This window comes from Mycobacterium sp. 94-17 (genome assembly GCF_035617725.1).
Taxonomy (GTDB): Bacteria; Actinomycetota; Actinomycetes; order Mycobacteriales; family Mycobacteriaceae; genus Mycobacterium.
Map to the genome: position 1 here is coordinate 1 of NZ_JAPIYN010000028.1, position 57,671 is coordinate 57,671.

A 57,671-nucleotide genomic window follows, 5' to 3' on the forward strand; every position below is an offset into this window, starting at 1 on the left:
GGCGTTGCGGGCCTTGCGTTTGCGCAGCCAGGCTTCCAGTCGCGCGGTACCGGCGCGGCGCAGCCCGTCGGGGGTTTTGATAGCCGGCGAGCAGGATCAGGGCGGCCTTGCTGGCGCTGTAGTCGAAGGCCCGCTCCAGGGCGGGGAAGTATTCGAGCAGTTGAGCGCGCAGCCGGTTGATCGCCCGGGTGCGGTCAGCGACCAGGTCGGTGCGTCGGGCGGTCAGGATGCGCAGGTCCACGGCGATCTCGTCTCCAGGTCGCAGGGGTTGCAGGTCGCGGCGCATGCGGGCCTGATCGGCGATGATGGCGGCGTCCTTGGCGTCGGTCTTGCCGTCGCCGCGGTAGCCGGCCGAGGCGTGATGGACGGTGCGGCCAGAGATATAGAGCAGCCGCTGTTCGGCGGTGATGAGCAGGACGATCAGCAACGCGGCTCCGCCGTGGTTGAGGTCGATCGCCCAGGTGACCTCGCCGCCGTCGGCCAGCGTGGTGACCGCGTCGATCAGTTCAAGCAAGACCGTCTCGTCGTTGGCGACGCGTCGGGACAGCACTGGCTGCCCCTCGCCGTCGATGACCACGCAGTGATGTTCCGACTTGCCGGCGTCGATGCCGGCCCACAGTTGCTGTCCCACAACCACCTCCATGATCGTCATCGTTGCTACCAGCCCAACAGACGACCACGCCGTCGTGTCCTTACACAGCGATCGAATCGCATCTCTCAATTAGCGGTCGAGTCGTCGCGGAACGCCAGGCGGCCAATCCTCCTGGGCCATGAAATGCAGCAGACAAATGAAAGCCATACCCAACGTTCCTGGGTGAAAAAAACCGTACAACGTCCGGTCTCAATCACCCTGCAAGAAAGGTAAGGACTAATGATATTCAGGTCGTGCCGCCACAAAGGACCAGTCATTCGCGTTGGCGCGAATCGAAGCTCGCACCGCGCAGCGTCCACGAAGAGGCCGTAAGTGTGGGGATCAGTGGCGATTCTCGCGTTCTTGGCCGCGTTCGACCCGGTGCGTCTGGGTGTGGTGCTTCTACTGATCTCGCGGCCGAGGCCGGTGCAGAACCTGCTTGCCTACGCGGTCGGCAGCCTCACAGCATGTAGCTACATGCTGGTTCTTCCCCTGGCGGTGCTGAACACCACACCGATTGGCGTTCAAACTCACGCCAACGCCAGTTGCACCTTTCGGCATGTCCAAATAGGGGCGGGCGTGGCCGCACTCGTGTTGGCCGCGCTGACCACGATGCGTCCACTGGTTCGATCGAATGCAGTTGCCGCGCGGCCGACAAGCCTTAACACACAAGGCGAGCCACCGAGCCGGCAGCTGTTTCGGCGCGCGCGCAGCGTGTGGGAGTCAGGTGCATTATGGGTCGCGCTGGTGATCGGCATCGCCATAGGTGGCCCTCCATGGGACGCCGTGGCGTTCCTGCTGGCTTCCATCGCTATGTCTGGGGCAGCCATCGGGGCGCAAGTAGTGGCTGGTATCGCTTTGGTGGTCGGGATGCTCGCGGTTGTTGAGATCGCCCTCATCGGCCACCTCGTCAACCCAGACAAAGCCCAGGGGATGCTGCGCCGGTTACGCGACTGGGCATCGACTCACCGCCGACATGCCCTGGCCGCGATCAGCGGGCTCGCCGGAGTGTCACTGATTGCCAACGGCACCGGGATCGTAGGGATCGTGGGAGGATGATGCGCGTCGGGCATCGGCGTTGCCCCGTTTGTGATCGACGAACGTTGGCGGACAGGCGAATACAAATGTGATCGACGGCCCGCGAAGATCGAGATGAACGATCACTGGCGACAAATCGGTTACACCAGCGAGGCCGATGTACGGTTGGTCCGTGTCTCCGCTTATTATGGTCGCTCGAATTCCATATGGCTGCAGTCCAGCCCGTTCGTCGGGTAGGAATGGACAGCCAGAGCAACCCACTACAAACTCGGAAACCGTGCCGGACGGTCGTATGACCGCCAACGATGAACGAATATTCGGCGAGTTGCCGCCAACGCCCGATACCCACGACGTCGCCCGCGTGCACGGGAAATGAACGGCTAGGAGCTGCAATGAAATTTGTGCTGGCAGGCCAGGGAACTCGTGGCGATGTCGAGCCCTTCATCGTTGTCGGCCGCGAGCTGCAGCGCAGAGGGCACGACGTGCGAATCGCTTTCCCCCCCAACCTCGTTGGCGACGCCGAGGCGGCTGGCCTTAAGGCGGTCGCGTATGGGCTGGATTCGCAGGCCGTGATTGACAGTCACCGCGACTTCTGGATAAGTCTCTTCGGCAACTTCTGGAAGATCCGCGAGGTGTTCAAGTCGCTGCGCGAAGTGTGGGAGCCCGGTATGCAGTCCTGGGGGGACATGGGAAGGACGCTGACCTCGCTGGCGGACGGGGCGGACCTGCTGTTCACGGGCATAAGTTTCCAGGAGGGCGCTGCCAACGTCGCCGAGCACTACGGCATTCCGCTGGCCACGCTGCATACCTTTCCGATGCGGGCCAACAGCTATCTCCTGCCGTTCCTGCCGGCGCCGTTGGCGCGTTCCGCACTGACGATGCTCGAGTGGCTGCATTGGCGCATGACGCGCAAGGTCGAGGATGCGCAGCGCCGTGAGTTGGGCCTACCGAAAGCAACACGGCCCTCGTCGCGGCGGGTCGCCGACCGTGGGTCGGTGGAAATTCAGGCTTACGACGAGGTCTGCTTTCCCGGGTTGGCGGCCGAATGGGCGAATCGGAGTGGGCAACGGCCGTTCGTTGGCGCCCTGACGCTGGAGTCGCCCACGGATGCCGATGACGAGGTCGCGTCCTGGATTGCGGCGGGAACCCCCCCGATCCTGTTCGGTTTCGGCAGCATTCCGGTCCAGTCTCCCGGCGACACGCTCGCCATGATCGCCGCAGCCTGCGCAGAGGTAGGCGAGCGGGCGTTGATCTGCTCCGCCTGGACCGACTTCGGTCGCATCCAGGTTGTCGACCACGTCAAGGTGGTGGACGGGGTGAACTTCGCGGCCACCTTCCCGGCCTGCCGCGCGGTGGTGCACCACGGTGGCGCGGGCACCACGGCCGTAGGATTGCGCGCCGGCGTCCCGCAGCTGATCCTGTGGACGTGGCCGGATCAGGCGCTGCGGGGACGGTCGGTCAAGCAATTGCAGGTGGGCACCGCCCGGCGGATATCGACGACCAACCAGGATTCACTGGTCGCGGATCTGCGCGCCATCCTCGCCCCGCGATGCGCCACCCGGGCCCGCGAGATCGCCCCCCGGATGAGCAAACCCACCGAGGCGATCACGACCGCCGCCGATCTTGTGGAGGATTTCGCTCGCCGCGGACGTGTTGGCTGATCGCTGAATGACCGGGAGCCGCTCTCGGGACGTGCTTCGCTGCGGATACATGCACGGACTTAAACTCGAGAACGAAGTTTCTACTCGGCCAAGAACTTTCGAGGTTTAAACCTGCCGGTATCGGGTTATCGTGCAGATAGCTGGGGCCATGCGGCGTTCGGTCTCGCCGAAAACCACGGGATGTGAGGGGCAGGATCTGCGGTGAAATTTGTGTTGGTGGGCTGGGGAAGCCGCGGCGATGTCGAGCCCGGCGTCGTAGTCGGCCGTGAACTGTTGCGTAGAGGACACGACGTGCGCATAGTCGTTGCACCCGATCTGGTTGGCTTCGCCGAGTCGGTGGGGCTATCGGCGGTCGCCTGCGGTCCGGATGTGCAGTCCGTTCTTCACGGGTACCGCGACTTTTGGACGTGCTTATTCCGCAGCCCGTGGAGGATCCGGAAGCTTGTCGATTCTTGGCGAGACTCGTTCGGGCCGATGTTCCGGTGCCGCGACGAAATCAGCACCGTGCTCACGTCGTTGGCGGAGGGTGCCGACCTGCTGTTCACCGGGATCAATTTCGAGGAGGTCGCCGTCAATGTCGCGGAATACCACGACATTCCGCTGACCACGCTGCATTGGTTCCCGCTGCGGCCCAACGGCCAGCTTTTCCCCATCGTGCCAGCACCGCTGCTGCGCACCACGATGACCGTCTACGGGTGGCTGGGCTGGCGCACCGTGCTGACCAGATTCGAGGCCGGATTTCGCCGCGAACTCGGCCTTCCGAAGGCAAGAGTCGACGGGCCGCGGCGGATGGCGGAACGAGGGTGGCTGGAGATCCAGGCCTACGACGAGGTTTGCTTTCGCGGACTGGCCGCTGAATGGGCGAAATCTGGTGGCCGCAGGCCCTTTATCGGCTCGGTGACGATGGAGGCGCCGTCCGATACCGATGACGAAATCGCCTCGTGGATCGCCGGTGGAACGCCGCCGATATTCTTCGGCTTCGGCAGCATGCCGGTCGAATATGCCGCCGACACGCTCACCATGATCAGCGCGGCCTGCGCGCAGCTGGGCGAGCGCGCATTGGTGTGCGCAGCAGGCAGCGACTTCAGCCGTGTGCCCCACTTCGACCACGTCAAGGTGGTGAACTCGATGAATTATGCGGCCATCTTTCCGGCCTGCCGGGCTGTGGTGCACCACGGCGGCGCCGGCACCACCGCCGTGGGCCTGCGCGCGGGAGTGCCCACGTTGATCCTTTCGACCGACCTCTTCCAGACGCTCTGGGGTATTCAGGTCAAACGCCTGAAAATCGGTACTGCCCGGCGGTTTTCGACCACCACCCGCAAATCGCTGGTCGCAGACCTGCGTACCATCCTCGCTCCGCAATACGTCACCCGGGCCCGCGAAGTCGCCACCCAGATGAGCAAACCCGCCGAAGCGATCACCACCGCCGCCGATCTCGTGGAGGATCGTGCGCGCGGCGGACGTATCGGCTGATTGCCGGGCGAGCACCGTCGCGTTAGTTGATGCCCTCGTCAGATTGGACCAGCCAAGGCACCCTCGTCACAAATCATCGTGGCCCACAGCCTACGTGGGTTCGTCCACACGGCTTGTTACCACGAGGACCGGGAGCGTTAGTGGCGTTCCGCGACGCTGAAAGTGTGCTGATACGTGCTTCGCAGGGGCCGTTTCCGCGCGCTAACAGCCAGTACGACGTGCGCGTAAGCCGCGCGCGGTGTGGTACGTGTCGCCGTCGACAGGACTTATTCGGGATTTCATCCCGATAGCGCGCGCATTGGCGTTATTCTGCCGAACGGTCGAGCCCAGGGCCCGCAGGGGCCGCATTCAATTCGCAGACACACGGGATCGAGGGGGAGCATCTGCGATGAAATTTGTTCTGGCAAGTTGGGGAAGTCGCGGAGATGTCGAGCCCTTCGCCGCCGTCGGCCGCGAATTGTTGCGTCGCGGCCATCAGGTGTGTATGGCCATCCCGCCCGACCTAGTTGCCTTCGCCGAGGCGGCTGGGATTCCTGCAGTCGCCTGTGGACCGAGTTTGGAGGCTATCGCTCAGACGCACCGCGACTCCTGGACGCTTCTCTTCCGCAGTCCGTGGAAGATCCGTGAGGTGCGCAGGTCCCGCCGCGCAATTTGGGAGCCCCTTGCCCATGGCTGGGAGGAGATGAGCGCGACGCTGGTGTCGCTAGCAGACGGCGCCGACCTGCTATTTACCGGCCTAAACTCCGAGATCGTCGCTGCCAACGTCGCGGAGTATCGCGGCATCCCGTTGGCGACTGCACATTGGTTTCCGCTCCGGCCCAACGGCCAGCTACTTCCAGGTCTGCCACCGCCGCTGGTCCGCTCCGCAATATCCGTGTTCTGGTGGCTGTCTTGGCGTGGGACGAAGAAGTTGGAGGACGCGCAGCGCCGCAATCTCGGTCTGCCGAAGGCAACAAGCCCGGCACCGCAGCGGATCATCAAGCGCGGGTCGCTAGAGATTCAGGCCTATGACGAGGTGTGCTTTCCTGGGATCGCAGCGGAATGGTCCGAATGGAATGGCCAACGTCCCTTCGTCGGCACGCTCACGATGGCGTTGCCAACAGAATGCGATCAGGAGGTCGCGGATTGGATCGCCGCCGGGACGCCGCCGATTTTCTTCGGGTTTGGTAGCATCCCGGTCGCGTCTCCTGCTGCGACGCTTGCCATGATCAACGCCGCTTGCACCCAGTTGAACGAGCGGGCGTTGGTATGCGCTGGCTTGAGCGATTTCAGCGACGTTCCTCAGTTCGAGCATGTGAAGATAGTTGACACGGTGAACTATGCGACCGTCTTTCCGGCTTGCCGCGCGGTCGTGCACCATGGTGCTCCGGGCACCACAGCCGCAGGCTTGCGTGCAGGAATCCCCACATTGATGCTTTCGACTGACCTCGATCAAACGCTCTGGGGGGCAGCGGTCAAACGATTGAAGGTCGGCAGTGCCCGGCATTTTTCGAGCATGACTCAGGAATCGCTGGTGGCGGACCTGCGCACCATCCTGGCCCCGGAGTTTGCAGAGCGGGCCCGTGAACTCGCCACGCGGATGACCAAACCCGCCGAAAGCGTTGCCTGTGCCGCCGACCATGTGGAAAATTTTGCGCGCGTTGGGCGCGTTCGCTGATCGGTAGCGTCGAAGCCGCATTTTCCCAGTGCGGCACGCGATTTCACTTCCATCGCACCACTTGTTAGGAGTTGGCTTCTATGGATCGGATTGAGGTTGTGCAGTCGGCGCTCAAGGGGCGGGTGAGGCCCCTGTATCTCGAGATCGGCGTATCACGCGGGTCCGCATTCCGCCGGATCAGCGCCGACGAGAAAATCGGCGTCGATCCGGCATTCAAGCTGTCGGCGCGGGCTCGCAGGGATGCCGGCGCGAAGGCACGCGCCACCCGCTACGTCGAGACCACGAGCGACGCCTTCTTCGCTGGAGAGACGGGCCTGCTCGAGAGCCGCGGCATTGACGTCGCCCTTATCGACGGGAACCACACGTACGCGCAGGCGCTGCGTGACGTCGAGAACACTCTGCGCTACCTGCGGGATGACGGCGTCGTCGTTGTCCACGACTGCAACCCGGCGAGCGCCAGGATTGGCGTCCCCGCGGCATCGTACGCCGAGTTTTGCGCGAAGAGCCGTGTGCGACAGTTGCTTTCGCCTGTCGTGCAACTCGCTTGGAGCGGTGACGTGTGGAAAACGATTGTCAATCTGCGCAGCACCCGAGACGATGTGCGAGTCGCGGTGCTCGACTGTGATCGCGGCGTCGGCATCGTGCGGAAGGGATCGGCGGACTCGCGATTGTCCTACTCTGCAGGTCAAATTGAAGCGCTTGGCTATGCAGATCTCGCCGCCGACCGACGCGGCTTGCTCAACTTGAAGCCGCCGACGTATCTCGACGAGTTTCTCAACTCGACGAGGTCTTGCTGACTGTGTGATCGGTTGGCGCCACGGACGTTTCGATCTACCCGTCGATCCATTCGAGCAACGCGTGCAGGCCGTCCGTCAGCGCCCATTTCGGACGCCAGTCGAGCGCGTTCGTCGCCGGCTCGATGTCGCAACTCGCGGCGCGCACGTCGCCGTCGCGAAATTTCGCGACCACGGTCGGTTCCGGGGCACCGCAGATCGCGGCGATCTGCTGTGCCAGCTCATGGATGGTGGTCGCGTTGCCCGACCCGATGTCCAGGCAGCGCGGCTCGGTTGCGGGCCTTTGCACCGCGGCGAGCACAGCGTTTACGGCGTCGTCGATGAAAACGAAATCGCGCACGATTCGGCCGTCCTCGTAGACCTCCAAAGGACGTTGTTTACGCGCCAACCGCGCGAAGAGCGCGACTATCCCCGTGTACGAATTGGTCAGCGACTGGCCCGGCCCGTAGACATTCTGCAGGCGCAGGACGCTCAGGTTGGTGTCATGGGCGGCCGCCCACGCCGCCAGCACGTGCTCCTGCGCCAGCTTGGTCGCGGCGTAAATGTTGGTCGGCCGGGGCTGCGTGCGGTCGGCGCAACTCGCGAGCGGCACCGCCGGCTCGCCGTCGGGCCCCTGGGGATCCCAGATACCGGCCAGCAGCTGGGCGTGGCTGCGCGGGGGCGGGTAGAAGACTTCTTGAGCGCATCGCCAAGCGCCCTCACCGTAGACGGCCCGCGACGACGCCAGCACGAATTGCTCAGGCACCAGCGCCGCGCGGCCCAGGGCGTCGAGAAGCTGGGTGGTGCCCACCACGTTGACCGAGCTGTGGCGCGTCGCCTCGGTGAGCGACTGGGCCGTTCCCGTCTCGGCGGCCAGATGGACGATCTGCGTGGGCTGGAACAACCGAAGCACGGCATCCCAGTCAGGCCCGTGGGTGACGTCGCCGGTGAGGAACCGCACCGACGGCGGCAGGTCAATGGCTTGGCCTCGAGGATGCACCTGCGGGTGCAGGACGTCCATGACGGCGACGTCGTAACCCGCCTCTACGAGACGACGCGAAAGCGCCGTGCCAATGAATCCGGCCCCACCGCTGATGAGCACGGATGATGACAAGAGCTGAACCTCCGGTTAGGTCTGTCGAGTAAGCAGGCGGCCCGCACGGGTTGCAGAAGGGGCCGACTCGATCTTATTCGGGCCCCTGTCAGCCGTGGGCGAGCACACGGTCGGCCAGCGCCCCGATCACCGGTGCCAACTGCCGCGAGTACTCGATTGTCAGGTGCACCTTGTCAAGGTAGACCAGGGTATTGCCGACGATCACCGGGCAGCGCTGAGCGGTGCAGAACAAGTCGGTGATGTCGGCATAGTGGCCACCGCCGGCTTTGGTGGCGGAGGACTCAGCCTCGACGCCGGACGCGTTCACCGCTGTCGACCGAGGCGGCGAGCAAGCCGTCGCGTCATCGAGGTGGCCGGACAGGCAGATCGGCACTATGGAGTTCGGATCAGGGACCGGCCCGAGCACCAGCACCTGCGCACCGGTAGCTCGAAGCTGTTGCACGAGGTGGGTCAGGCTGTTCAGCCATGCCGCGTCGTAGGAGGTGAAACCCGCCGGGTAACCGTAGGAGGCGCCGTACCGCCGCCACATGCTCACCGCGACCAGCCGCGGATGCTCCGCACGCAGTCGATTCATGATCTGCCCGCGCCATTGCTGGCACTCGGTGTACTCGCGGTGAACGTAGGGGCTGGCGATCGGCAGGTCCATCAGCGGGCAGCCCGCCTTGCTCATGTGCACCAGCCGCCAGTGGCGTTTGCCGGCGATCTGCTGGAACGCCGGATGCCACATGGCGGCATTCGAATCGCCGACCAGGGCCACCGTCGTGGTCGAGGCGGTGTCGCCCCTCGCGCACTCAGGCTGACTAACTTGCACAAAGGCGAGCAGGCATCCGTTGTCGTCCACTTCCCTGATTTCGGCTGTCGCGTCGGCAAGCGGTGGCTGCAGGTTCGACGGTACGGCCTTCAGATCCGCGGATGCCGCTACCGCGGCCTGCACCTGCGCGAACGCGTGCTGCACCGCCATGTCGTAGAACTGAACGCCGCGACCCGGGGTGGGGGGCGCTGCAGTGACGGTGAGCGGCGCAGCCGGCGCGCCGCGGCCCACCGGGATGGGCACCCACACCAGCAGCGCCACGCCGACACAGACCGCTACCGCGGTGGCAACACCGCCGAGGGCCAGACTGCGGAGGGGTGATCGCCGCACGGGCCCCGCGAATCGCAGGGGGTTCTCGATGAAGCGCAGCGTGAGCACGGCAAGGCCGCCGGAGATGGCGGCCGCCGCCAGCCTGCCGGCCAGTCCGAGCGGGTGCCCCAGCAATGGCGGTGCAAGCAGCAGCACGGGCCAGTGCCAGAGATACCACGAATACGACACCCGCCCGATGGCCCGCATCGGTGTTAACGAGAGGACGCGGCCGCACCCCTGAGGGGCTGCGGCGCAACCGGCGCCGATCACCAGTGCGGTACCCAATACGGGCAACAGCGCGGCGGTACCCGGGTAGGGCGTGCCGGTGCTCAATCGGGTGCAGGACAGCAGGATCAGGGCCAGGCCCGCCCATCCCGCGATCGCTGCGGGTATTGCCGGCAAGCGGCCCCAGTGCTGGGCCGTGAGGGCCACCAGGCCGCCGGCGGCCAACTCCCAGGCACGTGTGGGTAGCGAAAAGAACGCCACCGACGGCATCCAGTTAGTTGCCGCCAGCGACATCGCAAACGACACCGCCGTCACCAACGCGAGGACTATCAGATACGGAATTTCCGACGAGGTCGCATCGGCCTTGGCGCGCCGGCGGACATGCCGGATGAGCCAGGCCGTACCGATGATCAATGCCGGCCACACCAGGTAGAACTGTTCCTCCACGCCCAGGGACCAGTAGTGCAGAAACGGCGACGGCGGCATGTAAGGGGCGAGGTAGTCGACGAATTGGAGGACGAACCGGTAATTGCCGACATACAGCGCACTCGCAATCCCGTCTCCCATGGCGGTGTGGGCCAGCAACGGGGGCAACAAGATGGCCGAGGCAACCGCGGTGACGACGCCCACCGCGGCCGACGCCGGCAGCAGTCGACGGGCCCGCGCCCCGTAGAAACGGCGCAGGCGGACGGTGCCGGTGCTGCCGGCCTCGCGCCAGAGCAGTCCGCTGATGAGAAAGCCGGAGATAACGAAGAACACGTCGACGCCGACGTATCCGCCACCCACCCCAGGCACGTCAGCGTGAAAGAGGACAACCGCCAACACCGCGACGGCGCGCAGGCCCTCGATGTCCCCGCGAAATTCCTTCTTCGCAGAGGGTTGACTCTGCACCGCTCCCGAAGGGCTGACACTGCCGTCTTGGCGCAAGGTCACCAACTTGATCAGAGAGGCGTTCACGGACACGGCATTGTTACATACCGGCAGCATGAAAAATGGTGATTCGGGACGACGTGCTTGCGTATCCGCCGCACGCTGCCGGCGCCGATAGAATGCCGGGCGCTGATCAACTGACTGTGGACGGGGGAGCATGAAACTCGGGCGGCAATTCGATCCGCGACGAAACGCGTTGAACGCCTGGCGATTAACGCTTGCGACCGGGGTCATCTTGCTGCACTCCTTTTCCCTCACCGGGCGGCACCTGTCATCTGCCCCAATCCACCAGTTCCTCAGAGACGCATGGGTCGACGGGTTCTTCGCGATCTCAGGATTTCTCATCACATCGAGCTGGCTGAGCAACCCGCGGCTTCGCAGCTACTTCGCCGCTCGAGGTCTTCGCATCCTCCCCGGGTTGTGGGTCTGCCTGATCATCACCGCGTTCGTCGTCGCACCGCTCGGTGTGGCGATCCAAGGTGGCTCAGCCGCCCGGCTGCTGCTGTCTCACGCACCGATCGAATACGTCCTGAAAAACAGCGCAGTGCTGACGCTTCAGAACGACGTGGGCGGAACGCCGCGCGGGATCCCGTTTCCTCTCATATGGAACGGCTCCCTATGGACGCTGATATGGGAGATGCTGTGCTACATCGCTGTGGCTGTTCTCGGCATTGTCGGGCTCCTCAATCGCCGGTGGTTTATTCCGGCAGCGTTCGCACTGGCGGTCACGTGGTCGGCGCTGCTGCCGACATGGGTGTGGTCTTTGCTTGAAGAACCGGTCGGCACACCGCGACAGATCGAAGCCGCCCACAACCCCGACACCGCAGCGCTGCTGATGGAGGTCATCGCCGCCCGCTTCGCTGTCATGTTCCTGGCCGGGGCACTCCTCTATCAGCTCCGAAACCTGATTCCCGCCCGGTGGTCACTCGTCGCGCTGAGCGCGGCCATCGCGCTGGCATCGATGCTGCTGCCCAATTACCGCCTGGTCGGAGCTATTCCGCTGGCGTACGCGATCATCGTTTCAGGTGCCCTAATCCGCAACAAGCGCGTGAGGTTACGGACCGACCTGTCCTACGGCGTCTACATCTACGCCTTTCCGATTCAGCAGTTGCTGGTCATCTGCGGCCTCGGCACTATGCCTCCGATTCTGTTCGCGATTGTCGCGACCTGCGCGACTCTGCCGGTCGCCGCGATCAGCTGGTTCCTGGTCGAGAAGCCGGCCATGTCATTGAAGTCTCGTCTCAAGCGGAGGAGCACGGCTCCCGCAGGTGACCCTGAGACCGGGCGGGCCGTACCGCGCGAAGGCGCCGAGAACTCCGCCTGAGCGATCACGGCGTCACCTATCATCGAGGCGATTCAACGCGGCACCGCGAGTCTCCATCTTCGTGACGGGCAGAAACATGCACCGGAGGGGCGGTTGCCCACCGACAACAGCGGCCGGCGGACCGTGAGAACGTGGCGTACCAGTTCGGCCGGTGCCGGGGCGGCGGCTTCAGCCGTCATCCGCATCCTGTAAGACCGAACCAAACCCAGGCACGGAGGTGAACCGGTGGACGTAGTCACCGACAGACAGACGGTGGACCGGACGAGCCTGCACCGAATCTGGAGAGCGATCCTCGTCGTCATCGCGCTCGTCGTGGCGGCGGCGTGTTACGTCGTGCCGGTCCTCTTGGCGGTGATTGGCGCACTGGTCCTGCTGCTCGTCTGCGCGCGCCTCGTGTACCGCGGTCGCGACCGCTACATCCCGAACCTGTACTCCCGCGACATCCGGGTCTATGACGACGCATACCGGGCATTCATCGCCCGCACGCTTTCGGATCTGCGTCAGCGCAGGATCAAGGGACACACGTTGCTGCGGGAGGCATCTCGCCTCGCGGGGCCCGCGGATGCCGACGAATTGCTGCTTGATCTGGGTGTCTGGATCGGTTGGTCGACACGGCTCGTCTCCGACGCCAGCGGCCGCAAGGTCTACGGCTTCGACACCTTTTCGGGCCTCGTCGAGGACTGGCAGGTGGAAGACCAAGTCGTCAAGAGCGGAACGTTCTCACTGTCAGACCCGCTCGCCCAACGCGCGATGCGAGACACCGGCGTCAGCATGCACGACGGCGTCCCCGCCGCGCTGGGCCGGGACGTGCAATACGTAAAAGGAAGCACCCACGACACGTTGGCGCCGTTCCTGGCCGAGCGGCCCGCCGCCGCGATCAGGCTCTTCCACATGGATCTGGACACCTACGAGAGTTGCCTGCACGCGTTGGAGACCTGCAAGGACCGCTTCATCGAGGGATCCATTCTCGTCTTCGATGAATACCTCGTCACCAATGGAGAAATGCGGGCCTTCTTCGAATTCCAGGATCGCTACGGGCTCGAATGGCAATACCGGGCCTGGGGCCTCGAAATCATGGAGATGAACGTCGAGATGATCACCGCGCGATGGAAACGCGCGCTGTACTCACTTCTCCTGATCGCCACGTATTGGCTGATAGGTGACGGCCACTTCGCCTGGGCATTCTTCCGGAGGCGCTTCTGGCGGTTCTGGTTGAACGCCCCCGCGGGTGACATTCCTTTCATGCTCGGCGCTGCGGGCCAGCGGAAATCGGTCAGCCTGGAGATCACGGGTCTGGGCAAGCTGGACTGGGCCCGCGCTCGTGATCACGACAACACCTGACACCTTCGTGACGGGTGCCACGCGATAGCGCGCCCCCGGGCAGCTCAGGACCAGGCGCTGGCAAGTTAGCCAACGTCCGTGGTCGGGTATTCTGCTTGCAAGACCGTCAAATCCCGCTGTGACAATTGACCAGGTCGTGTCTTTGGGCTGTCGGGTTCACCGGCTGAGATGAACTTTGACGAAACTCTGACAGGCGGCGTGGAGTTCCCGGGGAGCGGTGCGGGAACTGCACCAGTAGATTTGCACAGGTTAGGCCTTGTACTGAACCATCTGGGAGGACCGATGAAGATCGATCCGTTTGGCGGCGAGCAGCGCAGCTCTTTCGTCTTGGTGAACGACGAGGAGCGGTATGACGTGTCACAAAAGACCTTCGACCCGCCACCTGGCCGCCGAGTGGTTGACGGCGAAGGTCACCGGGGCGCATAGCCCGACCACATCGAACACAACTGAACTAGTGCCGGCCGACGGGTGCGTGCGAATGCGTCGCGGGCCGAGTATCCGGCAACTGAAACAGGGGGGTCTGGGGCACTCGGATGGAACGTGATGGGCGCGCGCTGCCGCTGACGCGAGGGCAGCTCGACATTTGGCTGACGCAGGACACGGGTCACTTCGATCCCGAGTGGCACATCGTCGCGTTCGCCGTCATCGCGGGCACCGTAGACCCAGCGGTACTGGAACAAGCCATCCGACACGTGGTGGCAGAAGCCGAGCCGGTCAGGGCCGCCTTCTTCGAGGTCGACGGCCACGTCTTTCAGCAGCCGATCGAAAACCCGGACGTCGAACTTCCCTTTTACGATCTGCGCCATTTGCAAGAATCCGTGCAGGAGGCCGACCGGCTGGCCGAATTGATTCGGCGCACCCCAATGCCGGCCGCGGGCCCGCTTTTCAAATTCGCGCTGTTCCGGACGCGGCAAGACGAATTCCGTTGGCTGCTGTGCTTTCACCATCTGGTCATCGATGGATTCGCGACCGTGCTTTTCGCGAATCGGGTTGCTTCGGTCTATTCCGCCCTCGTCGCCGATACGCCGGTGCCGCCCGCATTCTTCGGTTCGCTGCAGGATCTCGTCGACCACGAGTCCGAATACGAGAACTCTGAGGACTACGCCGACGATTCCGCATATTGGACCGAGAATCTGCCACCGGAAACCGGCCCCCAATACGGGCAGGAGCAGTCGGCCGAGGGCCGCGATTCCGTTTCCGATTCGGTCCGGTTGGATTCATCGGTCGTCGGCCGGGTCCACGAACTCGCCGACTCACTGAACATGCGGCGGTCATCCGTCATCACCGCGGCGTGCGCGCTACTGGTCCGCGAGCGGTGCGGCGGAGGTTCGCACGTGGTGCTGAACTTCCCGGTCAGCAGGCGAACGGGCGCCGGCTTGGGCGCCGTTCCCGGGATGGTGTCGGGCGTTGTGCCGCTGGTGCTGACGGTCTCGCCGGGATCGACGGTCGCGGATTTTTGTGAGCACGTCGACGTACGCATCCGAGAAGCGGTGCAGCATCAGCGATTTCCGGTGCACGTTCTCGAACGCAAAAACCAGGTGGCCGGTGCGGGGCGGCCGTCGAACAGGGTCGGCGTCAACTTCGTTCCCTCGATCACCATCCTTCCCTTTGGCGACGCGCCGACGACGGGCATGGTCGCGCGTTTCGGCCGCGTCGACCACTTCGAACTGTTCTTCCTCAGCGCCGACGGCCAGCTCTCGCTGAGCACCGCGGGAGCGGGGCAGCCGCTCGCCGATTTCGGCATCGCCGAGCTGTCCGACGGGTTACAGCGGCTCTTGGTGGGAATGACCGCCGATCCGGCACGACCCCTCTCATCGCTGGGACTGCTCGGCGACGACGAGGCGGCCCGGCTCGATGAGTGGGCTAATCGGGGGGTGTTGTTGGGGTCGGGGGTGTCGTCGGTGTCGCTTCCGGTGTTGTTTGGTGAGCAGGTGGGGCGGGTGTCGGGGGCGGTGGCGTTGTGTGGGGGTGGGGTGTCGTGGACGTATGGGGAGTTGGATGAGGCGTCGGATCGGTTGGCGCGGGTGTTGGTGGGTGTGGGGGCGGGTCCGGGTGAGCGGGTGGCGTTGATGTTTTCGCGGTCGCCGGAGGCGATTGTGGCGATTGTGGGGGTGTTGAAGTCGGGGGCGGCGTATGTGCCGATTGATCCGGCGCATCCTGAGGCGCGGGTGGAGTTCATGTTGGCTGATGCGTCGCCGGTGGCGGTGGTGACGTCGGCGGGGTTGGTGGGGCGGTTGTCGGGGTGTGGGGTGCCGGTGGTGGAGGTGGAGCGGGCGTTGGCTGGTGATGGTGGTGGTGTGGGGGGTGGGGTGTTGCCGGTGGTGTCTGGTGAGGATGTGGCGTATGTGATTTATACGTCGGGGACGACGGGGGTGCCCAAGGGGGTGGCGATTAGTCATCGCAATGTGGTGGAGCTGATGGGGGCGATGGGGTCGTGGGTTGAGTTGGCGGGGCGGGTGTGGTCGCAGTGGCATTCGTTGTCGTTTGACGTGTCGGTGTGTGAGATTTGGGGTGCGTTGCTGCATGGGGGCCGGTTGGTGGTGGTGCCGGAGTCGGTGGCGCGGTCGCCGGAGGATTTTCGGGCGTTGTTGGTGGCGGAGCGGGTCAGTGTGTTGAGTCAGACGCCGTCGGCGTTTTATGCGTTGCAGGCGGCGGAGGGGTTGGTGTCGGCGGGGGGGCCGGGGTTGGCGTTGGAGGCGGTGGTGTTTGCCGGGGAGGCGTTGGAGCCGGCGCGGTTGGCGGGGTGGTGGCAGGCGTATCCGGGGGTGCCGCGGTTGATCAATATGTATGGCACGACGGAGACGACGGTGCATGCGTCGTTCCGTGAGATTGGGGAGGGTGATTTTGCGGGGTCGGTGAGTCCGGTGGGGGTGCCGTTGGGGCATTTGGCGTTTTTTGTGCTGGATGGGTGGTTGCGGGTGGTGCCGGCGGGGGTGGTGGGGGAGTTGTATGTGGCGGGTGCGGGTGTGGGTGTGGGGTATGTGGGTCGGGCGGGGTTGAGCGGGTCGCGGTTTGTGGCGTGTCCGTTTGGGGGGTCGGGGGTGCGGATGTATCGCACGGGGGATTTGGCGTGTTGGGGTGTTGATGGGCAGTTGCAGTATTTGGGGCGCGCGGATGAGCAGGTCAAGATTCGTGGGTTCCGGATTGAGTTGGGGGAGGTGCAGGCGGCGCTGGCGGGGGTGGACGGGGTGGGGCAGGCGGTGGTGATTGCCCGGGAGGATCGGCCGGGGGATAAGCGGTTGGTGGGGTATGTGACTGGGGCGGTGGATCCGGTGGTGGTGCGGGCGGCGTTGGCGCAGCGGTTGCCTGAGTACATGGTGCCGGTGGCGGTGGTGGTGATTGAGGCGGTGCCGTTGACGGTGAACGGCAAGCTCAATAAGCGGGCGTTGCCGGCGCCGGAGTATCAGCAGGTCGATCATTACCATGCGCCGGGGACCCCGACCGAGGAGATCCTGGCCGGTATCTACGCCCAAGTCCTGGGCCTTGACCGGGTCGGCGTCGACGACTCCTTCTTCGAACTCGGCGGCGACAGCATTCTGTCGATGCAGGTCGCGGCGCGGGCCAGGGCGGCCGGCCTGCTGTGCAGGCCGCGTGACATCTTCGTCGAGCAGACCGTCGCCCGCCTGGCCCAGGTGGCCAAGGCCGCTGACGGCACAGCCGGCGTGACCGATGAGGGCGTCGGGCCGGTGATGGCCACCCCCATCATGCGTTGGCTGCAGAGCATGGACGGCGCCGTCGAGCAGTTCAACCAGACGATGATGCTGCGGGGCCCGGTTGGCCTGACCCAGGACGACGTCGTTCTGCTGCTGCAAGCCCTGTTGGACCGGCACGCCATGCTGCGCCTGCGCGCCGAGGTCGACGCCGCGGGGGGATGGTCGCTGACGGTGCCCGAGCCCGGCTCGGTAGACGCCCGGGACTGCCTGCACACGACGGACGTGTTGTCCGATGCGGCGCTGATCGAGGCGCGGTCGCGGTTGAACCCCGCCGACGGCGTCATGCTTCGCGCGCTCTGGGCGGCGTCCACCGGCCAGCTGGTGCTGCTCATCCACCACCTGGCCGTGGACGGGGTGTCGTGGCGAATCCTGTTGGAGGACCTCAACCTCGGCTGGGCCCAGCACCACAGCGGGCAGCAGGTGACGTTGCCCCCGGCCGGGACGTCGTTCGCCCGCTGGGCCAAGCTGCTGGCCGAGCACGCGCACGCGCCCGAAGTGCTGGACCGATACGCGCAGTGGGAACAGGTGGCATCGACACCTCCGGCGCTGCCTACCGTCCAACCCGCGCGGGATACCTTCGCCGGCGCCGGACGCCTGTCGGTGTCGCTGGACGTCGAGACCACCCGCATGCTGATGGGCCACGTGCCGGCGGCCTTCCACGCCGGCGTGCAAGACATCCTGCTGATCGCGCTCGGGTTGGCCGTCGCGGAGTTCCTCGGCACCCCGGCCGCGCCGATCGGCATCGACGTCGAGGGTCACGGTCGTCACGAGGAGCTGGCCCCCGACGTCGACCTGTCGCGCACCGTGGGCTGGTTCACCACCAAATACCCGGTGTCGCTGGCGGTCGATGGACTGTCCTGGGCCCAGGTCGTGGGCGGTGAGCCGGCCCTGGGGGCGGTGATCAAAGACGCGAAGGAGCAACTTCGTGGTCTGCCCGATCCCCTGAGCTACGGCCTGCTGCGGTACTTGAATTCCGACGTCGACGTCGCCTGGCCCGACTCCCCGATCGGGTTCAACTACCTCGGGCGGCTGGACACGGCTGACGACCCGTCCGGAGGCGGCTGGCACCTCGGCCCCGAGGGCCTGTCGTTGGCCGACGTCGCCTCGGCCATTCCGATGCCGCTGGTGCACACCGTGGACCTCAACGCCAGCACCGTCGACACCGGCACGGGGCCGCGCCTGCACGCCAGCTGGGCGTGGGCGCCCTCGGCGTTGGACCGCGCCCAGATGGTCCGGCTGAGCCGGCTCTGGTTCGACGCACTGGCCGGCATCTGCACCCACGTGCAAGCCGGCGGGGGCGGATTGACGCCGTCGGACATCGCGCCCGCCACGCTCAGCCAGCAAGAGATCGACGAGCTCGAGCGGCACACCGACATCGCCGATATCTTGCCGCTGACACCCCTGCAACAGGGGCTGCTCTTCCACGCGAACACCGCCCAGGGCGACGACGACCTCTACGCCTTGCAACTCGCCATCACCGTGGCGGGTCCGCTGGACCCGCAGCGGCTGCACGACGCGGTGAACACCGTGGTGCGCCGGCACCCCAACCTCGTCGCCCGGATCTGCCAGCAATTCGGCGAGCCGGTGCAGACAATCCCGGTCGATCCCATGGCCTCGTGGCAGTACATCGAGCTCTTGGGCACGGGCCCCGACGTCGACGAACAGGTCGAGCGGCTGTGCGCCGCCGAACGGACCGCAGTCAGTGACCTGGCCGGCCGGCCCGCATTTCGGGCCGCGTTGCTGCGCACCGCGCGCGACCGGCACCGGATCGTGCTGACCCTGCACCACATCGTCGCGGACGGCTGGTCGCTGCCGATTCTGCTCGGCGAAATCTCCGCCGCCTACTACGGTCAGCCGTTACCGCCGTCGGCGCCGTACCGCAGCTTCATCAACTGGCTGGCGGACCGAGACCTCGAGGCCGCCCGCGCGGCGTGGCGCGACGTCTTCACCGGGTTCGACGCACCCACTTTGCTGGGTCCGCCGGACGGAACGGAGCCCGGGCCGCGGGCCGTGGCGACTTTCCAGGTGCCCGCCGACACCACCCGCGCCCTCGGCGAGTTGGCGCGCACCCACCAAACCACCATCAACACCGTGCTGCAGGCCGCCTGGGCGAAGCTGCTCAGCTGGCTGACCAGCCATCGTGACGTCGCCTTCGGTGCCACGGTGTCGGGGCGCACCGGCGATGTCGCCGGCGCCGACACGATGGTGGGCCTGCTGATCAACACGGTGCCGGTCCGGGCGAACATCACCACGGCCACCACCGTCGCCGACCTGCTCGACCAACTGCAGAACGCCTACAACCACACCCTCGAGCACCAGCATCTCGCGCTGTCCGAAATTCACCGCGTCATTGGTCAAGACCAGCTCTTCGACTCCCTGTTCGTCTTCGAGAACTACCCGCTCGACACCGATGCCTTCTTCGGCGCGGACGGGCTGGCCATCACCGAGTTCAGCAACTACGAATACAACCACTACCCGCTCGCCGTGCAGGCGCTGCCGGGCGACGAACTCACGCTGCGCGTCGAATTCGACACCGCGCTGTTCGACACAGCCGGCATCGAAACGCTGGTCGAGCGGCTGCAGAAGATCTTCACGGTCATGACCGCCGACCCGCAACGACGGTTGTCGTCGATCGACCTGTTGGACGCGGCCGAGCACGCCCGGTTGGGTGAGTGGGCTAATCGGGGGGTGTTGTTGGGGTCGGGGGTGTCGTCGGTGTCGCTTCCGGTGTTGTTTGGTGAGCAGGTGGGGCGGGTGTCGGGGGCGGTGGCGTTGTGTGGGGGTGGGGTGTCGTGGACGTATGGGGAGTTGGATGAGGCGTCGGATCGGTTGGCGCGGGTGTTGGTGGGTGTGGGGGCGGGTCCGGGTGAGCGGGTGGCGTTGATGTTTTCGCGGTCGCCGGAGGCGATTGTGGCGATTGTGGGGGTGTTGAAGTCGGGGGCGGCGTATGTGCCGATTGATCCGGCGCATCCTGAGGCGCGGGTGGAGTTCATGTTGGCTGATGCGTCGCCGGTGGCGGTGGTGACGTCGGCGGGGTTGGTGGGGCGGTTGTCGGGGTGTGGGGTGCCGGTGGTGGAGGTGGAGCGGGCGTTGGCTGGTGATGGTGGTGGTGTGGGGGGTGGGGTGTTGCCGGTGGTGTCTGGTGAGGATGTGGCGTATGTGATTTATACGTCGGGGACGACGGGGGTGCCCAAGGGGGTGGCGATTAGTCATCGCAATGTGGTGGAGCTGATGGGGGCGATGGGGTCGTGGGTTGAGTTGGCGGGGCGGGTGTGGTCGCAGTGGCATTCGTTGTCGTTTGACGTGTCGGTGTGTGAGATTTGGGGTGCGTTGCTGCATGGGGGCCGGTTGGTGGTGGTGCCGGAGTCGGTGGCGCGGTCGCCGGAGGATTTTCGGGCGTTGTTGGTGGCGGAGCGGGTCAGTGTGTTGAGTCAGACGCCGTCGGCGTTTTATGCGTTGCAGGCGGCGGAGGGGTTGGTGTCGGCGGGGGGGCCGGGGTTGGCGTTGGAGGCGGTGGTGTTTGCCGGGGAGGCGTTGGAGCCGGCGCGGTTGGCGGGGTGGTGGCAGGCGTATCCGGGGGTGCCGCGGTTGATCAATATGTATGGCACGACGGAGACGACGGTGCATGCGTCGTTCCGTGAGATTGGGGAGGGTGATTTTGCGGGGTCGGTGAGTCCGGTGGGGGTGCCGTTGGGGCATTTGGCGTTTTTTGTGCTGGATGGGTGGTTGCGGGTGGTGCCGGCGGGGGTGGTGGGGGAGTTGTATGTGGCGGGTGCGGGTGTGGGTGTGGGGTATGTGGGTCGGGCGGGGTTGAGCGGGTCGCGGTTTGTGGCGTGTCCGTTTGGGGGGTCGGGGGTGCGGATGTATCGCACGGGGGATTTGGCGTGTTGGGGTGTTGATGGGCAGTTGCAGTATTTGGGGCGCGCGGATGAGCAGGTCAAGATTCGTGGGTTCCGGATTGAGTTGGGGGAGGTGCAGGCGGCGCTGGCGGGGGTGGACGGGGTGGGGCAGGCGGTGGTGATTGCCCGGGAGGATCGGCCGGGGGATAAGCGGTTGGTGGGGTATGTGACTGGGGCGGTGGATCCGGTGGTGGTGCGGGCGGCGTTGGCGCAGCGGTTGCCTGAGTACATGGTGCCGGTGGCGGTGGTGGTGATTGAGGCGGTGCCGTTGACGGTGAACGGCAAGCTCAATAAGCGGGCGTTGCCGGCGCCGGAGTATCAGCAGGTCGATCATTACCATGCGCCGGGGACCCCGACCGAGGAGATCCTGGCCGGTATCTACGCCCAAGTCCTGGGCCTTGACCGGGTCGGCGTCGACGACTCCTTCTTCGAACTCGGCGGCGACTCGCTGCTGGCGATGCGACTGATCGCCGCGGTCAACACCGGACTCGACGCGCACGTCACCGTCCGGGCCCTGTTCGAGACGCCCACGATTGCCGAACTGGCGCCCCGGGTCGGTGCGCACGGCGCCGGGCCGGAGCCGCTGCAGCCGATGGAGCGCCCCGCCGTGGTGCCGTTGTCGTTCGCCCAGACCAGGCTGTGGTTCATCGACCAGCTGCAGGGCCCCTCGCCGGCCTACAACATGGCGGCGGCATTGCGGCTGAGCGGAAACCTGGACACCGAGGCGCTGGGCGCGGCCCTGCTCGATGTGGTGGGCCGCCACGAGAGCCTGCGCACGGTGTTCCCGGCGGTCGACGGGACACCGCGGCAGCTGGTGATGCCGGTCGACCGCGCCGACATCGGTTGGCAGGTCGTCGACGCCGTCGGCTGGCCGGCGGCCCGACTGGAACAGGCCGTCGGCGCCGCGGTGCGCTACCCGTTCGACCTCGCCGGCGAAATACCTTTGCGCGCAAGCCTTTTCCGCGTCGCCGAGGACGAGCACGTGCTGGTTGCCGCCGTGCACCACATCGCCGCCGACGGCTGGTCGATCACCCCGCTGATGCGCGACCTCGACGCGGCCTACGCGGCCCGCAGCGCGGGACAGGCGCCCGCCTGGGCCGCCCTGCCGGTCCAATACGTCGACTACACGCTGTGGCAGCGCGCCCAGTTCGGCGACCTCGACGACCCGGACAGCCCCATCGCCGCGCAGCTCGCCTACTGGCAGGACGCGCTGGCCGGGATGCCCGAACGGCTCGAGCTGCCGACCGACCGCCCCTACCCGCCGATCGCCGACCAACGCAGCGCCAAGGTGGTCGTGGAATGGCCGGCGGAACTGCAGCAGCGGGTGGCGTCGGTCGCGCGTGAGCACAACGCGACCACCTTCATGGTGGTTCAGGCCGGGCTGGCGGTCCTGCTCGCCGGCCTCAGCGCCGGCACCGACGTGGCCATCGGATTCCCCATCGCCGGGCGGCGCGACCCCGCACTCGACGAGCTGGTCGGCTTCTTCGTCAACACCCTCGTGCTGCGGATCGACCTGGCCGACGACACGACCGTCGCCGAGTTGCTGGCCCAGGTGCGGCAGCGCAGCCTCGGCGCCTACGAACACCAAGAGGTGCCGTTCGAGGTGCTGGTGGAGCGCCTCAACCCGACGCGGTCGTTGACCCATCACCCGCTGGTGCAGGTGATGCTGGCCTGGCAGAACTGGCAAGGCAACGACCCGGCCGGCGCGATGGCCTTGGGCGACCTGCAGGTCACCGAGCTGCCGGTCGACGCCCATACCGCCGGCATGGACCTGGTGTTTTCCCTGGCCGAACGCTGGACCGGGTCCGGTGAGCCCGCCGGGATCGGTGGGACCGTGGAGTTCCGCACCGATGTATTCGACGCCGAGAGCATCGAAGTGTTCGCTCAGCGGCTCCGGCGGGTGCTGGACGGGCTGACCGCCGACCCGACGCGGCGGCTGTCGTCGATCGACCTGCTCGACGCCGCCGAACAGGCCCGGCTACAGGGCTGGGGCAACCGGTCGGTGCTGACCCAGCCGGCGGCGGGAGCGTCGATCCCGGCGGTGTTCGCCGCGCAGGTTGCCCGCGCCCCTGAAGCGGTGGCGATCCGTTACGGCGACGAGTCCTGGACCTACCGCGAGCTTGACCACGCCGCCAACCGGCTGGCGCACCTCCTGGCCGGCCGTGGCGTCGGCCCGAAGCATTGCGTGGCACTGCTGCTGTCCCGGTCGGCCGAGGCGGTCGTGTCGATGCTGGCGGTCCTGAAGACGGGTGCGGCGTATCTGCCCATCGACGCCGCCACGCCGAGCGCCCGCATCGAGTTCGTGCTGCGCGACGCCGCCCCGATTGCCGCGATCACCACCACCGCGCTCGCCGATCGCCTGAACGGCTGCGAAGTGCCGGTGATCAACGTCGACGACCCCGCCATCGACGCCCATCCGGCCACCGCTTTGCCGCCGCCCGCGGCCGATCACCTCGCCTACGTCATCTACACCTCGGGCACCACCGGCGTGCCCAAGGGCGTCGGCATCACCCACCGCAGCGTGACCCACCTGCTGCGGTCGCTGGGCGCCACCGTGCCTCCGGCGGGGGTGTGGGCGCACTGCCACTCCCTGGCCTTCGACGTCTCGGCGTGGGAGATCTTCGGCGCGCTGCTGCGCGGTGGGCGGCTGGTGGTGGTGCCGGAGCCCGTGACGCGGTCGCCGGAAGAGTTGCAGACCCTGCTGGTCGCCGAGCAGGTGAGCGTGCTGACGCACACCCCGTCGGCGCTCGCGGTGCTGACGCCCGAGCGGTTGGGGCCGACGACCGTGGTCACGGTCGGCGAGGCCTGCCCGATCGAAGTGGTGGACCGGTGGTCGCCCGGACGGGTGATGGTCAACGCCTACGGGCCCACCGAGACCACCATGTGCGTGGCGATCAGCGCGCCGCTGACACCCGGGGCGAGGGCGGTGCCGATCGGCTCGCCGGTGTCCGGGGCGGCGTTGTTCGTGCTGGACCGGTGGCTGCGCCCGGTACCCGGCGGTGTGGTCGGCGAGTTGTACGTCGCCGGTGGCGGACTGGGCTATGGCTATTTGGGCCGGACCGGGCTGACCGCGTCACGGTTCGTGCCCTGCCCCTTCGGCGACCGGGCGACGGGAGCGCGCATGTATCGCACCGGAGACCTGGTCCGGTGGGGCACCGACGGCCAGCTGGAATACATCGGGCGCGCCGACGAGCAGGTCAAGATCCGCGGGCATCGGATCGAACTCGGTGAAGTGCGCACCTCGCTGGCCGCGCTGGCCGGTGTGGACCAGGCGGTGGTGATCGCCCGCGAAGACCGCCCCGGCGACAAGCGGCTGGTCGGCTACGTCACCGGGGACATCGACCCGGCCGAAGCGCGGACCGTGCTGGCGCAGCGGCTCCCGGCCTACATGGTCCCGGCGGCCGTGGTGGCGATCGACGCGCTGCCGATGACGCCCAACGGCAAGCTCGACACGCGCGCCCTGCCCACCCCGGAATACCAGGACGGCGAGCACTACCACGCCCCCGTCGGCCCGGTCGAGGAGATCATCGCCGGCATCTACTGCGAGGTCCTCGGCCTGGAGCGGGTCGGGGTCGACGACTCGTTCTTCGACCTCGGGGGCGACTCGCTGTCGGCGATGCGGGCGATCGCCGCGATCAACACCGCCCTGGATGCCGGGCTCGCGGTGCGCGCCCTGTTCGAGGCCCCCACCGTCGCCCAGCTGGCGCCCCGCACCGCCGCCGACGGCAACGCCCTCGAGGCGTTAGTCGCCTGCGAGCGGCCTGCGGTGCTGCCCCTGTCGTTCGCCCAATCGCGCCTGTGGTTCCTGGACCAGCTGCAGGGGCCGTCACCGGTGTACAACATCCCGGTGGCGCTGCGGCTGCGCGGGCGGCTCGAGGTCGACGGGCTGGGTGCGGCACTGGCCGATGTAGTCACCCGCCACGAGAGTCTGCGGACCCTGTTCCCGACGATCGAGGGGATTCCACAGCAGGTGGTGGTGTCGCCCCGGCGGGCCGACCTCAGCTGGCAGATCGTCGACGCCGTCGGGTGGTCGGCGGACCGGCTCAACGAGGCCGTCAGCGCCGCCGCGCGCGCGACGTTCGACCTGGCGACCGAAATCCCGTTGCGGGCGTGGCTCTTTCGCGTCGCCGCCAAGGAGCACGTGCTGGTAGTGGTGATGCACCACATCGCGGCGGACGGATTGTCAGTGACCCCGCTGGTGCGTGACCTGGGGGTGGCCTACGCCAGCCGCTGCCGCGGGGAGGCGCCCGCCTGGGCCGGGTTGGCGGTGCAGTACGTCGATTTCACGCTGTGGCAGCGCGCGCAGTTCGGCGACCTGGCCGACAGCTCCAGTCGCATCGCCCGGCAACTGGCCTACTGGGAGGACGTGCTGGCCGGGCTGCCCGAGCGGTTGGAGCTGCCCACCGATCGGCCCTACCCGCCGGTCGCCGACTACCGAGGCGCCACGGCCGTGGTGGGCTGGCCGGCCGAGCTGCAGGAGCGGGTGCGCGGGTTGGCCGCCCAGCACAGCGCGACCAGTTTCATGGTGATGCAGGCCGCGCTGGCGGTGCTGCTGTCCAAGGTCGCGTCGAGCACCGACGTCGCGGTGGGATTCCCGATCGCCGGGCGCCGCGATCCCGCGCTCGACGAGCTGGTCGGGTTTTTCGTCAACACCCTGGTGTTGCGGGTCGACCTGGCCGACGACCCCACCATCGGGGAGGTGCTGTCGCAGGTGCGCCGGCGCAGCCTGGCCGCCTACGAGCACCAAGACGTGCCCTTCGAGGTGCTGGTCGAGCGGCTCAACCCGACCCGGTCGCTCACCCATCACCCGCTGGTGCAGGTGATGCTGGCCTGGCAGAACTTCGCCGGTGACCCCACCGGCGGGCTGGCGCTGGGCGACCTGAACGCCACCCCACTTCTGGTGGACACCCGCACCGCCCGCATGGACCTGACCTTCTCCCTGCAGGAGCAGTGGACGGAGGAGGGTGAGCCCGCCGGCATCGTCGGGACCGCGGAATTCCGCACCGACGTGTTCGACGCGGCCACGGTCGAGTCGCTGATCGAACGGCTGCGCCGCGTCCTGGAGGCGATGACCGACGACCCGAGTCGACCGCTCTCGTCGATGGACCTGCTCGACGAAACCGAGCACACCCGGCTCGACGAGTGGGGCAACCGGGCGGTGCTCACCCAACCCGCGGGCGCGTCGGTGTCGATTCCGGTGCTGTTCGCCCAGCAGGTTGCGCGCGCCCCGGAGGCGGTGGCCATCACCTGGGAGTGGCGTTCGTGGACCTATCGGGACCTCGACGAGGCGGCCAACCGGCTCGCCCACGTGCTGGCCGACCACGGGGTGGGCCCCGGCGAACGGGTGGCGCTGCTGTTGCCGCGGTCGGCCGAGGCGGTCGTGGCGATGCTGGCGATCCTGAAGGCCGGGGCGGCCTACCTGCCGATCGACCCGGCGCAGCCGGCGGCGCGGATGCACTTCATGCTGGCCGACTCCGCGCCGATGGCCGCGATCACCACCGCGGACCTGGCGGAGCGGCTGGCCGGGGTGGACCTGGCCGTCATCGACGTCAACGACCCTGGCACCGAGACGTATCCGAGCACGCCGTTGCGGGCACCCGCGGCGGATGACATCGCCTACCTGATCTACACCTCCGGCACCACCGGCCTGCCCAAGGGAGTGGCCGTCGCTCACCGCAACGTGACCCAGCTGCTGGAAACCCTCAACGCGGATCTGGAATTGGGCGGACAGGTCTGGACGCAGTGCCATTCCCTGGCCTTCGACTACTCGGTGTGGGAGATCTTCGGTGCGCTGCTCGGCGGTGGGCGGCTGGTGGTGGTGCCCGAAGAAGTGGTGCGCTCGCCGGACGACCTGCACACCCTGCTGGTCAGCGAACAGGTCAGCGTGCTCAGCCAGACGCCGTCTGCCTTCTACGCGCTGCAAACCGCCGATGCGCTGTCCCCGGAGCTCCGGCATCAGCTGAAGCTGGAGACTGTGGTGTTCGGCGGGGAGGCGCTCGAACCCGCGCGCCTTGGCACGTGGCTGCACAACCACCCGGGATCGCCGCGCCTGATCAATATGTACGGCATCACCGAGACGACCGTGCACGCCTCGTTCCGCGAGGTCATGCGCGACGACGTCGAAACCACCGTCAGCCCAATCGGATTGCCGTTGGCCCACCTCGGCTTCTTCGTGCTGGACCGGTGGCTGCGCCCGGTTCCGGCGGGTGTCGTCGGCGAGCTGTATGTGGCCGGGTCCGGGCTGGCATACGGCTACGTGGGCCGGGCCCCGTTGACCGCGTCGCGGTTCGTGGCCTGCCCCTTCGCCGGCGCCCGAGCGCACGGGGCGCGGATGTATTGCACCGGGGACCTGGTGTCATGGGGCACCGACGGGCAGCTGCGCTACGTGGGCCGCGCTGACGAACAGGTCAAGATCCGCGGCTACCGCATCGAGCTCGGAGAGGTCCAGGCGGCGCTGGCCGGCTGCGACGACGTCGGGCAGGCGGTGGTGATCGCCCGCGAGGACCGCCCCGGCGACAAGCGTCTGGTGGCGTACGTCACCGGGACCGCCGGCGCGAGCGCGATACGCGCCCAGCTGACCGAGCGGCTCCCGGCCTACATGGTGCCCGCCGCGGTCGTGGCCCTCGAGGCGCTGCCGCTGACCGCCAACGGCAAGATCGACAAAAAGGCCCTGCCGGCACCCGAATACCGCGACGACGATCACTATCGCGCCCCGGCCAACCCCGCCGAGGAGACCCTGGCCGGCATCTACGCCGAAGTGCTCGGGCTCGAGCGCGTCGGGGTCGACGAGTCGTTCTTCGACCTGGGCGGCGACAGCATCCTGTCGATCCAGGTGGTCGCCCGCGGGCGCGCGGCCGGGCTGCTGTACCGGCCACGCGACATCTTCGTCGAGCAGACCGTGGCCCGGCTGGCCGCGGTGGCCAAGGTGGCCGACGGCGCCGACGGGCCGGCCGACGAGGGCATTGGGCCGGTGGTGGCCACGCCGATCATGCGCTGGCTGCACAGCACGGGCGGGACGTTCGAGCAGTTCAACCAGATGGTGGTGGTGCAGGCACCAGAGGGCGTTGACGAGTCCGACGTGGTCGTGATGCTGCAGGCCCTGCTGGATCGGCACGCCATGCTACGGCTGCGCGTCGACGACGACGGCGCCGGCGGCTGGTCCCTGACGGTGCCCGAGGCCGGCTCGGTGGATGCGCGGGATTGCGTGCAGGCCGTGGACGTGCTGTCGGACACGACGTTGATCGCGGCGCGGTCGCAGCTGAACCCGGCGGCCGGGGTGATGCTGCGCGCGGTGTGGGTGGCGTCCACCGGCCAGCTGGGGCTGGTCGTTCATCACCTGGCCGTCGACGGGGTGTCCTGGAGGATCCTGCTGGAAGACCTCACGATCGCCTGGTCCCAATGCCACAGCGGGCAGCAGGTGGTGTTGCCCGCGACCGGCACGTCGTTCGCCCGGTGGGCGTCGTTGCTGGACGCGCACGCGCACACCCCGGCGGTGGTGGACCTGGCCAAGACGTGGCAACAGGTGGCGGCCGTCCCGGCCGCGCTGCCCGCGGTGCGCCCCGAGGTGGATACGTTCGCCTCTGCCGCGCACTTGTCGGTGGAGCTCGACGTCGACATGACCCGCATCCTGCTCGGCGAGGTGCCTGCGGCATTCCATGCCGGGGTGCAAGACATCATGCTGATCGGGTTCGCCCTGGCGTGGGCGCAGTTCTTGGGCACCGGCGCCGCGCCCATCAGCATCGATGTCGAGGGCCACGGCCGCGACGAGGAACTGGCCTCCGACGTGGATCTGACCCGCACCGTGGGCTGGTTCACCGCCAAGTATCCGGTGTCGCTGACGGTCGGCGGGCTGAGCTGGGCGAACGTGGTGGCCGGTGACCCCGGGCTGGGCGCGGTGATCAAGGACGCGAAAGAGCAGCTGCGGGCCCTCCCGGACGGGCTGACCTACGGGCTGCTGCGCTACCTGAACCCCGACGTCGACCTGTCGGGACCGGACCCGGCTATTGGCTTCAACTACCTCGGGCGCCTGGCCCCGCCGGCGGCGAACGCATCCGGCGACGGCTGGCGACTCTGCCACGAGGGCCTGTCGCTGACCGGGGCGGTCGCGGCGATCCCGCTGCCGTTGGCGCACACCGTCGAGGTCAACGCCGGCACGGTCGACACCGACGCCGGGCCTCACCTGCGCGCCACCTGGACCTGGGCGCCGTCGGCGCTGGACCGTGCGCAGGTCGGGGAGCTCGGCCGGTTGTGGTTCGACGCCCTGGCCGGCATCTGCGCGCACGTCAGGCACGGCGGCGGTGGGCTGACCCCGTCGGACATCGCCCCGGCGCGGCTGCGTCAGCACCAGATCGACGAGCTGCACGAGCGCTACGACCTCACGGACATCCTGCCGTTGACCCCGCTGCAGCAGGGGCTGCTCTTCCACGCCACCTTCAACCGGGGCGGCGACGACCAGGTGTACGCGGTGCAAGTCGATGTCGCCGTCGCCGGCCCGCTCGACCCGGACCGGCTGCGTGATGCGGTGCAGGCGGTGGTCGGCCGGCATCCCAACCTGGTCGCCGAGTTCTGCGCCCAGTACGACGAGCCGGTGCAGGTCATCCCCGCCCAACCCGAGGCGCCCTGGACGTATGTCGACGTGAGCGGCGAGCAGGCCCCCGAGGACCGGATCCGGGAATTGTGCGCCGCCGAACGCGCTGCGGTCTGCGACCTGACCCACCAGCCGGGCTTCCGGGCGGCGCTGATCCGCACCGCGCCGGACCGGCACCGGATCGTGCTCACCAACCACCACATCGTCTTCGACGGCTGGTCACTGCAGATCGTGCTGCGGGAACTGTTTGCCGGCTACTACGGCCGGCGGCTGCCCACCGCCGCGTCGTACCGGACCTTCCTGGCCTGGCTGGCCGACCGGGACCGCGACGCCGCCCGCGCCGCCTGGCGGGAGATGTTCGCCGGCTTCGACACCCCGACACTGGTCGGCCCGCAGGACCGGTTCGGGCTGGGCCGGCGAGGCGTCGCGACGTTCCGGCTGTCCGAGGAGACCACCGGAGGAGTCAGCGAGCTCGCGCGCACCCACCACACCACCGTCAACACCGTGCTGCAGGCCGCCTTCGCGCAGGTGCTGCAGTCGCTGACCGGCCACAGCGACGTCGCCTTCGGCGCCGTGGTCTCGGGCAGGCCCGCGGAGGTGGCAGGCGTGGAATCGATGGTGGGGCTGCTGATCAACACCGTGCCGGTGCGCGCCACCATCACGGCGACGACCACCACCGCCGACCTGCTCGGCCAGCTGCAACGCGCCTACCACCACACCCTCGACCACCAGCACCTGGTGCTCACTGACATTCACCGCGTCACCGGCCACGAGCAGCTGTTCGACGCCGTCTTCGTGTACGAGAACTACCCGACGGACGCCACCGCGCTGGACGCGACCGAGCTGACCGTCGGCGAGTTCGCCAACCGCGACTTCTACCACTACCCGCTCACAATCCAAGCCGTCCCGGGCCGCGAACTGCTGCTCAGCGTGCAATTCAGCACGGAGGTCTTCGACAGGGCCGCCATCGACGCGCTGGTGGCGCGGTTCGAACGGGCGTTGGTGGCCATGACCGCCGATCCGGCGCGGCGGCTGTCGACGGTCGCCCTGCCCGACGCGGACGGGCGGACCCGCCCGGATAGCCGTCCCGGGTCGGCGGCCACCGCGATGCCGGCACCCGGGGAAAGCCCCGCGGCGTCCAGCCCCGCGGCCGCGCTGATCGAGCAGATCCTGATGGACATCTACGCCGACGTGCTGGGGCTGGGCCACGTGGGGCTCGACGATTCGTTCTTCGACCTGGGTGGGGATTCGCTTTCCGCGATGCGGGCAATCGCCATGATCAACGCCATGCTGGACGACCGCTTTTCGGTGCGTGACCTGTTCGACGCGCCGACGGTCAGAAGGCTGAGCAGGGTCGTGGACCTACGCCTGGATGAGTGATACCGCGCGCGGCGGCCGTCACCACATGTACGGCACCAGGCGGTAACGCACCTTCCCCGTGTACTCGCGGTAGCCGACCAGGTCTTGGGCGAGGAGCTGCTCTTCGTCGCGAATGCGTGAGGCCAGCACCAGCACGCCCGGGATGAGCAGGACGAGTCCCCAGTAAGAGCCCAGGGCGAGAGGGATGCCGGCCATCATGATCAGGTTGCCCGTGTACATGGGGTGCCGCACAAGCCCGTACAGGCCCGTGGTGACGACCTGCTGGGTTTCCTCGACCCGGACGGTCGCGGCCGCGTGGCCATTCTGGATCACCACAAGGGTCGCCACGCAGAATCCGGCGGCCACCAGGACGTCGCCCACCAGGCAGACGGCCGTCGGCACCGCCGACCAGCCGAAGCGATGGTCGAGTCCGCTGACCACCACCGTCGTCGCCAACGACAGCCACCAGCCGGCCATCACGAGCTTCTGCACCTTGCGGGTCTCCGCCGCCGGGCCGCCGCGCATCCGGCGCTGCAGGGCGACCGGATCGGTACGCAGCAGGTAGATGCCGGCGGTCCACGACGAAATCGCGAACACCCCCAGGAACACCCACGCCTGCCAATAGTGGACCGTGAACGCCGCCAAGAACACCATCAAGCCGAACATGGCGGGCTCAATGAGCCCGAACAGCAACATTTTCGGAATGTTTTTCACGGATCCTCCTGGCCCTCGTGGTACCGCACGCTAACAGCGCCCGGCGCGCCGCAGGTAAGCAGCCGCCCCTGTGGCGGGCGCGACGACGCGCCAAGCGGGCTGAGTCCCAGCGGTTTACGGAACGGCCGTTGCGCCATCGTGGTTGCTGTACCGTGTCCGCTATGGTGCCTCTCGACGACGGGGAGCGCGCACTACCTCACTTGACGGCACCGCGCGCTGAGGGCGCCAACCCGATGCCCGTGGGGCCGCCGCCCCTGACGAGACGATACTTGCCGGATCGGCTGCCGTCCCGGCGGTTCGTCTCCGTGCTGGCCGCGATCGGCGGCATGCAGCTGATGGTCATGATGGATGGCCCCATCGCGGTGTTCGCACTTCCGAAGATCCAGGGCGAGCTGGGCCTGTCGGATGCCGGGCGTAGCTGGGTGATCACCGCCTACCTGCTCACCTATGGTGGCCTGTTGCTGCTCGGCGGCCGCTTCGGTGACACCGTCGGCCGCAAGCGCGCATTTCTGATCGGCGTGGCGCTGTTCACACTGGCATCGGTCCTGTGCGGCTTGGCGTGGAGCGCGACGATCCTCGTCGTAGCCCGGCTTCTGCACGGCGCGGCCGCCGCGATCATCGCCCCGACGTGTATGTCGTTGGTGGCGACCACCTTTCCGAAGGGCCCGGTGCGCAACGCCGCGACGGCCGTGTTCGGCGCGACGGCCGGTCTAGGCTCGGTGATGGGTCTGGTGGTGGGCGGGGCGCTCACGGAGTTGTCGTGGCGGCTGGCGTTTTTGGTGAACGTACCGCTCGGGCTGGGGGTTATCTATCTCGCCGCTGTGACGCTGCAGGAAACCCAGAAGGAGCGCATGAAACTCGATGCCGCCGGGGCGGTGCTGGCCACGTTGGCCTGTACCGCAACGGTGTTCGGGTTCTTGTCGGGTCCGCCGAACGGCTGGTTGTCTGCCCTCACGATCGGTTCGGGTGTGGTGGCCGTGGCCGCTTTCGTGGCGTTCGCCGTGGTGGAGCGCAGGGCAGAGAACCCCATCGTGCCGTTCAGCTTGTTCTTTGACCGCAACCGGTTACCGACCTTCGCGGCTCTATTCCTGAGCGGGGGTGTGGGTTTCACGCTGGCCGTGCTGGTCGCCCTGTATGTGCAGAACATCATGGGCTACAGTCCGCTGCACGCGGGCATCAGCTTCATCCCGTTTGCCATCGCGACGGCCGTCGGGGTGTTCATTTCGTCGAGATTGGTCTCGCGGGTGCCGCCGCGGGTGGTGGTGATCGCCGGCGTCGTTCTGATGCTGGGCGCGATGCTGTACGGTTCGACGCTCAATCGCGGCGTCCCGTATTTCCCGAATCTCCTTGTGCCGCTCACGATCGGCGCCATCGGTCTGGGCCTGGTCAATGTCCCGCTCATGCTGTCGCTGATCGCCAGCGTCGGCGTCGACCGCATCGGGCCCACCTCCGCGGTAGCGGTGATGCTGCAGAACTTGGGTGGGCCGGTGGTGCTGGCCGGCATCCAGGCCGTCATCACGTTGCGGACGCTGCAGTTGGGCGGCACCACCGGGCCGGTGGATCGCGGCGACGCCGTCCACATGGACGCCATTGACCACGGCCATACCTATGGGCTGCTCTGGCTTGCGGGGGTGATCGTCCTGCTCGGCGTGGTGGCGCTGCGCATCGGATACACCGCGCGCGAGGTGGCGCAGGCCCAGGAAGCGAGCCACGCCGTCGATGCCGCGGGACTGTAACGGGCGAGGCGTGGCGGTCGAACACAAGGTTATGGATTTCCTATGGGGCCGCCGGTTGCTCAACGTGGGCCCCCGCCCGGTCCTAAAATCACGTGTCGACGCAACCCATCTCGACGATCCGGAGATCCGAGGAGGCAGCCGCCTGTCGATTCAGTTCCCGTTGGTCACCCGAGCAGCGGGTGACCATCGAAGGTCGGCCGGGACGCTGCACATTCAAGTCGAGGGCGGTCCGTGCCGTCGACAACCACGTTCGTTATTCGCTGTCGCCACATGTCTCCGTGACGACACGCCCTGCCGGGCCGGCCGTCGACGAGCCGTCCCGCAGGCCCACCCCCCGACACCTACGGACTCAGGGAGCCACACATGATCACGAATGGCGCGAGCAAGACCGCGGTGCTGATATGCCAGGCCAGGGCCATAGCCGATGACCGGCTGGCGGTCGGGCGGTTCAGCGATCCCTTCGCCGCGCGCTTGCTTCGCGATGCCGAGCGGGTGCCCGTCGAGCGCGCCCGCAGCGGCGCCGCCCCCGACAGCTGGCGGGAGCGAATGGAAGCCGCGCTGCTCGGCCGCAACATGACGATCTCGGTGGCCCGCGCCGTCGTGATCGACGACGCCGTTCGCGCCAAGGCGCATCCGCAACTGGTCATCCTCGGCGCGGGGCTGGATGCGCGCGCCTATCGGCTGCCGGAGCTGGCCGGAGCCGACGTGTACGAAGTGGACTTTCCCGCGACGCAGCAGGACAAGCGGGACCGCATCAACGGCCTGCGGCCCGTCGCGAAATCGCTCAACTACGTCTCGGTCGACTTCCAACGCGACGCCCTCGGGGCCGCGCTCGCCGCGGCCGGACACGACACCGCGACGCCGACCACATGGATCTGTGAGGGGGTGCTGCCCTACCTCACGAAGACGGACGTCGACTCGACCCTCGCCGCGATCGACGAGTGCTCCGCGCCCGGCAGCCGGTTCATCCTCACCTACTCGACACCCGCCGGGATGCGACTCGGCCTGAAGCGCTGGTGGCTCAACTCCGTCGTTGACCGTTCGCTGCAACTCGTCATGCACCTCAGCGGCGCGTGGCCCGCCGAGGACGAGCCGTACCTATCGTCCTGGTACCCCGAGGAGATGCACGCCCAGCTGGCGGCCCACAACTTCCTGGTCACCGACGACCAAGACCTCTACGAGGTCGCGCGGCAACTCGGGATTTCCGCACGGGTGCCTCGCGTGGCGCACGCCGCGATCGCCGACAAGCCGGCGGCTCGCTAGTCGCGATCCCTCCCGACGCCGCGCCGCTCCCGGGAACGGGACGACGGCCGGAATGTTCTGCGCGGCTTGACCTTCGCCTGACCTTTGCGTGACTTCCGCATCCGCGCAGCAGATACCGCGCTTACCTCGCCCGGCGCCAAATCAGGTCGGACGGGCTCGAAACCGATTCTTTAGCCCACTGACCGCAGGTACTTCCGATACATTCTTCGCATACCTAACGGCTTTGATAATCCCGATTCATCAGACCTGGCGTTCATAAACCTGAACTTCATACCGTTAGTCACACAACAACGGCCGAAATGCGCAGATGTACGGTAGGTTCTCCGCTATGGCTTGGGGAGACCGGACCCTACCGGACGTGAAAATTGAACTCTCGGAACGGCCGGCTCAGAGGGCCGTCGAACACCCGATCGGAACGGCATCGGTGGCCGTCGAACACCCGCCGATACCCGTCGAACAGCCCGCGCCGCAACGCAAACGAAGGCGCCTGCACGACCGGCTGCCGTCGCGCGCCTTCGTCGCCGCGGTGATCGCGCTCGGCGGCATGCAGCTGATGGCGCCGATGGATTTCACCCTCACGATCGTCGCGCTCCCGAAAATCCAGAACGAGCTGGGACTGTCGGCCGTCGGGCGGAGCTGGATCATGTTCGCCTCCATGCTGACCTGTAGCGGGTTGATCCTGCTGGGTGGTCGCCTGGGCGACATCGTCGGACGCAAGCGGATGTTCATCATCGGCGTCTCGCTGTTCACCGTGTCCTCGACGATGTCGGGCCTCGCCTGGGACGAGGCCACGCTCGTGTTGGCCCGGCTGATGAAAGGGCTGTCTCTCGCCATGGTTTCCCCGACCGCGATGGCGCTGGTGGCGACCACCTTCCCGAAGGGGCCGCGACGCAACACCGCGGCGGCCGTGTTCGGCGCGATGGTCGGGATCGGCTCGGTGACGGGCCTGGTGGTGGGCGGAATCCTCACCGACGTGTCATGGCGGCTGGCGTTTTTCATCAGCGCGCCGATCGGGCTGCTGGTGATCTACCTGGCCCGCGCCGAGCTACGGGAAACCCAAAAGGTGCGGATGAAGCTCGACGTTCCGGGAGCGTTGCTGGCCACGGTGACCAGCACCGCGACGGTCTTCTGCCTGTCGATGGAGCCGGGGGAGGGCTGGTTGTCGGCCTCGACGATCGGCTCGGGCGCGGTGGCGCTCACCGCTTTCACGGCGTTCGTCATAGTCGAGCGGCGGGCAGAGAACCCCGTCGTGCCGTTCAACTTGTTCTTTGATCGCAGCCGGCTGGCGACGTACGCGTCCATGTTCATCGCCGGTGGGGCGATGGTGACGCTGGTGCTGCTGGTCGCCGTGTATGTGCAGGACATCATGGGCTACAGCGCCCTGCGCGCGGGCGTCAGCTTCATCCCGTTCACCATCGCGACGGCCACCGGGCTGGCGGTGTCTTCGCGGCTGGTGATGCGGGTGCCACCGCGGGTGGTGGTGATCACCGGTGCGCTGCTGGTGCTTTGCGGCGTGCTGTACGGCTCCACGCTCAACCGCGGCATCCCGTACTTCCCGAACCTGGTGCTGCCCATCGTCATCGGCGGAATCGGTATCGGCATGCTCAACGTCCCGCTTGGCCTGTCGGTGATAGCCAGCGTCGGCGTCGAACGCATCGGACCCACCACCGCGATCGCGGTGATGCTGCAGGGCCTCGGCGGCCCGATGGTGCTGGCCTCCATCCAGGCCATCATCATGTCGCACACCCTGCACCTGGGCGGCACCACCGGACCGGTGAAATACATGAATGCCGCCCAGTTGAACGCGCTGGACCACGGCTATGCGTACGGCCTGCGATGGCTGGCCGGCGCGGTCGTCCTGCTCATCTTGGTGGCGCTATTCATCGGCTACACCGCTCGGCAGGTGGCGCACGCCCAGCAGGCGAAGAACGCGGAGGAACCCGCGCGGGCCGTCGACGCCGAGCGTTTCGACCACGCGGCCGTGGCGGGAAGCCCGACGAATTAGCTGACGGCTGACCGCGCCCTATTGGCAGACCGCGACCACGGCTCGGCCATGCCGACCACGATCTGGCGCGGTGGCGTGTAGGGCTCCCGGCCGTGGGAGGCGAGCATGTTGTCGAGCATCATGATGTCGCCCTCTTGCCAGGGGATGGTCACGGTCTCCGCGTCGTAGGCGGCGCGCAACTCCTCGAGGGCCTCCGGCTCGATGTCCGCACCGTCGCCGTAGTAGGTGTTGTTCGGCAGGTTCTCCTTGCCCATCAACAGCAATGCCTCGGCCACCATCGGGTCCAAGGTGGTGACGTTGAAAAACGTGAGGTGGTTGAACCACGACATCTCGCCGGTCTCCGGGTGCGCCTCGGACACGGGTCGCCGCTGCCGGGTGGTCAGCGCGTCGTCGGGTCCCCAGGTGAGCTGGATGTCGTTGTCGGCGCAGTAGCGTTCGACGACGCCGCGGTCATCGGTCTGGAAGGCCTCCCGCCAGCCGAGTCCGATGTCGGGCCCGAAGTTCCGGACGTAGAGGTAGTCACGCTCTTCCAGGCGCTGCCGCAGCGCCGGCGAGATCCGCTGGTACACCTTGCGGGAGTCGGCGATGGGGGTGGCGCCCCCGCCGCCGGGCGCCACCACGCAGTGGAAGAAGAGGCGCAGCGGCCAGTTGTTGCTGTAGGACAGCTCGTTGTGCAGGGGGATCCGGTGGCGCGGGGGATAGTCGGTCGAGGTGTAGACATGGTCACCCACCTCGTGCCGGGGAGAGGTGCCTTCCATGTACTGCAGCGGGTCGCCGGACACCGCCGCGATGAAGCTGCGGAACGTCTCGACCGAGGCGCCGGTGAATCCGCGGAACAGGATGCCGCCGTGGTGCAACAGCAGCTCCTGGATCGCGCGGCGGTTCGCCGCCGCCCACGCCACCACGTCGATGTTCTCTGTCGCGGGCTCCAGTACGGCGGGAAACGGCGGCCCGGCAACGAGCTTTGCCTCCGGTAACGTGACGATGTCCGACTCCACGGCGATCCTTCCTTGCCCAGCGTTGCTCCGAGGTTTGCTGACACATTTCCCCCGCGCTGTGGCACGTCACGCTACCAGGCAGGCGCGCGCGCCGGGGGGCGTTGCGCAGCAAAACATCTGAGAGTGCCGGTGGGACCTGCGGGAAAGGGCACGAGCACCGACGGCGGAGGATTACGGCGGCTTCGGAGTTCTGTTTCGAACGTGCAGCCGCAGCGGCCACGGTAACCTCATGCGGGTGATTGGAACGTCCATTCCTGCTTTGCTGCGCGAGCGGGCCAGTCTGCAGCCCAACGACCCGGCGTTCGTCTTCGTCGACTACGACCAGGATTGGGACGGCGCCGCCGACACGCTGACGTGGTCGCAGACGTATCGCCGAGCCCTCAGCGTCGCCCAGGAGCTGCAACGGCATTCCTCGCCCGGTGATCGGGCGCTGATATTGGCACCCCAGACCCACGACTACGTCGTCGCGTTCCTGGGAGCGCTGCAGGCCGGGCTTATCGCCGTTCCGCTGTCGGTTCCCATGGGGGGCGCCCATGACGAGCGGGTCAGTTCCGTGTTCGACGACGCGTCGCCGTCCGTCGTGCTCACCACGTCCGGCGTCCGCGACGCCGTCACGGAATGCGTTGACGCGCAGGCAAACGGCTCCGCGCCTGCGGTGGTGACCGTCGATTCCCTGGGGCTCGACTCTTCCCGGCGATCCAGCGTCACGCGCGTCGAACAGCCGAGCACGGCGTATCTGCAGTACACGTCCGGTTCGACGCGCCGGCCCACGGGAGTCGCGATTTCCTACGGCAACCTGGCGGCCAATTACACGCAGCTGGCGGGCGACTACTTCGCGGACTACGGAAACGTCATTCCGCCGGACACGACCGTCGTGTCGTGGCTGCCGTTCTATCACGACATGGGCTTGTTCCTGGGGATCTGCGGACCGGTGCTGGGCGGCTTTCGCAGCGTGTTCACCAGCCCGGTCTCGTTCCTGCAGCGGCCCGCCCGCTGGATGCACCTGATGGCGAGCAACACCCGCGCCTTCTCCGCCGGGCCCAACTTCGCGTTGGAGCTGACGCTGCGCCGCACCTCGGACGAGGACATGGCCGGCCACGACCTGGGCGACATCATGAGCATCTGCCCCGGCAGTGAGCGCATACACGCGGTCACGGTGCGGCGCTTCACCGAGCGGTTCGCCAAGTTCAACCTTCGCGACAAGGTGCTGCGGCCCTCCTACGGGCTGGCCGAGGCCACGGTGTACGTCGCAACCCGCCGGGCGGGTCAGCCGCCGGAAATCGTGCGCTTCGAGTCCGACGAGCTGGCCGCCGGCCAGGCCAAGCGGTGCGCCGGCGGCGGGACCGCGCTGGTGAGCTACGGCGCGCCGCAGTCGCCGATGGTGCGCATCGTCGACCCCGAGACCAGGACCGAGTGCCCGGCGGAGTCGACCGGTGAGATCTGGGTGCACGGCGACAACGTGGCACTGGGCTACTGGCGCAAACCCGAAGAGACGGAGCAAACGTTTCGCGCGGAGCTCGCCGATCCGTCGGCGGGCACACCCCGCGGGCCCTGGCTGCGAACCGGAGACCTGGGTTTTCTGTCCGACGGTGAGCTGTTCATCATGGGCCGCATCAAGGATCTTCTGATTGTCTACGGCCGCAACCATTCTCCCGACGACATCGAGGCGACGATCCAGGAGATCACCCGGGGCCGGTGCGCAGCCATCGCCGTCCCCGACAAGGAAGTCGAAAAGCTGGTCGCCATCATCGAATTCAAGAACCGCGGCGACTCCCACGACGACGCGATCACCGACAAGATCGTCGCCGTCAAACGCGAAGTCACATCGGCGATCTCAAACTCGCACGGCCTGCGCGTCGCCGATCTCGTCCTGGTGCCGCCCGGTTCGATTCCCATCACCACCAGCGGCAAGGTGAGGCGAGCGGCGTGCGTCGAGCAGTACCGGCAGAATCAGTTCGCCCGCCTGGACGCCTAGGACGTGCGGGCGGCGCTCACGCGGCCTTGAGCAGGCAGAAGGTGAAGGCGTTGACTTCGTGGACGACTTTCTCCGATTTGACGTCGCCGTCCACCACGATGCGGCAGCCGATGCTCGAGCTATCGCTTTGCGCCACAATGTTTCCCACAAGTGCCGGCAGGGTTGTCGAGATGTCGTACGACCACGGCAGCTCTGCTCCGTCGATGTGTTGCGGATCGCCGTTGACGTCGAAATAGCTGATGCTGGCGGTGGATCCGGGCGGCCCGAACACCTCGTACACCAGGTGCTTGGGGTTGAATGGCTTGGCCTCGCCGGTTCTGGTGTCGGCGTAGCTGGTTCGTTTCTCGGTGCCGAAGATGCCGTGCAGTCGCGACACGGCAAAGCCGCCGGCGCCGATCACTATCAGGATGACGAGTGGGATCCACAGTCGTTTCAGCATCCTGAAAGCGGCGGCCCCCGGACTCTGCCGAGTGCGTGCGGATTTCGCCGTCGCCTGCGGTTCCGGCGCCGGCCGGTGAGCACGTCGCCGGAAAATTGGTGAGCGGCCGGACTCTCGGCCCGCGTCCTGGCTCTCCTCGGCGGCGACATCGGATGGGTCGTGTGCCACGTCACGCGCACCGCGTACCACCGGACTCAACCTCCCGCCCGTCTGCGCCGTCCGAGTGACCGGCACTCGAACATCCAACTGCAAATCGGTCACCACACCTCGGCTAACGGTACATCGAATGCGAGAGGACCGTAATGCGGGCCGATAAAGGTAAGGTACCGATTTTCTTTGACGTCGGTGTGAAACACCGGCGGGGCCGGCGCGCCCGGCGGGCGCCAACGACGACGAGCATCCGCTGGCTACCATGGTCGGTGAACGCCACGGTGTCCCGCCAGTACACGGAGTGCTCACCCCATGACATCAGCCCGCGTGCCCGGACTGCCGCTCGGCGAGGCCAAAGCCGCCGCCGACGAGGCGGCCGTGCCGAACTACATGGCCGAACTGTCGATCTTCCAGGTCCTGCTGAACCATCCGCAGCTGGCGCGCGCCATCAACGACCTCCTGGCCACCATGCTCTGGCACGGTGCCCTGGACTCGCGCCTGCGCGAGCTGGCGATCATGCGGATCGGCTGGCTCACCGGGTGCGACTACGAGTGGACGCAACACTGGCGCGTCGCGTCGCGGCTGGGCGTCAACGCCGACGATCTGGTCGCGGTGCGCGACTGGCAGGCATACGACGGGTTCGGGCCCACCGAGCGCGCGGTGCTGGCCGCCACCGACGACGTGGTCCGCGACGGCGCGGTGAGCGCCGCGAACTGGGCGGCCTGCGAACGCGAATTCCACGGTGACACAACGGTTCTCATCGAACTGGTCACGGTCATCGGCGCCTGGCGGATGGTCGCGTCCATCCTGCAGAGCCTGGAGGTGCCGCTGGAGGACGGCGTGGCGGGCTGGCCCCCGGACGGCCGGTCGCCCCGGTCCTGACCGGCCGATTGACATATCAATCCGTGGCTCTTTAGCGTCGGGCAATGAGAACCAGGGTCGCCGAGATGCTCGGAACCGAATTCCCCATTTGCGCCTTCAGTCACTGCCGCGACGTGGTGGCCGCGGTGACCAACGCGGGCGGCTTCGGCGTCCTGGGGGCGGTCGCGCACAGTCCGCAGCGGCTGCAGAGCGAGCTGACCTGGATCGAGGAGCAGACCGGCGGCAAGCCCTACGGGGTCGACCTGCTGCTGCCGCCCAAGTACGTCGGCGCGGAGCAAGGGGGAATCGACGCGGAGCGCACCACCGAGCTGCTGCCCGAGGAGCATCGCGCGTTCGTCGACGACCTGCTGACCCGATATGGCATCCCGGCGCCCACCGAGGCGCCGCGGCGGCCGTCGGGCGGCCTCAACATCTCGCCGAAAGGCTACGAGCCCCTTCTCGAGGTGGCGTTCGCCCACGACATCCGGCTGATCGCCAGTGCGCTCGGCTCGCCGCCTGCGGACCTCGTCGAGCGCGCTCACGACCACGACGTGCTGGTCGCCGCGCTGGCCGGCACCACACGGCACGCGCGCAGGCACGCCGCCGCGGGCGTCGACCTGATCGTCGCGCAGGGCACCGAGGCCGGCGGCCACACCGGCGAGGTGGCGACCATGGTCCTGGTCCCCGAAGTCGTGGATGCCGTGCGTCCGGTTCCCGTGCTCGCCGCGGGCGGGATCGCCCGCGGCAGCCAGGTCGCGGCGGCCCTGGCGCTGGGCGCCGAGGGTGTGTGGTGTGGGTCGGTGTGGCTCACCACCGAGGAAGCCGAGACGGCGCCGGTGGTCAAGGAGAAGTTCCTGGCCGCCAGCTCCTCGGACACCGTGCGGTCGAGGTCGATGACCGGCAAGCCGGCGCGAATGCTGCGCACCGCCTGGACCGACGAGTGGGACCGGCCCGACAGCCCGGACCCGCTTGGCATGCCGCTGCAGACCGCGCTGATCACCGAGTCGCAGGTGCGCATCAACCAGGCCGCCGGCCACCCCGGCGCCAGGGCCCGCGAGCTGTCCACCTACTTCGTCGGGCAGGTGGTCGGTTCGCTCGACCGGGTGCGCCCGACGCGTGCGGTGGTGCTGGAGATGGTCGAGGAGTTCATCGCCACCGTCGGGCGGCTGGAAAACCTGCTGGACACCTGAAACGGGCGGCGGCGGGAGCTCCGTCGGCCCAGTTCAGCGCCGTGAGCCGGGCCGGATGCTCGGTGCGCCCTGAAGGATTCCATAAAGAATCTCCAACACGGCGTGAAGAGATTTGACCGTGTCAGACCCGTCGTGCATGATCGGACGGGTAAGCACCTCGTTAGGTGAGGCGTCTACACGAATACAGGCCACTGACCCCGAACGTCGAAAGACGCCCCGGGTCAGGACAGCTCCTCCCGGCTTAAGGGTTGAGCCCAGGTGGCTTCCGGCTTTGGATTGTTTTTCCGGGCCAGGACACGTCGTGTGGTGCCGAAGCTCTGACGAGAGGGGTGCGGATCGCCGACGGTCGTCGGGTTCTGCTCCTCTTGCTGTGCACAGATTGCGTGCGAACCGCGCACGCGTCGCGACCGCGAGGAGGTGAGGGACACGTGAGTTCCAGCGATAGTCCGGACCGAAGTCCGAACTGTGTTTCGTCCCGATCCGGTCTCCGGCGCCGCCTTCTCGGCTGAGTCGCCACAACGCTAAGTGGTTATCCACCAAGCGTTTTGAGATCGGAACCGACACGGGACGGGACACATCAGTCCAATCAGTCCCCGTTGGATCTGCCCTCTAGGAGGCGAAAATGACCGCAGCTTTCTACGACGACGTCGTAACCGTCGCGCCCGCCCGCACGCTGACCTTGGTGCGCGACACCGACACCATGCCGGCTCCCGCCCTGGCCCCGCAGGCCAAGGCCCGCCGGCAGGCGAACGCCCCGCAGTTCGGCGCCGGTGGCGACCCGCTGGTGGACGGCGCCGCCCGCCTGCTCAGCGTTCCGCTGCGGCACGTCTACGCCGCGCTGTGGCGCGTCGGCATCCTCGAAGTGCGGGCCTGAAAGCCGTACTTCGATGGACGTCGAGCAACCGTGGCTCCAAGGGGTCGGCTGGGCACAGACGTAGCTCTGCGCCCTGTCGACCCCTTGGAGTTGGCGAGTGTGCACCCGGATTTGCGGGTCTTCGTAGAATCGTCATATTGGCGTCGATCCGGCCATCACCGGGGAGCCTTCGGAAGAACAGCCGTGTTCGTCGGACCGGCCCAGTAGAACCGAACGGGTAGGCCCGTCACAGCCGTGATCGAGCGGCCACGCGAAAGCGCGGCAAGCGGGGTGGTACCGCGGCGCTCGCGCAGCAGGCGCGTCGTCGTCCCCGGTTTGCACCGTGGCACAGGAGACAACGCGCATCGTGACCGATACACCCGAGGCCGACCTCGACGCCCAGCCGGTCGACCCCGTGCGGGCCTATCCCAAGCCGGCCGGCGGGCCGCCCGACTTCCCGGCGCTCGAGCTCGAGGTGCTCGACTACTGGGCCCGCGACGACACCTTCCGGGCCAGCATCGCCCGCCGGGACGGCGCGCCAGAATACGTGTTCTACGACGGGCCCCCGTTCGCCAACGGGCTGCCCCACTACGGGCACCTGCTGACCGGCTACGTCAAAGACATCGTGCCTCGCTACCGCACCATGCGCGGGGACAAGGTGGAGCGCCGTTTCGGTTGGGACACCCACGGCCTGCCGGCCGAACTCGAGGTCGAGCGCCAGCTGGGTATCAGCGACAAATCGCAGATCGACGACATGGGCATCGCCGCCTTCAACGACGCCTGCCGCGCCTCGGTGTTGCGCTACACCGACGAGTGGCAGGCCTACGTCACCCGCCAGGCGCGCTGGGTCGACTTCGACAACGATTACAAGACGCTGGACCCGCCCTACATGGAGTCGGTGATCTGGGCGTTCAAACAGCTCTGGGACAAGGGCCTGGCGTACGAGGGCTACCGGGTGCTGCCGTACTGCTGGCGCGACGAAACCCCGCTGTCCAACCACGAATTGCGGATGGACGACGACGTGTACCAAAGCCGCCAGGACCCGGCTTTGACCGTCGGTTTCCGGGTGGTCGGCGGCGATCTGGACGGCGCCTACCTGCTGGTGTGGACGACCACGCCGTGGACCCTGCCGTCCAACCTCGCCGTCGCGGTCAACCCCGACGTGACGTATGTGCAGGTGCGGGTGGGGGACCGGCGTTACGTGCTGGCGCAGCCGCGGCTGGCGGCGTATGCGCGCGAGCTCGGCGACGAACCCGAGGTACTGGGCAGCTATCCCGGCGCCGAGCTGCTGGGCACGCGGTACCTGCCGCCGTTCGCCTATTTCATGGACTCGCCCAGCGCTTTTCAGGTGCTGCCCGGCGAATTCGTGACGACCGAGGACGGCACCGGCATCGTGCACATGGCGCCCGCCTACGGCGAGGACGACATGGCCGTCTCGGACGCGGCGGGCATCGCACCGGTCACCCCGGTCGACGCCAAGGGGCGGTTCGACGCCTCCGTCCCGGATTACCAGGGCCAGCACGTCTTTGACGCCAACCCGCACATCATTCGCGACCTGAAGAACGGCAGCGGCCCCGCCGCGGCCAACGGCGCGGTGCTGCTTCGCCACGAAACCTACGAGCATCCCTACCCGCACTGCTGGCGCTGCCGCAATCCGCTGATCTATCGGGCGGTGTCGTCGTGGTTCGTCGCGGTCACCGAATTCCGGGACCGCATGGTGGAACTCAACCAGCAGATCACCTGGTATCCCGAGCACGTCAAGGACGGGCAGTTCGGCAAGTGGCTGCAGGGCGCCCGCGACTGGTCGATCTCGCGAAACCGTTACTGGGGCAGCCCCATTCCGGTGTGGAAGTCCGACGACCCGGCCTACCCGCGCATCGACGTGTACGGCAGCCTCGACGAGCTCGAGCGCGACTTCGGGGTGCGGCCCACCAATCTGCACCGGCCCTTCATCGACGAGCTGACCCGGCCCAACCCCGACGACCCGACCGGTGCCAGCACCATGCGGCGCATCCCCGATGTGCTCGACGTGTGGTTCGACTCCGGCTCGATGCCGTATGCCCAGGTGCACTACCCCTTCGAGAACCGCGAGTGGTTCGACAACCATTTCCCCGCCGATTTCATTGTCGAGTACATCGGGCAGACCCGTGGCTGGTTCTACATGATGCACGTGCTGGCCACCGCGCTGTTCGACCGTCCTGCCTTCAAAACCTGTGTGGCACATGGGATTGTGCTGGGCTCGGACGGCCAGAAAATGAGCAAGTCGCTGCGCAATTATCCCGATGTCACCGAGGTGTTCGACCGCGACGGCTCCGACGCGATGCGCTGGTTCCTGATGGCCTCGCCGATCTTGCGCGGGGGCAACCTGATCGTCACCGAGCAGGGCATCCGCGACGGTGTGCGCCAGGTGCTGCTGCCGTTTTGGAACGCGTACAGCTTCCTGGCGTTGTATGCGCCCAAAGTCGGTACCTGGCGCACCGATTCGACGCAGGTGCTGGATCGTTACATCCTGGCCAAGCTTGCCGAGCTGCGCGACGACCTGACCCGCGAGATGGACACCTGCGACATCTCGCGGGCCTGCGAGCAGTTGCGCCAGTTCACCGAGGCGCTGACGAACTGGTATGTGCGAAGGTCGCGTTCGCGGTTCTGGTCCGAGGATGTCGACGCCATCGACACCTTGCACACCGCGCTGGAGGTCACCGCGCGGCTGGCCGCGCCGCTGCTGCCCTCGGTGACCGAGATCGTCTGGCGCGGGCTGACCGCCGGGCGGTCGGTGCACCTGACCGACTGGCCGCGAGCCGGCGACGTGCCCGCCGACCCCGCACTGGTCGCGGCGATGGATCAGGTCCGCGACGTCTGCTCGGCGGCGTCCTCGTTACGCAAGGCCAAGAAGCTGCGGGTGCGGTTGCCGCTGCCGAAACTGACCGTGGCGGTGGATGATCCGCAGCGGCTGGAGCCGTTCGCCGATCTGATCGCCGACGAACTCAACGTCAAGAGCGTCGAGCTGACCGATGCGATCGACACCTACGGCCGCTTCGAGCTCACCGTCAACGCCCGGGTGGCGGGGCCGCGGCTCGGCAAGGACGTGCAGGCGGCCATCAAGGCGGTCAAGGCGGGGGAGGGCGTCGTCAATCCCGACGGCACCCTGACCGCCGGGCCCGCGGTGCTGGCGCCCGAGGAATACAGCTCCCGCCTGGTCGCGGCCGATCCGGACTTCACCGCCGCCCTGCCCGACGGCGCGGGTCTGGTGGTACTGGACGGCACCGTGACCCCGGAACTCGAGGCCGAGGGCTGGGCCAAGGACAGGATCCGCGAGCTGCAGGAGCTGCGCAAGTTGACCGGTTTGGATGTGTCCGACCGGATTTCGGTGGTGATGTCGGTGCCTGGTGAGCGCGCCGACTGGGCGCACACCCACCGCGACCTCATCGCGGGTGAAATCCTGGCCACCAGTTTCGAATTCGGTGATCCGGCGGATGGCGCCGAGATCGGCGACGGTGTGCGGGTGAGCATCGCCAAGGTGTGAGCGATCGCTGGTGGGGTGAGCGGCAAAGCGCCCGCCCCGCAGCGTATTTGTTATCGGCGCGTGACTCTACTGTTCTAAAAGCCATGGCGGACAGAATCTTTGCTGTCTGGTACACCGGCACATACCCTATCAACCACTTCCGTTTTTGACTGTGAAGGTACTGTGGGGCCGGTCTGATCTTGTTGTGAGCGGTTTCGCTGTTGACGTGAGAAAAGTCTGAGAAATACTGTTTGACAACGTAATTCGCAGCCATACCGACATGTGAGCCAGGTCGCAGCCGCCGGCGTTGTCGGCAATCTTGACGGTTTCTCTACGGTGTTGCCCAGCGTTCTGCCCGTACCATCGCGGCAGAAGGAAAGTTAACGCCTTGTGTGCAACGTAAAGCCCAAGTAACTGAAAATGAAGGGGGTGTGCCATGTCGCTGATCGCACAGGTCGACCAGGCCGCTACTGTTGTCGCTGACGATTTTGGGTCTCGGGATGGCCTCCGGGCCCGCGAGGCGGGGGGTGTCAGCGCCATCGCCGGGACCTTCAAAAGTGATCACCAACAGAGGGTTTCGTTGCTAGAGCTGATGAACAGGCTCGGCGCCGCGGGCATCGGAACCGACGATCCCCGGATCCGTGAGATCTTGAGTGCGGAAGAGCGGGACGGCGGCTGGCTGAGCTCCGAGCAATTCGCCGCGGTCTGCGAGGCCGGCGGTGGACTGATCGCCCGCGCCTTGAGGGGCGATCTGGTGATCCCCGATTTCACCCGCCTGGCGGGCGAGATTCGCGAAATGTACGACAATGTGCGGGCCGACGAGTCCGGCGTGGTGGCCGACTACATCCCGCAGCTCAAGCGGGTCGATCCGGAGAAGTTGGCCATCGCGGTGTGCACCGTCGACGGGCAGCGATCCAGCGTCGGCGACACCGATGTCATGTTCTGCGTGCAATCCATGTGCAAGCCGATCAACTACAGCCTGGCTCTCGAGGAACACGGCGTCGCGGCGGTACACCATCACGTCGGCCGCGAGCCCAGCGGCCGGGGATTCAACGAACTGTCGCTCACAGACGTCGGTTTGCCCCATAACCCGATGATCAACTCGGGCGCCATCATGACGTGTTCGCTGTTGCGCTCCCACGACGAGCTGGCGGACCGCTTCGATCATGTGGCCAGTGCATGGCGGCGGCTCTCGGCTTCCGGCAGAGTCGGTTTCAACAACACGGTCTACCTTTCGGAACGCAGGACCGCGGACCGCAACTACGCGCTGGGCTACTTCATGCGTGAACACGACGCGTTTCCCCAGGGGATAGATCTGGTGGAAACGCTGGAGTTCTACTTCCAGTGCTGCGCAATCGAACTCGATACGCACGCCCTTGCCGTGGTGGCGGCCACCTTCGCCAACGCGGGCATCAATCCGCTGACCAATGAGCCCGTCTTCAAGCCCAGCACCGTGCGGCACTGCTTGTCGCTGATGTCGTCGTGCGGCATGTACGACTACTCGGGCGAGTTCGCCTTCACCATCGGGCTGCCGGCCAAGAGCGGCGTCTCCGGCGGTCTCATGCTCGTCGTTCCCGGGGTCATGGGTGTGTGCATCTGGTCGCCGCGACTGGACACCCACGGCAACTCCGTTCGCGGAGTGGCGTTTTGCCGGGAGTTGGTCACCCGGTACAACTTTCATATCTATGACTCGCTGATCGCCGGCGAGGACACCGGCAAGCGCGATCCTCGCCGGAAAAAGAACGAGTCCGAGATAACCGGAACGATGCGGCTGTTGTACGCCGCGAGCCAGGGTGACCTCGATGAACTGCGGGCGGTCCTGGCCACCGGGGCCGACCCGAGTGCGGCCGACTACGACGGCAGGACGGCGCTGCACCTCGCAGCGGCCGAAGGGCACAGCGCCGCGGTCAGATATCTGCTGGAATCCGGGGCCCGGCCCGGCGCGACCGATCGCTGGGGAGGTACGCCGCTCACGGATGCCAAGCGCGCCAAGCATGCGGCGGTGGCGCAGCTCTTGGCGGCCCAGGACGCCGGCGCGGAGCCCACCCCGGGTGCGGTGACCGACCTTCACCACCTGAAGGCGCGGACAACAACCAGGGAATGCGATGTCGACAAGGAGGTGGTGTGACGCGGGCCGGATTGTCCGCCAGGCGGTTCGGCCCTTGCACCTTGGCGCGGCCGCCGGGCGGGAGGCATGTGGCCAAGTGCCCGCCTCTGAGCGACAAACCCGCCGCACCGCGGCTGTTCCGGCGCACCCGCGGCAATCTGCCCCGCACCGCTGCTGTTTCGCTGCACCCGCACCGCGACGGCATTGTCGCTCAGAGGCGGGCAACACCTCATATGGTCGGGCCGCGCTCAGACGCGACACCCGCTCAGACGCGACACCCGCTCAGACGCGACACCCGCTCAGACACGAGACCACCGCTCAGGCGCGAGACCCGCGAGACCACAGCGCCCGGTGGGCATGCGGCCAGAAGGGCATGCCCGCCACCACCGTCGCCCCGGTGGCGATCATGCCAACCGCGACGTCAACGCTCTCGCGGCCCTCGGCAGCCCAGTAGACGTCCTTGAGGTCCAGCAGCAGTGCCAGCTCGTCGACGATCATCGCATTGGCGGCGCCATACGCCACCGCCGCCGCGGGATGCCGTCGCTGCTTGTCGCTGCCGCGCAGCCCCACACCGGCCACCGTCGCCAGCATGCCGATGCCGATGTTGTAGTGGTGGAAGTGATTGCCGCGCAACGATATACCGCCACCAGAAGGCCCATGGCCGGCGCGAATCCAGTGGGTGAGGCCGCGGAGGCCGGCGAAGGTGAGGGTGAACGACGCCCAGGCCAGCACCGTGGCCTGCTCCCCGGGTTGCAGGCGCTCGTCCCATTGATGGCGTAGCCGCGCCCACCGCGTCGCCGGCGCCGGGGGACCGGACGGCACGGCCGCGTCGCCGGGCCGGGCATCCGTCATTTGATCGCGCGCCAGCGCAGCCTGCCGTCGCGGGCCTTTACGTCGACGTCGTGAAAGCCCACCGCGCGCAAGCGATTCGGCAACGTATCGGGTGACACCGTGTTGCAGGTGTCGCGGAAGTGCAGCACCTTGAACAGCGGCGAGTTCAGGCTGTCGCTGCCGGCGAACACCCCGCCGGGGCGCAGCACCCGGAACGCCTCGGCGAACAGCCGGTCCTGCAGCTCGGCGGTCGGGACGTGGTGCAGCATGGTGAACGACACCACCGAGCTGAACTCGTCGTCCGGCAGACCGGTCGCGGTGCCGTCGCCGTTGATGATGCGCGCCCGGTCGCCGTAGCGCCGCTGCAGCTCCTCGGCCATTGGCGTGTCGATCTCCACCGCGGTGAGTTGGGGCGTCATGTCGACCAGCACCCGCAGGATCGCGCCGTAGCCGGGCCCGATCTCCAGGGTGTTGTCGCCGAGGTCCACATCTCCCAGCACCCACGGCAACAACTGGTCTTTGACCGCCGTGCGCCAGCGGTCCGAGTTGCATATGAGCCGGTGGGCGAGGTTCATGGCCATAGGGGCAAACGGTAGTCCAACGCGGCCCTAGCATCGACGAGTGGAGTCCAGATGGGTGCTGCACCTGGACATGGATGCGTTCTTCGCCTCCGTCGAGCAGCTCACCCGCCCGACGCTGCGCGGGCGCCCGGTGCTGGTCGGCGGTTTGGGTGGGCGTGGCGTGGTGGCCGGGGCCAGCTACGAGGCTCGGGTGTTCGGGGCACGCTCGGCCATGCCCATGCATCAGGCCCGCCGGCTGGTCGGGGTGAGCGCGGTGGTGCTGCCGCCGCGTGGCGTGGTGTACGGGCTGGCCAGCCGTCGCGTCTTCGACACCGTTCGCGCCGTGGTGCCCGTCGTCGAGCAGTTGTCCTTCGACGAGGGCTTCGGCGAGCCCGCCCAATTCGCCGGCGCGTCCGCCGAGGACGTCGGGGCGTTCTGCGAGGACCTGCGGCGACGGGTGCGCGACGACACCGGCCTGATCGCCTCGGTGGGCGCCGGCTCGGGCAAGCAGATCGCCAAGATCGCGTCCGGACTGGCCAAGCCGGACGGGGTGCGAGTGGTGCGGCGCGAAGAGGAACGGTCGCTGCTGGGCGGGCTGCCCGTGCGCCGGCTGTGGGGAATCGGCCCGGTGGCCGAGGAGAGGCTGCACCGGCTAGGCATCGAGACCATCGGCGAGCTGGCCGCGCTGACCGAGGCCGAGGCGGCCAACATCCTGGGTGCCACGATCGGGCCGGCGCTGCACCGGCTGGCCCGTGGGATCGACGACCGCCCGGTCGCCGAGCGCGCCGAGGCCAAGCAGATCAGCTCCGAGTCGACCTTCGCCGCCGACCTGACCAGCCTGGAGCAGCTGCGCGAGGCCATCGAGCCCATCGCCGAGCACGCCCATCATCGCCTGCTGCGCGACGGGCGGGGGGCGCGCACCGTCACGGTCAAGCTGAAGAAATCCGACATGAACACGCTGACCCGGTCGGCGACCCTGCCCTACGCCACCACCGAGGTCGCGGCGCTGGTGGGCATGGCCCGGCGGCTGCTGCTCGATCCGCGCGAAATCGGGCCCATTCGCCTTCTCGGCGTGGGCTTTTCGGGGCTGAGCGACGTGCGCCAGGAATCGTTGTTTCCGGACCTGGGACTGCCGGAGCCGCAATCGGATTCACCGTCGGTGCAGACCGCGGCCGAGGCCATGTTCGGGCCGGGGCCCGACGATGCCGGGTGGCGGGTGGGCGACGACGTGGCCCACCGCGAGCTCGGACACGGCTGGGTGCAGGGCGCGGGCCACGGTGTGGTCACCGCGCGGTTCGAGACCCGCAGCTCGGGCCCCGGCCCGGCCCGGACGTTCACCGCCGACGGCGGCGACCTGGTGCGCGCCAACCCGATCGACTCCCTGGATTGGCCCGACTACGCCGGCGCGCTGCAGGCCTCCGAAGTCAGAGCGCTCTCAGCCCCACCGGGTGAGGACGTCGGCGACCGGTAGCCCGGCGGTCAGCGCGGCCATCAGCAACACCCGCGCCTGAGGCGGTCGCAGATGCGGCACCACGACCGCCCCGGCGGCCGCCATGTCGTGCCCGGGGCCGTAGCCGGCGCCGACCCGCCCCCCGGGGACACGGGTGGATACCGCGACGACGACCCCGTTGCCGCAATGCCGGCGCACCGCGTCGACCACCGCGCGCCCCGCGTTCCCCGAACCCAACGCCTCGAGCACCACGCCCCGGGCCCCGGCGGCCACGCACGCATCCAAAGCCACCCCGTCACTGCCTAGGTACGCCGGGACGATGTCCACGCGCGGCGCGGCCGCGGCCCGCAGATCACCGGCATACGGGCGGATTTTGTGGCCGGTCAGGTCACCGGCCACGTCGCCGAGCACCCGGCCGGTGAATCCGCTCAGGTCCTCGGTGGCCACCTTGTACATGCCCAGCGGTTGCAGCACCCGGCCGGCGAAACACAGCACCACGCCCACGTCACGGGCGTGCGGGCCGGCCGCCACCGCCAGGGCGTCGCGCACATTGCCCGGCCCGTCCGCGTCGGGGGCGTCGGCGCCGCGCATCGCCCCGGTCAGCACAACCGGGGCGGGGCCGTCGTAGGTGAGCTCGAGCCACAGCGCGGTCTCCTCCATGGTGTCGGTTCCGTGCAGCACCACCACACCGTCGGCACCGCCCTCGACCGCGGTGGTCACCGCGTCGCGGATCCGGTCCCAGTCGGCCAGCGTCAGCTCCGAGCTGTCGACCGCCAGCAGGTCGACGACGTCCACCTCGTGTGCCGCGCGCCAGGGCGCCGCCAGGTCCGCCCCGCTGTACGAGGGCCGGTGCACCCCGTCGGCGCCGGTGCGGGTGGATATCGTGCCACCGGTGGCGATCACGGTGAGGCGGGCCATGCTGGCATCATCGCGCATCGCGGCGGTGCGAACGTGGCTGGCTTGCGAGGCGGTGGGGGATGATGGGGACGTGCCCGAAGAACCAACGAAATCGACTGAGCCGGTGACCTCAGCCGAAGCTGCTGGTGAGGCCGCCCCGGCGGAGCCGCCGGAAAACGTCGCGGCACCGAAACCCCCGCGGCGGCTGCGGCTGCTGCTGTCGATCGCCGCCATCGTTTTGGCCCTCGATGTCGTGACCAAGGTCCTCGCCGTCAAGCTGCTGCCGCCCGGGCAGCCGGTGCCGATCATCGGCGACACCGTGACCTGGACCCTGGTGCGCAATTCGGGTGCGGCCTTTTCGATGGCGACCGGCTACACCTGGGTGCTGACCCTGATCGCGACGGGTGTGGTGGTCGGCATCTTCTGGATGGGGCGCCGGCTGGTGTCACCGTGGTGGGCGGTGGGCCTGGGCATGATCCTCGGCGGCGCCATGGGCAACCTGGTCGACCGCTTCTTCCGCGCCCCCGGACCGCTGCGCGGGCACGTGGTGGACTTTTTGTCGGTCGGCTGGTGGCCGGTGTTCAACGTCGCCGACCCCTCGGTGGTCGGCGGGGCCATCCTGCTGGTGGTGCTGTCGATCTTCGGGTTCGACTTCGACTCGGTTGGTCGGCGTACCGCCGACGGTGACTCTGCTGGCCGGCGTACCGACGGTGACGCCGGAGACCGCGCGGGTGAGTGACCGCTCGATGCCCGTCCCGGAGGGCCTGGCGGGCATGCGCGTGGACGCCGGGCTGGCACGGCTGCTGGGGCTGTCACGCAGCGCGGTGGCGGCGATCGCCGAGGACGGCGGCGTCGAACTCGACGGCGTGCAGGCCGGCAAGTCCGACCGGCTGACCGGCGGTGCCTGGCTGCAGGTGCGCCTGCCCGAGGCACCGGCGCCACCGCAGAACACGCCGGTCGACATCGAGGGCATGACGATCCTGTACTCGGACGACGACATCGTCGCCGTCGACAAGCCGGCGGCGGTGGCCGCGCACGCGTCGGTGGGCTGGACCGGACCCACGGTGCTCGGCGGCCTGGCGGCCGCCGGCTACCGCATCACCACGTCGGGGGTGCCGGAGCGGCAGGGCATCGTGCACCGCCTCGACGTCGGCACGTCCGGGGTGATGGTGGTGGCCCTGTCCGAACGGGCGTACACGGTGCTCAAGCGGGCGTTCAAACAGCGCACCGTCGACAAGCGTTATCACGCTCTGGTGCAGGGACATCCGGACCCGTCCAGCGGGACCATCGACGCGCCGATCGGACGTCACCGCGGCGGCGAGTGGAAGTTCGCGGTCACCAGGGACGGCCGGCACAGCCTCACCCACTATGACACCGTGGAGGCGTTCGTCGCCGCCAGCCTGCTCGACGTGCACCTGGAAACTGGCCGCACCCACCAGATTCGGGTGCACTTCTCCGCGCTGCACCATCCGTGCTGCGGCGACCTCGTCTACGGCGCCGATCCTAAGCTCGCGAAAAGTCTTGGGCTGCAACGTCAATGGCTGCATGCGCGCTCGCTGTCGTTCGCCCATCCGGCCGACGGCAGGCGCATCCAGATCGTCAGCCCCTACCCGCCCGACCTGCAACACGCGCTGGACGTGTTGCGCGCCGAGGGCTGACTCAGCCGGGCTTGCGCGCCTCGACGAGCAGCCGTACCGAGTGGGCGACGAACGGCCCGCCGGATTCGATGCGCTCGTGCAGATCGGCCAGCCGGTCGCGGTAGCGCTGCACGGTGAAGTCGGGCACCGTCCAGATCACCTTGCGCAGGAAGTACACCACGGCGCCGACATCGAAGAACTCGGCACGCATCCGCTCCATCCGCAGATCCACGATCCGCAGACCGGCTTCCTCGGCCTGCGCGCGCACCGCATCCGGGTGGAACTCGGCCCACTTCTGCGGTTGCGGGCCGATGAAGTGCTCGACCAGTTCGCCCATGGTGGCCGGGCCGATGTGCTGCGCGAAGTAAGTGCCGCCCGGCCGCAGCACCCGCACGATCTCGGTCCACCACACGGAGACCGGATGACGCGTGGTGACCAGGTCGAAGGCGGCATCGGCGAAGGGCAGCGGCGGCTCGTCGCGGGTCGCGACCACCACCGCGCCGAGTGGGTGCAGGCGCCGGGTGGCCAGGGCCGCGTTCGGCGGCCACGTCTCGATGGCCGCCATGGTGGGTGGGAACGGCGCCGCGCCGGACAACACCTCCCCTCCGCCGGTGTGGATGTCCAGCGCGGCCGACACCGTCGCAAACCGGCCTTGAAGCAGGCGTTGATACCCCCACGTAGGGCGCTCCTCGGTGGCCCGGCCGTCCAGCCACGAGAAATCCCAGCCGTCCACCGGGGCGGCGTCCGCCTCGGCGATCAGGTCGTCAAATGTGCGCCGCATGTCAGGGATGCTAGGCACTGCCGCAATCCCGTACGCCGAGATTGCCGTCACGGTCGTGGTCGGCGGCCCCGGCCATAGCCACCACGGCAACCTCGGTGGTGAGTCAGACCTTGAGCTTGCCGGTGTCGCCCGTCGCAATCTCGGGGGCCAGGGGTGCGATCGCGCCGAGTATCTCGGTGACCGTCTCCGACGGCACCCCGGCGGCCGCCAGCGCGTTCGCCAGATGTCCGGCCACCAAACCGAAGTGGTGCATGGTGATGCCGCGGCCCCGGTGGACCTGCTTCATCGGTGCGCCGGTGTAGGGCTGCGGGCCGCCCAGGGCGGCGGCGAAGAATTCCGCCTGTCTGCCCTTGAGGCGGTTCATGTTCGTTCCGGTGAAGAAGCCGGACAGCTCGTCGTCGGCAAGCACCCGGGCGTAGAAGTCCTCGACCACGACTTCGATCGCCTCGTGCCCCCCGATCCGGTCGTAGACGGGCGCCGGTGCGGGCTTGCGTAAGCGCGCCAGAATTTTCATGAGCACGATTGGAACATCTCGTGGTTGCCCGTCAGTTAGTCCGCGATCACGCTCGGATTACCATGTGTAACACGCGGATTGCCCACAGCTGGCGGTCACGCCCGCCGAACCGTGAGGGCGGCCGCCGGGTTACTTGACCGCAATCTGCATCGGGGCGGGCCACTGATGTCCTAGGTTGGCTTGATGACGCACGTCACATCACTCACGCAGCCCCGGAAGGCGGTCGTGGTCAACGGGCGGGCCAGTTGCGGCCGGGGGGCTCAGATCATCAGGAGCGAATGCCGATGAATCTTGGTGACATCACGAACTTGGTAGAGAACTCGATCGGGAACCTGGTGGAAAAGCCACTGGCGACGATGTCTCACATCGTCAACACCCCCAACTCGGCCGGCCGCTATCGGCCGTTCTACCTGAGGAATCTGCTCGACGCGGTGCAGGGCCGCACGCTCGAGGAAGCCGTCAGGGGCAAGACCGCCCTGATCACCGGGGGATCGTCGGGCATCGGTGAGGCCACCGCGAAGAAGATCGCGGAGGCCGGCGGCGCGGTGGCGCTGGTGGCGCGCACCCCGGAGAACCTCGAGAAGGTCGCCGCTGAAATCCGCGGCGACGGCGGGACCGCCCACGTCTACCCGTGCGACCTTTCCGAGATGGACGCCATCGCCACGATGGCCGATCAGGTGCTCGACGATCTCGGCGGCGTCGACATCCTGATCAACAACGCGGGGCGCTCGATCCGGCGGTCCCTCGAGCTGTCCTACGACCGGATCCACGACTACCAGCGGACCATGCAGCTGAACTACCTGGGCGCGGTCCAGCTGATCCTCAAGTTCATCCCCGGGATGCGCGAACGCAAGTACGGGCACGTCGTCAACGTCTCGTCGGTCGGCGTGCAGACGCGCGCGCCTCGGTTCGGGGCCTACATCGCCAGCAAGGCCGCCCTGGACAGCCTGTGCGACGCGTTGCAGGCCGAGACCGTGAACGACGACGTCCGGTTCACCACGGTGCACATGGCGCTGGTGCGCACGCCGATGATCAGCCCGACCACGCTCTACGACAAGTTCCCGGCGCTGACGCCCGACCAGGCGGCAGGCGTGATCACCGACGCGATCGTGCACCGGCCGCGGCGGGCCAGTTCGCCGTTCGGGCAGTTCGCCGCCGTCGCCGACGCGGTCAACCCGGCGGTGATGGACCGGGTGCGCAACCGGGCGTTCGCCATGTTCGGCGACTCCCACGCCGCGAAAGGCGATGAATCATCAGCCGACACAACGAAATTCGACAGACGCAGCGAGACCTTCGTGCGGGCGACCCGCGGGATACATTGGTGACACCATGAGCCTTCCGAAACCCGACCTTCAGACCACCGTGGTCATCACCGGCGCCTCATCCGGCATCGGCGCCGAACTGGCCCGCGGGCTGGCCCGCCGCGGGTTCCCGCTGTTGCTGGTCGCGCGCCGCCGCGAACGGCTCGACGAGTTGGCCAACGAGGTCGGCCAGGAGTACTCGGTCGCCGTCGAGGTGCTGCCGCTGGATCTCAGCGATCCGACGGCCCGCGCCGAGCTGGCAAAGCGGCTGCGCAGCGAGCCGATCGCCGGCCTGTGCAACAGCGCCGGTTTCGGCACCAGCGGGGTGTTTCACGAGCTTCCGGTGGACCGCGAGAGCGAGGAGGTCACCCTCAACGCGCTGGTGCTGATGGAGCTCACCCACGCGGTGTTGCCCGGCATGGTCGAGCGCGGTGCCGGCGCGGTGATGAACATCGCGTCGATCGCTGGATTCCAGCCTGTGCCGTTCATGGCGGTGTATTCGGCCACCAAGGCGTTCGTGCAGACGTTCTCCGAGGCGGTGCACGAGGAGCTGCACGGGACGGGGGTGTCGGTCACCTGCCTGTGCCCGGGGCCGGTGCCGACCGAGTGGGCCGAGATCGCCAACGCCGAACGGTTCAGCATTCCCATCGCGCAGGTTTCGCCGCGCGACGTGGCCGAGGCGGCCATAAGCGGCATGCTGACCGGCCGTCGCACGGTGGTGCCCGGCGTGGTGCCCAAGGTGGTCAGCACCGGCGGCCGGTTCGCGCCGCGCAGCCTGCTACTGCCCGGCATCCGGATCGGCAACCGATTCCGGGGCGGCCCCAGGAAGTGATGACGGCCGGTCGCGGCCGGGTCGATGGGTCAACGGCGAGACCGCGACACTGAACCTACGTACACGACACGCCGAGACGGGTGTGCGTAGCTTCAGTCTCGAGGATGTGGCAGCCCGCGCGCTGAGACCCGAGTGCCGGATGTGACGAAGCGCTAGGCTCAGGCCGTGGCTGCCGTGGACCTGACCGCCGACGTCCCGATATCCCCGCAGGACATGTGGGAACACGTCTC

General features: G+C 67.6%; 34 protein-coding genes, 1 pseudogene and 1 riboswitch (1 of these 36 running past the window's edge). Of the genes and pseudogenes, 24 read left to right on the top strand and 11 right to left on the bottom strand.

All coding sequences use genetic code 11. The annotated features are described in order from the left end of the window. Window positions 1-631, bottom strand: a pseudogene (locus tag OQ789_RS23675) (IS110 family transposase); the annotation flags it as partial. Between the two features lie 345 nt (window positions 632-976). Between OQ789_RS23675 and OQ789_RS23680 the strand changes: the two are divergent. From OQ789_RS23680 to OQ789_RS23700, 5 genes are all read left to right on the top strand, one after another. Next, on the top strand, window positions 977-1,690 hold the full coding sequence (locus tag OQ789_RS23680) for a GAP family protein (RefSeq protein ID WP_324688615.1): 714 nt from the start codon (window positions 977-979) through the stop codon (window positions 1,688-1,690). 371 nt (window positions 1,691-2,061) lie between these two features. Continuing rightward, window positions 2,062-3,330, top strand: a complete 1,269-nt coding sequence (locus OQ789_RS23685) for a glycosyltransferase (RefSeq protein WP_324688616.1) — start codon at window positions 2,062-2,064, stop codon at window positions 3,328-3,330. Between the two features lie 201 nt (window positions 3,331-3,531). Beyond that, window positions 3,532-4,803: a glycosyltransferase gene (locus OQ789_RS23690; protein WP_324688617.1), complete on the top strand. Its 1,272-nt coding sequence runs from the start codon at window positions 3,532-3,534 to the stop codon at window positions 4,801-4,803. A 388-nt stretch (window positions 4,804-5,191) separates the two neighbouring features. Next, window positions 5,192-6,460 carry a glycosyltransferase gene (locus OQ789_RS23695; protein ID WP_324688618.1) on the top strand — a complete coding sequence of 423 codons (1,269 nt, stop codon included), beginning with the start codon at window positions 5,192-5,194 and terminating at the stop codon, window positions 6,458-6,460. Between the two features lie 80 nt (window positions 6,461-6,540). Further along, window positions 6,541-7,257, top strand: coding sequence for a class I SAM-dependent methyltransferase (locus OQ789_RS23700; RefSeq protein WP_324688619.1), 717 nt, complete (start codon window positions 6,541-6,543; stop codon window positions 7,255-7,257). 34 nt (window positions 7,258-7,291) lie between these two features. Here the strand turns inward: OQ789_RS23700 and OQ789_RS23705 are convergent, their stop codons facing one another. Next, window positions 7,292-8,335, bottom strand: coding sequence for an NAD-dependent epimerase/dehydratase family protein (locus OQ789_RS23705; RefSeq protein ID WP_324688651.1), 1,044 nt, complete (start codon window positions 8,333-8,335; stop codon window positions 7,292-7,294). A gap of 100 nt (window positions 8,336-8,435) precedes the next feature. Further along, a complete protein-coding gene (locus OQ789_RS23710) occupies window positions 8,436-10,649 on the bottom strand; it encodes an acyltransferase family protein (RefSeq protein ID WP_420716189.1) in 2,214 nt (737 codons plus the stop codon). 130 nt (window positions 10,650-10,779) lie between these two features. Between OQ789_RS23710 and OQ789_RS23715 the strand changes: the two genes are divergently transcribed. The 4 genes from OQ789_RS23715 (at window position 10,780) to OQ789_RS23730 (ending at window position 30,866) form a co-directional block, all read left to right on the top strand. Continuing rightward, window positions 10,780-11,946, top strand: a complete 1,167-nt coding sequence (locus tag OQ789_RS23715; protein ID WP_324688620.1) for an acyltransferase — start codon at window positions 10,780-10,782, stop codon at window positions 11,944-11,946. 225 nt (window positions 11,947-12,171) lie between these two features. Beyond that, window positions 12,172-13,287, top strand: coding sequence for a class I SAM-dependent methyltransferase (locus OQ789_RS23720; RefSeq protein WP_324688621.1), 1,116 nt, complete (start codon window positions 12,172-12,174; stop codon window positions 13,285-13,287). Window positions 13,288-13,569: 282 nt separating this feature from the next. Continuing rightward, window positions 13,570-13,713 carry a hypothetical protein gene (locus OQ789_RS23725; RefSeq protein ID WP_324688622.1) on the top strand — a complete coding sequence of 48 codons (144 nt, stop codon included), beginning with the start codon at window positions 13,570-13,572 and terminating at the stop codon, window positions 13,711-13,713. A 107-nt stretch (window positions 13,714-13,820) separates the two neighbouring features. Then, entirely contained in the window at window positions 13,821-30,866 is a 17,046-nt protein-coding gene (locus tag OQ789_RS23730) for a non-ribosomal peptide synthetase (RefSeq protein ID WP_324688623.1), read from the top strand. 18 nt (window positions 30,867-30,884) lie between these two features. Here the strand turns inward: OQ789_RS23730 and OQ789_RS23735 are convergent, their stop codons facing one another. After that, the gene (locus OQ789_RS23735; protein ID WP_324688624.1) at window positions 30,885-31,559 is read right to left on the bottom strand and encodes an isoprenylcysteine carboxylmethyltransferase family protein; all 675 of its coding nucleotides are present in this window, start codon (window positions 31,557-31,559) and stop codon (window positions 30,885-30,887) included. A gap of 161 nt (window positions 31,560-31,720) precedes the next feature. Between OQ789_RS23735 and OQ789_RS23740 the strand changes: the two genes are divergently transcribed. From OQ789_RS23740 to OQ789_RS23750, 3 genes are all read left to right on the top strand, one after another. Then, a complete protein-coding gene (locus tag OQ789_RS23740; protein WP_324688625.1) occupies window positions 31,721-33,295 on the top strand; it encodes an MFS transporter in 1,575 nt (524 codons plus the stop codon). A 363-nt stretch (window positions 33,296-33,658) separates the two neighbouring features. Further along, window positions 33,659-34,558: a class I SAM-dependent methyltransferase gene (locus OQ789_RS23745; RefSeq protein ID WP_324688626.1), complete on the top strand. Its 900-nt coding sequence runs from the start codon at window positions 33,659-33,661 to the stop codon at window positions 34,556-34,558. Window positions 34,559-34,886: 328 nt separating this feature from the next. Next, window positions 34,887-36,563, top strand: a complete 1,677-nt coding sequence (locus OQ789_RS23750; protein WP_420716190.1) for an MFS transporter — start codon at window positions 34,887-34,889, stop codon at window positions 36,561-36,563. Here OQ789_RS23750 and OQ789_RS23755 read toward each other — a convergent pair. After that, window positions 36,560-37,561: a TauD/TfdA family dioxygenase gene (locus tag OQ789_RS23755; protein ID WP_324688627.1), complete on the bottom strand. Its 1,002-nt coding sequence runs from the start codon at window positions 37,559-37,561 to the stop codon at window positions 36,560-36,562. The two genes, OQ789_RS23750 and OQ789_RS23755, sit on opposite strands and share 4 nt — an antisense overlap. Window positions 37,562-37,790: 229 nt before the next feature. Between OQ789_RS23755 and OQ789_RS23760 the strand changes: the two genes are divergently transcribed. After that, window positions 37,791-39,536 (top strand): AMP-binding protein, encoded by a 1,746-nt coding sequence (locus OQ789_RS23760; protein ID WP_420716191.1) that lies wholly within the window; start codon window positions 37,791-37,793, stop codon window positions 39,534-39,536. Window positions 39,537-39,552: 16 nt separating this feature from the next. Here the strand turns inward: OQ789_RS23760 and OQ789_RS23765 are convergent, their stop codons facing one another. Then, a complete protein-coding gene (locus OQ789_RS23765; RefSeq protein ID WP_324688628.1) occupies window positions 39,553-39,975 on the bottom strand; it encodes an MmpS family protein in 423 nt (140 codons plus the stop codon). A gap of 462 nt (window positions 39,976-40,437) precedes the next feature. Between OQ789_RS23765 and OQ789_RS23770 the strand changes: the two genes are divergently transcribed. The 5 genes from OQ789_RS23770 to glsA all read left to right on the top strand — a co-directional run bounded on the left by OQ789_RS23770 (window position 40,438) and on the right by glsA (window position 48,659). After that, the gene (locus OQ789_RS23770; protein ID WP_324688629.1) at window positions 40,438-41,007 is read left to right on the top strand and encodes a carboxymuconolactone decarboxylase family protein; all 570 of its coding nucleotides are present in this window, start codon (window positions 40,438-40,440) and stop codon (window positions 41,005-41,007) included. Between the two features lie 44 nt (window positions 41,008-41,051). Continuing rightward, window positions 41,052-42,176, top strand: coding sequence for a nitronate monooxygenase family protein (locus OQ789_RS23775; RefSeq protein ID WP_324688630.1), 1,125 nt, complete (start codon window positions 41,052-41,054; stop codon window positions 42,174-42,176). Between the two features lie 149 nt (window positions 42,177-42,325). Then, window positions 42,326-42,512: riboswitch (M-box (ykoK) riboswitch) on the top strand. Window positions 42,513-42,798: 286 nt separating this feature from the next. Beyond that, window positions 42,799-43,050: an Rv1535 family protein gene (locus tag OQ789_RS23780; protein ID WP_324688631.1), complete on the top strand. Its 252-nt coding sequence runs from the start codon at window positions 42,799-42,801 to the stop codon at window positions 43,048-43,050. Between the two features lie 394 nt (window positions 43,051-43,444). Continuing rightward, the gene (ileS, locus tag OQ789_RS23785) at window positions 43,445-46,552 is read left to right on the top strand and encodes an isoleucine--tRNA ligase (protein WP_324688655.1); all 3,108 of its coding nucleotides are present in this window, start codon (window positions 43,445-43,447) and stop codon (window positions 46,550-46,552) included. Between the two features lie 415 nt (window positions 46,553-46,967). Next, a complete protein-coding gene (gene glsA / locus OQ789_RS23790) occupies window positions 46,968-48,659 on the top strand; it encodes a glutaminase A (protein ID WP_324688632.1) in 1,692 nt (563 codons plus the stop codon). A gap of 297 nt (window positions 48,660-48,956) precedes the next feature. Here glsA and OQ789_RS23795 read toward each other — a convergent pair whose 3' ends face one another. Beyond that, complete coding sequence (locus tag OQ789_RS23795) at window positions 48,957-49,490, bottom strand: hypothetical protein (RefSeq protein ID WP_324688633.1); 534 nt, start codon at window positions 49,488-49,490, stop codon at window positions 48,957-48,959. Beyond that, window positions 49,487-50,050, bottom strand: coding sequence for a class I SAM-dependent methyltransferase (locus tag OQ789_RS23800; protein WP_324688634.1), 564 nt, complete (start codon window positions 50,048-50,050; stop codon window positions 49,487-49,489). The genes OQ789_RS23795 and OQ789_RS23800 overlap by 4 nt, the downstream gene beginning before the upstream one ends. A 55-nt stretch (window positions 50,051-50,105) precedes the next feature. Between OQ789_RS23800 and OQ789_RS23805 the strand changes: the two genes are divergently transcribed. After that, entirely contained in the window at window positions 50,106-51,500 is a 1,395-nt protein-coding gene (locus OQ789_RS23805; protein ID WP_324688656.1) for a DNA polymerase IV, read from the top strand. Here OQ789_RS23805 and OQ789_RS23810 read toward each other — a convergent pair. Continuing rightward, window positions 51,465-52,397 (bottom strand): asparaginase, encoded by a 933-nt coding sequence (locus OQ789_RS23810; protein WP_324688635.1) that lies wholly within the window; start codon window positions 52,395-52,397, stop codon window positions 51,465-51,467. The two genes, OQ789_RS23805 and OQ789_RS23810, sit on opposite strands and share 36 nt — an antisense overlap. Before the next feature lie 70 nt (window positions 52,398-52,467). Here OQ789_RS23810 and lspA point away from each other — a divergent pair, with 70 nt between their 5' ends. After that, window positions 52,468-53,115 (top strand): signal peptidase II, encoded by a 648-nt coding sequence (gene lspA, locus OQ789_RS23815; protein WP_324688657.1) that lies wholly within the window; start codon window positions 52,468-52,470, stop codon window positions 53,113-53,115. Then, on the top strand, window positions 53,108-54,034 hold the full coding sequence (locus tag OQ789_RS23820; RefSeq protein WP_324688636.1) for an RluA family pseudouridine synthase: 927 nt from the start codon (window positions 53,108-53,110) through the stop codon (window positions 54,032-54,034). The genes lspA and OQ789_RS23820 overlap by 8 nt, the downstream gene beginning before the upstream one ends. A gap of 1 nt (window position 54,035) precedes the next feature. Here OQ789_RS23820 and OQ789_RS23825 read toward each other — a convergent pair whose 3' ends face one another. Further along, the gene (locus OQ789_RS23825; RefSeq protein ID WP_324688637.1) at window positions 54,036-54,794 is read right to left on the bottom strand and encodes a methyltransferase domain-containing protein; all 759 of its coding nucleotides are present in this window, start codon (window positions 54,792-54,794) and stop codon (window positions 54,036-54,038) included. Window positions 54,795-54,897: 103 nt separating this feature from the next. Further along, window positions 54,898-55,308 (bottom strand): group 1 truncated hemoglobin, encoded by a 411-nt coding sequence (locus tag OQ789_RS23830; RefSeq protein ID WP_324688638.1) that lies wholly within the window; start codon window positions 55,306-55,308, stop codon window positions 54,898-54,900. A gap of 284 nt (window positions 55,309-55,592) precedes the next feature. Here OQ789_RS23830 and OQ789_RS23835 point away from each other — a divergent pair, with 284 nt between their 5' ends. The 3 genes from OQ789_RS23835 to OQ789_RS23845 form a co-directional block, all read left to right on the top strand. Further along, window positions 55,593-56,633, top strand: coding sequence for an SDR family NAD(P)-dependent oxidoreductase (locus OQ789_RS23835; protein ID WP_324688639.1), 1,041 nt, complete (start codon window positions 55,593-55,595; stop codon window positions 56,631-56,633). Between the two features lie 4 nt (window positions 56,634-56,637). After that, window positions 56,638-57,441: an SDR family oxidoreductase gene (locus OQ789_RS23840; RefSeq protein ID WP_324688640.1), complete on the top strand. Its 804-nt coding sequence runs from the start codon at window positions 56,638-56,640 to the stop codon at window positions 57,439-57,441. A gap of 165 nt (window positions 57,442-57,606) precedes the next feature. After that, a protein-coding gene (locus OQ789_RS23845; protein ID WP_324688641.1) for an SRPBCC family protein crosses the window boundary here: on the top strand, window positions 57,607-57,671 show its start. The gene runs 367 nt beyond the window's last position; the window shows 65 of its 432 coding nt (coding positions 1-65); it begins with the start codon at window positions 57,607-57,609; its stop codon lies off the right edge, out of view.

Bases quoted from the DNA above. Each gene is read 5' to 3' on its own strand.
- OQ789_RS23685 (WP_324688616.1), top strand. From the start codon at position 2,062: ATGAAATTTGTGCTGGCAGGCCAGGGAACTCGTGGCGATGTCGAGCCC.
- OQ789_RS23695 (WP_324688618.1), top strand. From the start codon at position 5,192: ATGAAATTTGTTCTGGCAAGTTGGGGAAGTCGCGGAGATGTCGAGCCC.
- OQ789_RS23700 (WP_324688619.1), top strand. From the start codon at position 6,541: ATGGATCGGATTGAGGTTGTGCAGTCGGCGCTCAAGGGGCGGGTGAGG.
- OQ789_RS23715 (WP_324688620.1), top strand. From the start codon at position 10,780: ATGAAACTCGGGCGGCAATTCGATCCGCGACGAAACGCGTTGAACGCC.
- OQ789_RS23725 (WP_324688622.1), top strand. From the start codon at position 13,570: ATGAAGATCGATCCGTTTGGCGGCGAGCAGCGCAGCTCTTTCGTCTTG.
- OQ789_RS23730 (WP_324688623.1), top strand. From the start codon at position 13,821: ATGGAACGTGATGGGCGCGCGCTGCCGCTGACGCGAGGGCAGCTCGAC.
- OQ789_RS23740 (WP_324688625.1), top strand. From the start codon at position 31,721: ATGGTGCCTCTCGACGACGGGGAGCGCGCACTACCTCACTTGACGGCA.
- OQ789_RS23745 (WP_324688626.1), top strand. From the start codon at position 33,659: ATGATCACGAATGGCGCGAGCAAGACCGCGGTGCTGATATGCCAGGCC.
- OQ789_RS23750 (WP_420716190.1), top strand. From the start codon at position 34,887: ATGGCTTGGGGAGACCGGACCCTACCGGACGTGAAAATTGAACTCTCG.
- OQ789_RS23760 (WP_420716191.1), top strand. From the start codon at position 37,791: ATGCGGGTGATTGGAACGTCCATTCCTGCTTTGCTGCGCGAGCGGGCC.
- OQ789_RS23765 (WP_324688628.1), bottom strand. From the start codon at position 39,975: ATGCTGAAACGACTGTGGATCCCACTCGTCATCCTGATAGTGATCGGC.
- OQ789_RS23770 (WP_324688629.1), top strand. From the start codon at position 40,438: ATGACATCAGCCCGCGTGCCCGGACTGCCGCTCGGCGAGGCCAAAGCC.
- OQ789_RS23775 (WP_324688630.1), top strand. From the start codon at position 41,052: ATGAGAACCAGGGTCGCCGAGATGCTCGGAACCGAATTCCCCATTTGC.
- OQ789_RS23780 (WP_324688631.1), top strand. From the start codon at position 42,799: ATGACCGCAGCTTTCTACGACGACGTCGTAACCGTCGCGCCCGCCCGC.
- glsA (WP_324688632.1), top strand. From the start codon at position 46,968: ATGTCGCTGATCGCACAGGTCGACCAGGCCGCTACTGTTGTCGCTGAC.
- OQ789_RS23795 (WP_324688633.1), bottom strand. From the start codon at position 49,490: ATGACGGATGCCCGGCCCGGCGACGCGGCCGTGCCGTCCGGTCCCCCG.
- OQ789_RS23800 (WP_324688634.1), bottom strand. From the start codon at position 50,050: ATGGCCATGAACCTCGCCCACCGGCTCATATGCAACTCGGACCGCTGG.
- OQ789_RS23810 (WP_324688635.1), bottom strand. From the start codon at position 52,397: ATGGCCCGCCTCACCGTGATCGCCACCGGTGGCACGATATCCACCCGC.
- OQ789_RS23825 (WP_324688637.1), bottom strand. From the start codon at position 54,794: ATGCGGCGCACATTTGACGACCTGATCGCCGAGGCGGACGCCGCCCCG.
- OQ789_RS23830 (WP_324688638.1), bottom strand. From the start codon at position 55,308: ATGAAAATTCTGGCGCGCTTACGCAAGCCCGCACCGGCGCCCGTCTAC.
- OQ789_RS23835 (WP_324688639.1), top strand. From the start codon at position 55,593: ATGAATCTTGGTGACATCACGAACTTGGTAGAGAACTCGATCGGGAAC.
- OQ789_RS23840 (WP_324688640.1), top strand. From the start codon at position 56,638: ATGAGCCTTCCGAAACCCGACCTTCAGACCACCGTGGTCATCACCGGC.